General features: G+C 71.8%; 43 protein-coding genes and 1 pseudogene (2 of these 44 only partly in view). 20 read left to right on the top strand and 24 right to left on the bottom strand.

All coding sequences use genetic code 11. The features are described from left to right. On the top strand, window positions 1–1054 hold the final stretch of the coding sequence (gene pbpC, locus WME96_RS23020; RefSeq protein ID WP_437292229.1) for a penicillin-binding protein 1C. It extends 1472 nt beyond the left edge of the window; the window shows 1054 of its 2526 coding nt (coding positions 1473–2526); its start codon lies off the left edge, out of view; the stop codon is at window positions 1052–1054. Window positions 1055–1114: 60 nt separating this feature from the next. Here the strand turns inward: pbpC and WME96_RS23015 are convergent, their stop codons facing one another. Together WME96_RS23015 and WME96_RS23010 are read right to left on the bottom strand one after the other, a co-directional pair. Next, the gene (locus WME96_RS23015) at window positions 1115–2386 is read right to left on the bottom strand and encodes a DUF1501 domain-containing protein (RefSeq protein WP_437292228.1); all 1272 of its coding nucleotides are present in this window, start codon (window positions 2384–2386) and stop codon (window positions 1115–1117) included. Between the two features lie 8 nt (window positions 2387–2394). Next, the gene (locus WME96_RS23010) at window positions 2395–4704 is read right to left on the bottom strand and encodes a DUF1588 domain-containing protein (RefSeq protein ID WP_437292227.1); all 2310 of its coding nucleotides are present in this window, start codon (window positions 4702–4704) and stop codon (window positions 2395–2397) included. A gap of 439 nt (window positions 4705–5143) precedes the next feature. On the opposite strand from WME96_RS23010, the gene WME96_RS23005 reads away from it, so the two are divergent. Next, a complete protein-coding gene (locus tag WME96_RS23005) occupies window positions 5144–6445 on the top strand; it encodes a sigma 54-interacting transcriptional regulator (protein WP_437292226.1) in 1302 nt (433 codons plus the stop codon). A 191-nt stretch (window positions 6446–6636) separates the two neighbouring features. On the opposite strand, the gene WME96_RS23000 is transcribed toward WME96_RS23005, so the two are convergent. Genes WME96_RS23000 through WME96_RS22990 form a run of 3 tightly spaced genes read right to left on the bottom strand, consistent with a single transcriptional unit; the run spans window position 6637 to window position 9658 of the window. After that, a complete protein-coding gene (locus WME96_RS23000) occupies window positions 6637–7311 on the bottom strand; it encodes a hypothetical protein (protein ID WP_437292225.1) in 675 nt (224 codons plus the stop codon). 60 nt (window positions 7312–7371) lie between these two features. Further along, a complete protein-coding gene (locus WME96_RS22995) occupies window positions 7372–8532 on the bottom strand; it encodes a GNAT family N-acetyltransferase (RefSeq protein WP_437292224.1) in 1161 nt (386 codons plus the stop codon). Further along, window positions 8522–9658 carry a quinone-dependent dihydroorotate dehydrogenase gene (locus WME96_RS22990; protein ID WP_437292223.1) on the bottom strand — a complete coding sequence of 379 codons (1137 nt, stop codon included), beginning with the start codon at window positions 9656–9658 and terminating at the stop codon, window positions 8522–8524. The genes WME96_RS22995 and WME96_RS22990 overlap by 11 nt, the downstream gene beginning before the upstream one ends. 267 nt (window positions 9659–9925) lie before the next feature. Between WME96_RS22990 and WME96_RS22985 the strand changes: the two genes are divergently transcribed. Further along, complete coding sequence (locus WME96_RS22985; protein WP_437292345.1) at window positions 9926–11221, top strand: M18 family aminopeptidase; 1296 nt, start codon at window positions 9926–9928, stop codon at window positions 11219–11221. 12 nt (window positions 11222–11233) lie between these two features. Here WME96_RS22985 and WME96_RS22980 read toward each other — a convergent pair whose 3' ends face one another. Then, the gene (locus WME96_RS22980) at window positions 11234–12277 is read right to left on the bottom strand and encodes an agmatinase family protein (RefSeq protein ID WP_437292222.1); all 1044 of its coding nucleotides are present in this window, start codon (window positions 12275–12277) and stop codon (window positions 11234–11236) included. Window positions 12278–12690: 413 nt separating this feature from the next. Here WME96_RS22980 and WME96_RS22975 point away from each other — a divergent pair, with 413 nt between their 5' ends. After that, window positions 12691–13635 carry a fatty acid desaturase family protein gene (locus WME96_RS22975; RefSeq protein ID WP_437292221.1) on the top strand — a complete coding sequence of 315 codons (945 nt, stop codon included), beginning with the start codon at window positions 12691–12693 and terminating at the stop codon, window positions 13633–13635. Between the two features lie 228 nt (window positions 13636–13863). Here WME96_RS22975 and WME96_RS22970 read toward each other — a convergent pair whose 3' ends face one another. Together WME96_RS22970 and serC are read right to left on the bottom strand one after the other, a co-directional pair. Then, the gene (locus tag WME96_RS22970; RefSeq protein ID WP_433937655.1) at window positions 13864–14301 is read right to left on the bottom strand and encodes a KGG domain-containing protein; all 438 of its coding nucleotides are present in this window, start codon (window positions 14299–14301) and stop codon (window positions 13864–13866) included. Between the two features lie 387 nt (window positions 14302–14688). Next, the gene (serC, locus tag WME96_RS22965; RefSeq protein WP_437292344.1) at window positions 14689–15774 is read right to left on the bottom strand and encodes a 3-phosphoserine/phosphohydroxythreonine transaminase; all 1086 of its coding nucleotides are present in this window, start codon (window positions 15772–15774) and stop codon (window positions 14689–14691) included. A 183-nt stretch (window positions 15775–15957) separates the two neighbouring features. Between serC and WME96_RS22960 the strand changes: the two genes are divergently transcribed. Both WME96_RS22960 and WME96_RS22955 read left to right on the top strand, forming a co-directional pair. Then, a complete protein-coding gene (locus tag WME96_RS22960; RefSeq protein WP_437292220.1) occupies window positions 15958–16932 on the top strand; it encodes a ferritin-like domain-containing protein in 975 nt (324 codons plus the stop codon). Then, window positions 16925–18076: a 1-aminocyclopropane-1-carboxylate deaminase/D-cysteine desulfhydrase gene (locus tag WME96_RS22955; RefSeq protein ID WP_437292219.1), complete on the top strand. Its 1152-nt coding sequence runs from the start codon at window positions 16925–16927 to the stop codon at window positions 18074–18076. The genes WME96_RS22960 and WME96_RS22955 overlap by 8 nt, the downstream gene beginning before the upstream one ends. Before the next feature lie 22 nt (window positions 18077–18098). On the opposite strand, the gene WME96_RS22950 is transcribed toward WME96_RS22955, so the two are convergent. Beyond that, entirely contained in the window at window positions 18099–18731 is a 633-nt protein-coding gene (locus WME96_RS22950) for a hypothetical protein (RefSeq protein ID WP_437292218.1), read from the bottom strand. A gap of 151 nt (window positions 18732–18882) precedes the next feature. Between WME96_RS22950 and WME96_RS22945 the strand changes: the two genes are divergently transcribed. After that, window positions 18883–20094, top strand: coding sequence for a hypothetical protein (locus WME96_RS22945; RefSeq protein ID WP_437292217.1), 1212 nt, complete (start codon window positions 18883–18885; stop codon window positions 20092–20094). Between the two features lie 15 nt (window positions 20095–20109). On the opposite strand, the gene WME96_RS22940 is transcribed toward WME96_RS22945, so the two are convergent. Continuing rightward, complete coding sequence (locus WME96_RS22940; protein WP_437292216.1) at window positions 20110–21162, bottom strand: rhomboid family intramembrane serine protease; 1053 nt, start codon at window positions 21160–21162, stop codon at window positions 20110–20112. Window positions 21163–21323: 161 nt separating this feature from the next. On the opposite strand from WME96_RS22940, the gene apaG reads away from it, so the two are divergent. Continuing rightward, window positions 21324–21707: a Co2+/Mg2+ efflux protein ApaG gene (gene apaG, locus WME96_RS22935; protein WP_061614966.1), complete on the top strand. Its 384-nt coding sequence runs from the start codon at window positions 21324–21326 to the stop codon at window positions 21705–21707. 250 nt (window positions 21708–21957) lie between these two features. On the opposite strand, the gene clpA is transcribed toward apaG, so the two are convergent. The 4 genes from clpA to WME96_RS22915 form a co-directional block, all read right to left on the bottom strand. Beyond that, window positions 21958–24288, bottom strand: a complete 2331-nt coding sequence (clpA, locus tag WME96_RS22930; protein ID WP_437292215.1) for an ATP-dependent Clp protease ATP-binding subunit ClpA — start codon at window positions 24286–24288, stop codon at window positions 21958–21960. Next, window positions 24285–24608 carry an ATP-dependent Clp protease adapter ClpS gene (gene clpS, locus WME96_RS22925; protein WP_020737250.1) on the bottom strand — a complete coding sequence of 108 codons (324 nt, stop codon included), beginning with the start codon at window positions 24606–24608 and terminating at the stop codon, window positions 24285–24287. The genes clpA and clpS overlap by 4 nt, the downstream gene beginning before the upstream one ends. Window positions 24609–24895: 287 nt before the next feature. Further along, window positions 24896–27469, bottom strand: a complete 2574-nt coding sequence (locus tag WME96_RS22920) for a glycogen/starch/alpha-glucan phosphorylase (RefSeq protein WP_437292214.1) — start codon at window positions 27467–27469, stop codon at window positions 24896–24898. Window positions 27470–27713: 244 nt separating this feature from the next. After that, window positions 27714–28541 carry a hypothetical protein gene (locus WME96_RS22915; RefSeq protein ID WP_437292213.1) on the bottom strand — a complete coding sequence of 276 codons (828 nt, stop codon included), beginning with the start codon at window positions 28539–28541 and terminating at the stop codon, window positions 27714–27716. 155 nt (window positions 28542–28696) lie between these two features. On the opposite strand from WME96_RS22915, the gene WME96_RS22910 reads away from it, so the two are divergent. After that, entirely contained in the window at window positions 28697–29335 is a 639-nt protein-coding gene (locus WME96_RS22910) for a pentapeptide repeat-containing protein (RefSeq protein ID WP_437292212.1), read from the top strand. Window positions 29336–29623: 288 nt separating this feature from the next. After that, window positions 29624–30829, top strand: a pseudogene (locus tag WME96_RS22905) (tetratricopeptide repeat protein); the annotation flags it as partial. A 243-nt stretch (window positions 30830–31072) separates the two neighbouring features. Here WME96_RS22905 and WME96_RS22900 read toward each other — a convergent pair. After that, the gene (locus tag WME96_RS22900) at window positions 31073–31387 is read right to left on the bottom strand and encodes a hypothetical protein (RefSeq protein ID WP_437292211.1); all 315 of its coding nucleotides are present in this window, start codon (window positions 31385–31387) and stop codon (window positions 31073–31075) included. A gap of 130 nt (window positions 31388–31517) precedes the next feature. Here WME96_RS22900 and WME96_RS22895 point away from each other — a divergent pair, with 130 nt between their 5' ends. Continuing rightward, a complete protein-coding gene (locus WME96_RS22895; protein WP_437292210.1) occupies window positions 31518–33428 on the top strand; it encodes a hypothetical protein in 1911 nt (636 codons plus the stop codon). Between the two features lie 63 nt (window positions 33429–33491). Here WME96_RS22895 and WME96_RS22890 read toward each other — a convergent pair whose 3' ends face one another. From WME96_RS22890 to WME96_RS22880, 3 genes are all read right to left on the bottom strand, one after another. Further along, window positions 33492–34844 (bottom strand): WD40/YVTN/BNR-like repeat-containing protein, encoded by a 1353-nt coding sequence (locus tag WME96_RS22890; protein WP_437292209.1) that lies wholly within the window; start codon window positions 34842–34844, stop codon window positions 33492–33494. A gap of 128 nt (window positions 34845–34972) precedes the next feature. Beyond that, window positions 34973–36754 (bottom strand): RICIN domain-containing protein, encoded by a 1782-nt coding sequence (locus WME96_RS22885; RefSeq protein ID WP_437292208.1) that lies wholly within the window; start codon window positions 36752–36754, stop codon window positions 34973–34975. 828 nt (window positions 36755–37582) lie between these two features. Next, window positions 37583–38482: an MOSC domain-containing protein gene (locus WME96_RS22880; RefSeq protein ID WP_437292207.1), complete on the bottom strand. Its 900-nt coding sequence runs from the start codon at window positions 38480–38482 to the stop codon at window positions 37583–37585. 105 nt (window positions 38483–38587) lie between these two features. On the opposite strand from WME96_RS22880, the gene WME96_RS22875 reads away from it, so the two are divergent. From WME96_RS22875 to WME96_RS22860, 4 genes are all read left to right on the top strand, one after another. Beyond that, entirely contained in the window at window positions 38588–39685 is a 1098-nt protein-coding gene (locus tag WME96_RS22875) for a Nif3-like dinuclear metal center hexameric protein (protein ID WP_437292206.1), read from the top strand. A gap of 133 nt (window positions 39686–39818) precedes the next feature. Further along, complete coding sequence (locus tag WME96_RS22870) at window positions 39819–40190, top strand: hypothetical protein (protein WP_437292205.1); 372 nt, start codon at window positions 39819–39821, stop codon at window positions 40188–40190. Further along, complete coding sequence (locus WME96_RS22865; protein ID WP_437292204.1) at window positions 40190–40660, top strand: hypothetical protein; 471 nt, start codon at window positions 40190–40192, stop codon at window positions 40658–40660. Before WME96_RS22870 ends, WME96_RS22865 begins: the two co-directional genes overlap by 1 nt. Before the next feature lie 133 nt (window positions 40661–40793). After that, entirely contained in the window at window positions 40794–42263 is a 1470-nt protein-coding gene (locus tag WME96_RS22860) for an MATE family efflux transporter (protein WP_437292203.1), read from the top strand. A gap of 58 nt (window positions 42264–42321) precedes the next feature. On the opposite strand, the gene nudC is transcribed toward WME96_RS22860, so the two are convergent. The 3 genes from nudC to WME96_RS22845 all read right to left on the bottom strand — a co-directional run bounded on the left by nudC (window position 42322) and on the right by WME96_RS22845 (window position 45207). Continuing rightward, a complete protein-coding gene (nudC, locus tag WME96_RS22855) occupies window positions 42322–43164 on the bottom strand; it encodes an NAD(+) diphosphatase (RefSeq protein WP_437292202.1) in 843 nt (280 codons plus the stop codon). A gap of 140 nt (window positions 43165–43304) precedes the next feature. After that, complete coding sequence (locus WME96_RS22850; protein ID WP_437292201.1) at window positions 43305–44141, bottom strand: LytR/AlgR family response regulator transcription factor; 837 nt, start codon at window positions 44139–44141, stop codon at window positions 43305–43307. Beyond that, window positions 44134–45207, bottom strand: coding sequence for a sensor histidine kinase (locus WME96_RS22845; RefSeq protein WP_437292200.1), 1074 nt, complete (start codon window positions 45205–45207; stop codon window positions 44134–44136). Before WME96_RS22845 ends, WME96_RS22850 begins: the two co-directional genes overlap by 8 nt. Between WME96_RS22845 and WME96_RS22840 the strand changes: the two genes are divergently transcribed. Next, window positions 45191–45364 (top strand): hypothetical protein, encoded by a 174-nt coding sequence (locus WME96_RS22840; protein ID WP_437292199.1) that lies wholly within the window; start codon window positions 45191–45193, stop codon window positions 45362–45364. The genes WME96_RS22845 and WME96_RS22840 overlap by 17 nt on opposite strands. Window positions 45365–45609: 245 nt before the next feature. On the opposite strand, the gene WME96_RS22835 is transcribed toward WME96_RS22840, so the two are convergent. Further along, the gene (locus tag WME96_RS22835) at window positions 45610–48135 is read right to left on the bottom strand and encodes a helicase HerA-like domain-containing protein (RefSeq protein ID WP_437292198.1); all 2526 of its coding nucleotides are present in this window, start codon (window positions 48133–48135) and stop codon (window positions 45610–45612) included. A gap of 432 nt (window positions 48136–48567) precedes the next feature. On the opposite strand from WME96_RS22835, the gene WME96_RS22830 reads away from it, so the two are divergent. Together WME96_RS22830 and WME96_RS22825 are read left to right on the top strand one after the other, a co-directional pair. Further along, on the top strand, window positions 48568–50469 hold the full coding sequence (locus tag WME96_RS22830; RefSeq protein WP_437292197.1) for a protein kinase domain-containing protein: 1902 nt from the start codon (window positions 48568–48570) through the stop codon (window positions 50467–50469). Window positions 50470–50477: 8 nt separating this feature from the next. Beyond that, window positions 50478–50801, top strand: a complete 324-nt coding sequence (locus WME96_RS22825; RefSeq protein WP_433937625.1) for a hypothetical protein — start codon at window positions 50478–50480, stop codon at window positions 50799–50801. A gap of 63 nt (window positions 50802–50864) precedes the next feature. On the opposite strand, the gene WME96_RS22820 is transcribed toward WME96_RS22825, so the two are convergent. Beyond that, window positions 50865–51191 carry a rhodanese-like domain-containing protein gene (locus tag WME96_RS22820; RefSeq protein ID WP_437292196.1) on the bottom strand — a complete coding sequence of 109 codons (327 nt, stop codon included), beginning with the start codon at window positions 51189–51191 and terminating at the stop codon, window positions 50865–50867. A 78-nt stretch (window positions 51192–51269) separates the two neighbouring features. Then, a complete protein-coding gene (locus WME96_RS22815; protein ID WP_437292195.1) occupies window positions 51270–54092 on the bottom strand; it encodes a PAS domain-containing hybrid sensor histidine kinase/response regulator in 2823 nt (940 codons plus the stop codon). 297 nt (window positions 54093–54389) lie between these two features. Here WME96_RS22815 and WME96_RS22810 point away from each other — a divergent pair, with 297 nt between their 5' ends. Both WME96_RS22810 and WME96_RS22805 read left to right on the top strand, forming a co-directional pair. Next, the gene (locus WME96_RS22810; RefSeq protein ID WP_437292194.1) at window positions 54390–56939 is read left to right on the top strand and encodes a DEAD/DEAH box helicase; all 2550 of its coding nucleotides are present in this window, start codon (window positions 54390–54392) and stop codon (window positions 56937–56939) included. A 79-nt stretch (window positions 56940–57018) separates the two neighbouring features. Next, window positions 57019–57484 carry the start of an alpha/beta fold hydrolase gene (locus WME96_RS22805; protein ID WP_437292193.1) on the top strand. The gene runs 1862 nt beyond the window's last position, so 466 of the gene's 2328 nt are visible here — the first part of the coding sequence; it begins with the start codon at window positions 57019–57021; its stop codon lies off the right edge, out of view.

Genomic DNA, 57484 nt, shown 5'->3' with positions numbered 1-57484 from the left:
CGCGAACGCCTACGCCACGCTCGCGCGCGGCGGGATCTACCTGCCGGTGCGCGCGGTGCGCGCGATCGCGGAAGCGCCGCCCGCGCCGCCCGAGCGCGACACGCCCGTCGCGGTGGCGCCGTCGTCGAGCGCGCCTCCCGAGCGCGGCGCGCGCGTCCTCGACGCCGCGCGCGCCCGGGTGATCACCGACATCCTCGCCGACGACAAGGCGCGGCTCGCGTCGTTCGGCGAGGGCAGCGCGCTCGCGCTGCCGTTCCCCGTGGCCGCGAAGACGGGCACGTCCAAGGGGTTCCGCGACAACCTCGCGGTCGGCTTCACGCCCGACGTCACGGTCGCCGTCTGGGTCGGCAACTTCGACGGCTCGCCCATGGGCGGCATCAGCGGCATCACCGGCGCGGGCCCGCTGTTCCGCGACGCCATGCTCGCCGCCGCGCGCGTCCGGCCGCCGCGCCCCTTCGACGCGCCCGACCCCGACCTGCTCGCCGAGGTCGAGGTCTGCAGCCTGTCCGGCATGACGCCCACCGCCGCGTGCCCGCACCGCCGCCGGGAGCTCCTCCCGCGCGGCGACGCCGCGGCGCTCTCGCCGTGCGACATGCACGAGATCGTGCGCGTCGACCGCCGCAACGGCCTGCGCGCCGGGGCCTGCCCCGCCGCGGCGGTCGAGGAGCGCGTCTTCGAGCGCCACGACGCCGAGCTCACCGCGTGGGCGCGCGCCGCCGGCCGGCCCATCGCCCCCGACGAGGTCTCGCCCCTCTGCGGCGCGCTCCCCGGGCGCGACGGCGCGGCGCCGGCCGGCGCGCGCGTCCGCGTCGCGTACCCGCCCGACGGCGCCCGGTTCGTCCTCGACCCCTCGGTCAACTCGCTGCAGGCCATCCGCCTCCGCGCCGACGTCCCCGCGGGCGTGCGCCGCGCGCGCTTCGTGCTCGACGGCCGCCCGATCGAGGTCGGCCCGCCGTTCGCGCTCGACTGGCCGCTGGTCGCCGGCGCGCACCGCCTCCGCGTCGAGGCGGACGGCGCCTCGGCCGGCGAGGAGATCGCGTTCTCGGTGGAGTGACCGGCGGGGGGAGGGGAGCGCCCCGTCCCCGCCGTCACGCTGCGGTGGGAGCGGCCGTCGTCACCCGAAGATCGGCAGATCCTCTTCCTCGGTGAGCGAGAACCGCTGCACGAGCGGGTCGTCCGCGATCCCTGCGAGCTTGCGCAGCGCCTTGTGGATGTGCCCCGGCTTGATCCGGACGCCGCCCTCCTTCGGCTGGAGCGTGACCGGATCGACCTCGAGCGGGTTGTGCCGCTCGTCCGTCGCCCCGATCACCCGGTTCCCCTGAATGCCCGCGCCGGCCAGCATCATGCTGGTGATGTTCCAGTGATCCTTGCCGTTGCCCTCGTTGTACCCCGGGGTCCGCCCGAAATCCGAGCCCACGACGACGACGATCCGGTCGGCGAGGCCCAGCTCCTCGGCGGTGCTCAGGAGGAAGTCGACGCCGTCGCAGATGTTGCCGAGCCGCGGGATGTGGTTGTCGTCGTGGTTGCCGTGCGTGTCGAACCCGCCCACCGTCAGGTTCGCGCTGACGCAGATGCCGGCCTGGTAGGCCGCGAGCGCGACCTGCGCCTGCCGCCGCAGCGACGCCTGCTCGAACTCCGCGGGCAGGAACTGGATGAGCTGCTTGAGCTCGTTCTGCCCGACGCGCGAGGTGAAGAGCGTGCTCATCGCCTGCTTCACGTGGGGCAGCCGCTGCTGATCGAGCCGCGCCGCGTGCCGCGCCTGCCGGGCCTCCAGGATGCGCGTCATCGTGGCGTCGGTGTGGTAGCCCTCGCGCTTCTCGGCCGACGGATCGATGACGTTCGGGTACGCGAGCCGCTGGAGCAGCCCGGTGTCGGGCACGCGCGTGACGGCCACGATGTTCGCGGTCGTGTCGTAGCCGCCGTTGCTGATGAACCCCATCGGCAGCGCGCCGCCGTGCACGCCGGCCACGAGCGCCGCGAAGCCGGGCTTGCCCTCGCGGAGCGTCCCGCTCCACGTGTTGCGGACGCCCGCGTCGTGGCTGTTCGTCTCGGTGTCGATGCCGTTGATGATCAGCAGCTTGCTGTAATGCTTCTTGAAGAACTCCGCGTTGCCGCCGACCGGCGCATACCGGAGGTTGCCGGCGGTCCCGATCTCTCCATTGAGGTAGCTGCGGTTCATCGCCTCGCGCGTCCCCTGCTCCTCGGCGCTCATCGCGCCCTTCGGATCGCAGAGGCTCGTCGGGTCCCACCCGCCGCTCGCGTGGATATGGACCCAGAGAGGGCCCGAGTAGGGGCCAGCCGCCGCGGCGTCCCTCGACAGCGAGCCCGCTGCGACGACGCCGAGGCCCGCCATCGATGCCAGTTTGAGGAAATCTCGACGTTCCATGGCTGCTCCTACTGGTAAAGAAACCTGAAGTCCGACAGGAGGTAGGTCATGACGCTCATCCACGCGCGGACCGTGTAGTTGTCGTCCCGCGTGAGCTTCTCCTCCTCGGGCAGCCCCTCGCGGGTCCAGTAGTCGTTGTGCACCTGGCAGGCGCCCGGCAGCGACCTCGAGAGCCGGCCCTCCTCGCCCTCGGCCTTCGCCATGCCGGCCTTGCCCTCCTCCCACGTCTCCAGGAAGACCTTGTACGTCCGCTCGAGCTCGGGGTCGCCGAGCTCGAGCGACTCGCCCAGCACCCGCTTGTGCAGGTACTGGATGTTCTTCTTGATCGCCTCGACCGCCGGCAGCACGTCGAAGTCGTTCGTGTCCCGCGGCTCGAACGTCGTCTCGACGTGGGGGAAGAGCAGCCGCTCCTCCTGCGGGAGGAACAGATCGCGCGGCACCGAGATGCACGCCATCTCGTTCGCCATCCGGTCGGCGACGTTGGCCATGATCCCGTTCGGCTCCGTGATCCGCTGGATCACCTCCTCCGAGTCGATGCCGCCGTAGAGCAGGCGGTAGGCGTCGCGCCGGAGCAGGAAGTCGAAGCGGGTCCCGTCGTCATCGAACGCCCTCGGGCGCCACGGGTACCCCGTCACCGCCCAGATCTTCCGGTGGAGCTGCTCGGGCCCGAGGAACCGCGTGCCGCCGAGCTGCGTCAGCGCCTCGCCCCGGGACGACGGCTGCGCGACGTTGCGCGCCCTGAAATAGGGGCTCTTGACGATGGCCTTGACGACCGTCTTCAGGTTGTAGTCGCTGTCGGCGAAGTCGTGCGCCATCGCGTTGAACGCGTGGTACTGGGCGAGGTACGACCTGAAACTCGCGCTGAACTCCGGATCGTCGTTCGTCGGCGCGACGAGCGGCTTTTGCCCGGTGAGGCCGGTGTACATCGTGTAGACCGCCGAGAGCGCGAAGCGGGGGTCGTCGGCGACGCGCTTGGCCACCCACGAGAGCGCGCTCGGGAACTCGCTGTACGGCACCGACTCGGCGCCGAAGCCCGGCGGCCGCATGTCCTGGTACCAGGCGTCGTCCGCCTCGTACCGGCCCGTCGAGTCGAAGCTGTGGAATCCGCCGGACAGCGGGTCCAGCGCGGCGTGGCAGACGGTGCACGCCGCGTTGTTCATCGTCGGGTTGAAGTCGGTGATCTTCGTCTGATCGAGCGGCTGTTCGGCCGTCTTCAGGATGTCGGTGCCGAGGAAGTACTGATAGACCATCCTCGCGCGGTGCCGGTTCCTGTTGGTGCTCGTCGTCGGGTGTCTCGAGAGGAAGACGGGGGAGGTGAGCACGCCCGCGAGCGGGACCGGGTCGCGCTTCACCGGGACGAACTCCTCCGGATCCGCGTCGTTCTGGAACTCGGCCGTCAGGCCGTACGCCCTCGCCGAGAACGGGTTCACGACCGTGTAGTCGGCGGTGAGGACCTCCTTGAACGACCTGTCGTTCCGCACGATGTACGCGATGAGCTCGAGCGGCTCCCGGCCGATGGCGCGGTTCGTCCAGCTCTTCAGCTTGTTGATGGCGTCCTCCAGGTCCCGCGCGCCGTATTTCTCGACGAGCGCCGGGTCCTGCGGGAGGCTCGCGTACCACTTCGGGTCGTACGCGTCGCCCTTGATCAGATCGACCGCCGCCTCGCCGTTCAGGTAACGATCGGTGAGGAAGAGATCGTTGTAGATCTCCATCAGCCGCACGTAGAACGCGTCCTCCGTGAGGAGCTGGTCGAGGATCGGGTCGAGCGCGTCCATGCCGCTCTGGGCCACGGCCTGCTCCTCGGCCTCGGTGGGCAGGCGCCCGGCGAGCTCCAGGCTCGCCATGCGGAGCGTCTCCCCCGGCCCGCTCATCACCACGTCGGCGAAGGACGCGTTGACGTCCGTCTCGCAGGACGAGGGGCTCTTCGTGCGGTCCACCATCTCGCGGAGCGCCTCGTACTCGGGGCCGTCGACGTCGATGACGTGGCCGCCGCCGTGATCGATGGTCTTCGTCGGCTTGAGGAGCACGTACGACTCGCCGCTGAGCTCGAGCCCCGCGAGCGATTTGAACGTCGCGAGGTTCTTGTCGAGGAAGCCCGCCTCGCTGCTGCCGGCGAGGACCAGCTTGGAGTCCGCCGCCTGCCCCTGCGGGTTATGGCAGCCGATGCATTTCGCCGAGAGGATGGGGACCCACACCTTCTCGGCGAAGAACTGCTCGTCGGAGATGCACGGGCCGTCGGCCTCGCTGCTGCAACCGGTGGACACGGCGGCGAGCGAGCTCGCCCCCGCGGAGAGCCCCAGGATTCCCAGGGCCGTCACGGCGCGCTTCCGGAGTAACCATCCTGTTCTCGGCATAAGCATCCTCGTCGGGAGCGCCTGCGCGCGCGCCCGCGTTGAGGGGACCGGGAGAGCGGAGCCCCGAACCGCGTTGATCGAACCACACACCGACAGACCCGTTGTGGGCTGTCGTTCAACGACGCCCGACGGAGCGAACGGGACAGTCGCCCGATCCGTCTTCTGCGTAGCCACGTAGTCTAACCTCACTAGGGCCTCTCCCGCTATGCGCTCAGTACATTCATTGATCTGAATTTCTCGGCGACATCTCTCGTGGCTTTGAAGTTTTTCGACGGGAGACCGCGTCTCATCGGGAAGCCGCGTACCCGGTGTGTCCAGGTGCGCGCGCGACGCCGCCGATCATGGAGAGGCGGGAGCGTACGGAGATGTGGTCAAGGCCGGGGAAATCGAATAACCGTTGGATATGAGCTCGACGAGGGATGCGACCCGCGCTCGCGCGGTCCAGTGGTTCGTTCGCGGAGGGACGCTGCGGGCGGCCGGCCGGGATCCCGTCAAGATCGGCATCGCGCCGGTCGTGGTGGGGCGCGATCCGAGCTGCGGTGTGGTCGTCGACGATCCGGAGGTCAGCTCGACGCATTGCGAGCTGCGCGCCGAGGGGCCCGGCGTGCTCGTCCGCGATCTCGGCAGCAAGAATGGCACGTTCGTCTCGACGGTGCGCATCCGCGAGGCGATCTTGACGGCCGCGTGCGCCATCCAGGTCGGCGGGTCGGTGCTCAGCTTCGAGCCGCTCGAGAAGGAGCGCGTCGACGTCGGCTTCGACGAGAGCTTCGGCCCCCTGATCGGCGCCTCGCCGCGGATGCGCCACCTCTTCCGCCTGCTGCGCGAGGTGGCGCCGACGGAGCTCTCGCTGCTCATCACGGGCGAGACCGGCACGGGCAAGGAGCTCACGGCGCAGGCGATCCACGACAGCTCGAGCCGGCGCGGCGGGCCGTTCGTCGTCGTCGACTGCGCGTCGCTGCCCGGCGCGCTCGCCGAGAGCTTCCTGTTCGGGCACGAGCGGGGCGCGTTCCCGGGGGCGAACGAGCGGAAGAACGGCGCCTTCCACGAGGCCTACCGCGGGACGGTCTTCCTCGACGAGATCGGCGAGCTGCCGCCCGAGCTCCAGCCGAAGCTGCTCAGGGTGCTCTCGGAGCAGAAGCTGAAGCGGGTCGGCTCGCGGATCTACGAGCCGGTCGACGTGCGGATCATCGCGGCGACGCGCCGCGATCTGGGCCGCAGCATGAACACCGGCCGCTTCCGGAGCGATCTCTTCTTCCGGATCGCCCAGATGCGCATCGAGCTGCCGCCGCTGCGCGAGCGGCGCGAGGACATACCGCTGCTCGTCGCGAGCGTGTGCGAGCGCATGGGTTGCCCGGAGCGCGCCGTGGAGATGGTCAATCTCATCACCGCGACGCTCGGCCAGCACGATTTCCCGGGCAACATCCGCGAGCTCATCAACGTCACCAGCGTGGCCACGAGCCTGCCGCCCGGCGCCGAGGCGATCGCGGCGATCCTCCCGCTGGAGGGCGGCGGCGACGTCGTCGCGCCGACCTCGGCCTTCGGCGAGGCGAAGCGGAGCGCCGTCGCGGCGTTCGAGCAGCGTTACTTCAGCGAGCTGATCCGCGCGACGGGCGGCAACATCAGCGAGATGGCGCGCCGCGCCGGCATGGAGCGCCACCACGTGCGGATGTTCCTGCGGAAGCACGGGCTGACCGCCAAGCAGTGAGGCAGAGCACCGGCCTCGCGCATCTCCCTCGTGAAACGAAGGAGAGAGAGAATTTGAACCACAGAGGCACAGAGGGCACAGAGGGGGAGAGGGAGAGAAAGAAATTTTAATTCTTCATTCTCTCTCTTCCTCTGTGCCCTCTGTGCCTCTGTGGTTCAAATCCTCTGTTCTTTTACAGGCGCGCTGACCTTCTACGCGCCGCCCGCTCCGCCAGCGCCACCCGCGCCGCTGCCGCCGGCGCCGGTGCTGCCCGCGCCGCCGGCGCCGCCGCTGCCGGACGGGTCGCCGCCGGTGCCGCCCGCGCCGCCCTCGCCGCTGCTCGTCGTCGTGGCGGTCGTGGCCGGGTTGCCGCCGCAGCGCTCGACGTTGCGGCAATCGGCGCACGAACAGCCCTCGAAGTACTCCGCGCACGAGCCGTTGTCGGTGCAGTGATCCGTGCACCGCGGGGTGTCGGTGCAATCGGGGCAGGTGCAATCCTCGTTGAGGCCGCACGCGTCGTTGTTGTTGCAGCCGCGCCTCGGGCTGCACTCGGCGACGCTGCCGGCGCAGTCCTGGCAGGTGCAATCCTCGCTGTCGGGGGCGTCGGGCCGCAAGTCGCAGGTGCCGTCGTCCTTGCAGTGGCCGAGGCAGCTCGCCGAGTCGGAGCAATCGGGGCAGCCGCAGCTCTCGGGGACCTGCGCGAGGATCGTGCACCGCCCGTCGGGGCTGCCGCCGAAGCAGCCGAATCCGAGCGCGCCGCCGGCCCCGGCGACCGTCGCCGTCGTGGTCGTCGAGGTCGCGTCGGGGGTCGGTTCGCTCGAGCAGCCGCCGCTCGCGGCGAGACCGAAGGCGACAGAGGAGACGAGGAGGGCAAGAAAGACACGCATGCCCCGAAGCATCCCTCTCCGGAGCGCGTCACGTCAACACCGCGCGTCACCGCGGAGCGCTCAGCGGAATGCCACGCTCCGGTCCGCGGTGCGCGCGCGGACCACGGCGCGCTCGCGCACGAGGAACTCGCGCACGGCGGCGTCGAGGCGCGGATGCGCGAGGTGGTGCGCGCTGTGGGTGACGCTGGGAGCGAAGCCGCGCACGAGCTTGTGCGACCCGCCAGCGCCCGGCTCGAAGCGGCGCAGTCCGCGGGCGATGCAGTCCTCGACCGGGTGGTAGTAGCAGACGTTGAAGTGCAGGAACGGGCGCTCCTCCGAGGCGCCCCAGTAACGGCCGTAGAGCGCCCTGGGCCCCGCGAGGTTGAGCGCGCCCGCGATGGGCCGCTTGCCCTCCCGCGCGAGGACGATCTCGACGCCTCCCCGCGACCCGGCGCGCTCCCCGTCGCTGCGCAGCCGGGCCGCGATCTCCTCGAAGAAGGCGCGGTTCAGGTACTGCCGGCCCCAGGCGAACTTCTCCACCGTGGAGACGTAGAAGCCGAACATCACGTCCACGATCTCCGGCGTGATGTCCGCGCCGCGGAGCGTGTCGATCGAGATGCCCTGCTTCGACGCCTCGCGCATCTCGCGCCGGATCTGGTGCCGCCGCTTCGCGTTGAAGCGCGCGAGGAAGTCGTCGAACGTGCCGTACCCCTCGTTCTCGAACTGGAACTGGATGCCGCAGCGGTGCGCCATCTCCGCCCCGGCGAGGGCGGCGGCCTCTTCCTCGGTCGGGAACAGGACGTGAGCGCCCGAGATGCGGCCGCGCGCGACAAGCGTGCGGAGCGTCTCGGCCAGCATCGGCATGAGCGCCGGCCGGTCCTCCGGCCGCCGCACCAGGAGGCGCGGCGTCGTGGCGGGCGTGAACGGCACCGCCACGACGAGCTTCGGGTAGTACGGCGCGCCGAGCTGGTGCGACGCCGAGGCCCAGCCGTGGTCGAAGACGAACTCGCCCTCGCTGTTGTCCTTGAGGTACGCGGGCGCGGCGGCGAGCAGGACGCCCTCGGCCCGGAACGTGATGTGGTGGGGCAGCCAGCCCGCCGCCTCGCCCACGCACCCCGTCCGCTCGAGCGCGTCGAACCACGCCCACGAGAGGAACGGCGCCTCGCTCGCGCCGTCGAGCGCGTTCCACTCGCCCTCCGGGATCTCGCGGATGGTGCCGTGGACCTGCGCTTCAAGCTCCATGATCGATCATAGCAGGGCGCGCCGCGCCGCCCGGTCGACCGGAGAGCTCCTGGATCGACCGCGCGCCCGAGCGCGCCACGAGCTCCGACAGGCCGCGCGCGATCGCGGCGGGGAGCAGCGGCCCCCCGTAGATGAAGCCCGTGTAGAGCTGCACGAGGTCGGCGCCCGCCTGGATCTGGTCCATGGCGTGCTCCGCCGACTCGACGCCGCCGGCGCCGATCACCGTGACGCCGCCCCCGAGGCGCGCGCGGACGCGCCGCACCATCGCGAGCGAGCGCTGCCGGAGGGGCGGCCCGCTGAGCCCGCCGGCGCCCATCGCCTCGACGGCGGCCGTGCTGGTCGCGAGCCCGTCGCGCCGCACCGTGGTGTTCGTCGCGATGACGCCGGCGAGGCCGACCTCGTCGACCACGGCGAGCAGCGCCTCGAGCTCCTCGTCGCCGAGGTCCGGGGCGACCTTGATGAGCAGCGGCAGCGGCCTCCCGCCGGCGCGGTTCTCCCGCGCGATCGCCGAGAGGAGCGCCCGCGCGATCGCCGGGCCCTGCATCGCCCGGAGGTCCTTGGTGTTCGGGGACGACACGTTGATCACGACGAAATCGGCCGCGCGCCGCACCTCGCGGAAGCTCGCGAGGTAGTCCTCGATCGCGGGCTCGATCGGATCGAGCGGCGCGACCCGCGACTTGCCGATCGAGATGCCCACGGGCACGCCCACGGCCGCCGCGCCGCCGCGGCCCTGGAGCCGCTCGGTGACGCGCGCGGCGCCCTGGTTCGGGAACCCGAGCCGGTTGATGAGCGCCCGGTCGGCCGGCAGCCGGAAGAGGTTCGGCGGCGGGTTCTCGGCCTGGGCCTGCGCCGTGACCGTCCCGAGCTCGACGAAGCCGAAGCCGAGGGCGGCGAGCGCGCGGGCGCGGCGGGCGTCCTTGTCGAAGCCGCCCGCCACGCCGAGCGGGGAGGGGAAGTCGAGCCCCATCGTGCGCACCGCGATGCGCCCGTCGCGGGGCGCGAGGCGGGCGCGCACGAGGGCGCGGAGCGGCGCCGCGTGCTCGATCGGGCCGAGCGCGAGCATGCCGAGCTCGTGCGCCAGGCGGGGTGGAAGCGCGAAGAGGAGCGGTCGGACGAGGCGGTACATCGGGGCGCGTCTCCCTTGCGGCGCGCGGCGCGGAGGAGGCCCGGCGCGCGGCGTCGCGGTGGGCGATACCATGGCGCACCGGCCGCGTGTGTCGCCATCTCGGCGCGAGGGGAGCGAGGGGACGCGAGGGCGCGCGCGCACGGCGAGGCGCGCGCCCGCTCTGCTAGACTCGGCGCCCCCATGACGCCCCCCGAGATTTCCGATCGCGCAGGCGATTCCAGGCCATCGACCGACCTTGGCGAGCGCTTCGCGCGGAGCGCGGACGAGATGTCGACGCTGCGCGAGCGCGGCGTCGCGGCCGCCCGCGACCTCTGCGCCTTCATCGATCGCGCGCCGACGCCGTTCCACGCCGTCCGCGAGGTCGCCTCGCGGCTCGCGGCCGCCGGCTTCTCGGAGCTCGGCGAGCGCGACGCGTGGACGCTCGCGCCGGGCGATCGCCGCTATGTCATCCGGGGCGGCTCGACGATCGTCGCGTTCGTCGCCGGGGCCGAGCACCCGGCGCGGGGCGGCTTCCGCGTCCTCGGCGCCCACACCGACTCGCCGAACCTCCGGGTGAAGCCGAACGCCGAGCTCTCGCGGAGCGGCTACCAGCAGCTCGGCGTCGAGGTGTACGGCGGCGTGCTGTACTCGACCTGGCTCGACCGCGACCTCAGCGTGGCCGGCCGGGTCCACATCCGCAGGGAGGGCCGGGTCGAGCGCCACCTCGTCGACCTGGGCCGTCCGGTCGCGCGCGTGCCGAACCTCGCGATCCACCTGAACCGCGGGGTCAACTCCGAGGGGCTCGTGCTCAACGCGCAGAAGCACCTCGTCCCGGTGGTCGGCCTCGGCAAGGAGGCGGACCTCCAGGCGCTGCTCGCGTGCGCGGTCGACGCCCCGCGCGACGCCGTCCTCGGCTTCGATCTCTGCCTGTACGACACGCTCAAGGCGTCGCTGGGCGGGCTCTCCGACGAGTTTATTTTTGCATCCCGGCTGGACAATCTCGCGAGCTGCCACGCCGCGACAACGGCGCTGATCGGCGCGGGCGATCCCGGCGCGGCGACGCGGGTCATCGCGCTCTACGACCACGAGGAGTGCGGCAGCCGGAGCGCCGTCGGGGCGGCGGGCAGCGTGCTCCGCGACGTGCTCGCGCGGATCGTCGACACGTACCCGGCGCGCGAGCCCCAGGCGTTCGCGCGGGCGATGGCGGGCTCGCTGCTCATCTCGGCGGACATGGCCCACGCGGTGCACCCGAACTACGCCGATCAGCACGAGCCGCGCCACGCGCCGCAGATCAACCGAGGGCTCGTGATCAAGTCGAACGTGAACCAGTCCTACGCCACCGACGGCGCGACGTCGGCCGCGCTCGAGGCGCTGTGTCACGACGTCGGCTTCTGCCCCCAGCGCTTCGTCGTGCGCAGCGATCTCCCGTGCGGCAGCACCATCGGCCCGATCACCGCGGCCGCGCTCGGGATCGCGACGGTCGACGTCGGCGCGCCGATGCTCAGCATGCACTCCTGCCGCGAGATGGCCGGCACGCTCGACGTGCACCTTACCATCGAGACCTACCGCCGCGCGCTCGCGTAACCGCCGCGAGAGTCAGCGATTTTGCGAGAGCAGGGCGAAGCCGATCAGCTTGTAGAGCATCCGCGCGCCGACGTTGCCGTCCCAGTCGTCGTTGTCGTCCTTCGGCGCGACCTCGTTCAGGTCGAAGCCGACGATGCGGCGGCCGCTCTTCTGGATGCGGCCGATGAGCGCGACGGCCTGCTGGAACGTGAGGCCCCCGGGCACGGGCGTCCCGGTGCTCGGGCACAGCGTCGGATCGAGGCCGTCGATATCGAAGGTCACGTAGACGTCCTCGGGGAGATCCTCGACGATCGAGTCGGCGATCAGGTGGAACGGCTCCCCCTCGAAGAGGCGATCGGCGATCGCCGCGTCGACGTGGGCGACGATGCGCCCGTTCGACGCGCGGATGAACCTGAGCTCGTCCTCGCTCATGTCGCGCAGCCCGACCTGCACGATGCGCGAGATCTGCGGGTAGCGGGTCGCGACGTTGTGCATGATCGAAGCGTGAGAGTCGGTGAATCCCTCGTAGGCGTCGCGCAGATCGGCGTGGGCGTCGACGTGGAGGATGCCCATTCCGGGGTAACGCTCGGCGTGCGCGGCGATCGTGCCGTAGGGGGCGGAGTGGTCGCCGCCGACGACCCCGACGAGCTTGCCCCGCTCCATCCACGTCGCGGCGAGCTCGCGCACGCGCTCGTTCAGCCGGCGCGACAGCTCGTTCACGGCCGCGAGGCGCGCCTCGAGGTCCCGATCGCCCGCGACCTCCCCGAGCGCCGCGATCACCGGCTCGGCCGCCGCGCACGCCTCGGCGTTCCAGCGGACGATGTCGGGGTCGACGTCGAGCATCGCGATGCCCTGCTCGTACGGCCTGCCCGTGTGCAGGTCGAAGAGGTCGACCTGGCGGCTCGCCCGCAGGATCGCCGACGGCCCCTTGGCCGCGCCGCGCCGGTAGGACACCGTCGGCTCCCAGGGCACCGGGATGAGGACCACCCGAGCGTCCTCGGGGGTGTGCGGCAGACCGTAAACCCCGTGGCCAGCCGCAGGACCGTTCGGATCGAAGCCGAGAGGCGATGAGCTCACGCGGCCACGTTGGCGGTTCGCGACCAGGTCGTCAAGCGCGAGCCGCGCCCGCCGAAGGCGCGGTCGCGGCGCGGTGGAGAGCGGTGGAAAGCGGCGGAGCGCGGCGGTGCGCCCCGCCGCGCCCTCCGCGGAGCACCCGCGCTGCGGCGACCGCTCTCCAGCGCGCCGCGACGGCGGTAGGTGCGTAGAGGCGATCGCACCGAGTGCGCGCGACATCGTCGTGAAACACCGGCGTGAAGCGCGCCCGTGTGGAGCGCCCGTCGGAATGCAACTTGGAGCTTCCCGCAGTGGAGAAATGCGGTACGAAGGGCGTCGAGATGATGACGGGCCTCCGCGCCCGTCCGGATCGGCCAGAGCGCCCGCGCGCCGCCGGCCGGCCCGGCGCGCGGCCCTCTCACCCTTGAAGAACAGCCATGCTCCGGTACCGCGCCGATATCAAGACGCTCCTCTTCGTGGCGGCTTACTTCGCCCTCGTGGCGGTGCAGTGGGCCTTTGCGCCGCGGGCGCTCTGGCTCGCGATTCCGCTCCTCGCCACGACCTGCGCGTTCTCGTTCCTCGGCGCGGTCGCCACCCACAACGCGATCCATTGCCCCGTGTTCCGGAAGCGATGGATGAACCGCGCCTTTCAGGTCGCGCTGACGCTCACCTATGGTCATCCGGTCAGCGCCTACGTGCCGGGCCATAACCTCAGCCACCACAAGTACACGCAGTCACGCCGCGACGTGATGCGCACGACGAAGGTGCGCTACCGCTGGAACCTGCTGAACGGGCTGCTCTTCATGAGCCGCGTGGTGCGGGACATCCTCCCCGCCGACCTGCGCTACTTCAAGGCGATGTACCGGCGGAACCCGCCCTGGTTCCGGCAGATGCTCCTCGAGTCGGCGGTGTTCCTCGGCGCGATGGGTGCCCTGCTCGCGCTCGACTGGAAGAAGTTCATCGTCTACGTGCTCATCCCGCACCAGTACGCTGCGTGGGGGATCGTGACCATGAACTACCTCCAGCACGACGGCTGCGACGAGCACAGCGAGTACAACCACTCGCGCAACTTCGTCGGCCGGCTGGTCAACTGGTGGACGTACAACAACGGCTTCCACTCCATCCACCACATGGAGCCCGGCCTGCACTGGAGCCTCTTGCCCGCGGCGCACGCGAGGCGCGTGGCGCCCTTCATCCATCCGAACCTGGACCAGCCCTCGCTCCTCGCCTACCTGTTCCGCAGCTTCGTCTGGCCCGGGAAGCGCCTGCGCTACGACGGCGCCCCGGTCGTGCTGCCGCGGGAGGAGCCTGACGAGGAGTGGATCCCCGGTCCGAAGGAGACGCCGAGCGACGTCTCGCTGGGCGCGATCGCGCCGAGCTGACGTGCCGCCTGACGCGCCATCTCCTGCGCTGCTCCTCCAGCGGAGCGGCGTCGCGCCGAAGGAGCCGCCTGACGCGCCATCTCCTGCGCTGCTCCTCCAGCGGAGCGGCGTCGCGCGAGAGGCAGAGGCACCTTGCGGCCACGACCGGGAGCCCCGGGTCGTGGGCAGCGCAAGCATGCAGAAGGCTGGCCCGGCGCCTCGGCACCGGGCCTCTCGCCTTCCCCCGGGTCAGCGCGACGGGTTCTCCCGCGGCTGATCCCCCCGCGACTCGCCGCCCCGGCGGCCGATCTCGGCCATGTGCTGGCGATCGCCGCTCACGGCCTCGCCGCCCTTGCGGCCGATCTCCGCCATGTGGGCCCGGTCCTGGCTGACGCGCTCACCGCCCCGCCTGCCGATCTCGGCCATGTGCTTGCGGTTCTGGCTGACGACCTCACCGCCCTTCTTGCCGGCGGCGCGGGCCTCATCGCGCGTGAACTCATGGGCCGTGCCCTTCTCGTGGGCTGCCTTCCCACCCTTGCTGGCGATCTTGCGCTGACGCTCCTCGTCCATGGCGGCGAAGCCACGCTGCTGCCGCTCGTTGGCTGCCTTCTGCGTCGCTGACGACGGCGGGGGCTCGCTCGGCGAGGCCCCGCTCTCCTCCTGGTCCTCCTCACTCCTGGAAATCATCCCACGATCATCCATGCTCGCCATCATCCTCTCCTTACGGTTGGCTCGCTCGATTCAGGTCTCCGACCGGGGCCTGCGAGTCCGGAGAGACGGCGACGGCCGCCCCCCCGGGCCGGTCAGGGACGGCGACGCCTCCCCCGACCGTATCGGTCAGGGATTCAGCGTTCGCCATCCCCTCCCGGCGCTGGTCGGGGCCGGCGTTCACCGACCCCTTCCAAGCTGCGGAAAGGCCGACAGGCCCTTTCCGCGGGGGCCTGTTGTGCCGGGCGGAACAACGTCAAGCGGGCTGAAGGTTGGGACGCGACGAATTAGGGGGAGGCTCGCCAGGGTGGTTTGGTGGAAACCGAGGCGAGCCTGGAATACCGAGAATGTCGTGCTCCCAGCGAGTCAAGCCCTCTTGGCGAAGTCCCGCATGAACGCGGTGAGGCGTTCCACCGACTCCACGGATACTGCGTTGTAGATCGAGACCCGGATACCTCCGGTCGACCTGTGTCCGGCGAGCCCCACCATACCCTCCTTCGCAGCCTCCGCGACGAAACGTTTTTCCTGCTCCTCGCTGGCAAGCCGGAACACCACGTTCATGTACGAGCGGCTCTCCTTCTCGACCGGAGCCCGGAAAACCTCCGGATTTGCGTCCAGGGTTTCGTACAGCAGCTCACCCTTCTTGCGATTGCGCCGTTCGACCTCCTCGAGCCCACCGATCTCGAGCGTATACGCGAGCACGTTGCGCATGAGGTAGATTGCGAATGTCGGAGGCGTGTTGTAGAGCGAGTTGTTGGCAGCGTAAGTGGCATAACGGAAAATGACAGGAATGTCTTTTCGTCCGCTGTCAACGATGTCCTTGCGGGCGATCACGACCGTGATGCCGCTCGGCCCGATGTTCTTCTGGGCGCCGGCGTAAACCAGGGCAAACCTGGAGACGTCCATCTTGCGCCACAGGATGTCCGAGGACATGTCGGCGACGAGCGGCACGTCGCCGGTGTCCGGGAGCCAGTGCCACTGACTCCCGAACAGGGTGTTGTTCGTCGTCATGTGGACGTAGGCGGCGTTCGGGTCGAGCGAGAGCTCGTTCTGGTGCGGGATGCGGGTGTAGCGCTTGTCGACCGCGGTGCTCCCGGCGACGCGGACGGTCCCGACGCGCTTCGCCTCGTCCAGCGCCTTCTCGGACCAGCCGCCGGTCAGGATGTAGTCGGCGCTCTTGCCCTGCGGCAGGAGGTTCATCGGCACGAGCGCGAACTGCATGGCCGCGCCGCCCTGCATGAACAGGACGTGGTAGTCGTCCGGCACGCCGAGGAGCTGGCGGAGCAGCGAGATCGCCTCGTTGTGCACCGCCTCGAACGCCTTGCCGCGGTGGCTGTGCTCCATGATGGACATGCCCGTCCCCTCGAAGTCGAGGAGCTCGCGCTGCGCGCGCTCGAGGGCGGGAAGGGGGAGCCCGGCAGGGCCGGCGTTGAAGTTGTGGACGCGCGCCATGGTGCTTCTCCTGAGGTTCAAGTCGGCGGCTACGATGATGAGCCGCCGCGGCCGTATACCACGACGGGCGCCGGCTCCGCCCGGGCGAGCCGAGCAGGGGCCGCGCCGCGGCGCCGGGCTCATCACCTCGGGCCTGCGGGGGGCTGCGACCTGGGCTAGATTCATCGCTCCGGAGGGCGAGCGATGCTGGTGACCCGCGAAGAGATGGCGTTCGATTTCCAGGGCGCCAGGCTCGATCCCGTCAAGGACAAGGACGTCATCGTCTGGGCCGTCCAGCAGTTCCTCTACGGAGAGATCACCGGCGTCCAGATCGGCCACTGGCTCTACAACGCGCCCGATCTGGAGTCCGCGCGCTTCCTCGCGCGCCAGGCGGTCGAGGAGTTCCAGCACGTCGGCAACTTCCTCCGCATCCTCGAGATCCTGGGCGCGCCGCCGGAGAAGGCGACGTGGAGCGTGCGCTTCCTCGCGACCGGGCTGATGGGCGGGGACTGGTCCGAGCACGTCGCGCTCGAGATGGCCCTCGGCGAGGGCCTCGTGCTCCAGGCGTTCTACGCGATGATCGACACCGTGGATGAGCCGGAGATCGTCGCGATCCTGAAGCGCGGGGTGCGGCAGGAGGAGCGCCACGTCGACTTCGGCGAGCAGCAGACGAGGAAGGCGATCGCGGGCAGGCCCGCGCTCCGGCGGCGGCTGCTCGGGCTCGCGCTGGTGTCGCTCTGGGGCGTGTCGCGGCTCGAGGCGTTCATGAAGAAGCGCCTGCCCATGGACCACCCTGCGCTGAAGCGCCTGCCCGATCTCGTCCGCCACTCGGTGCGGATCGCGGAGCTCCGTCTCATGCGGATCGGCCTGACCGAGGTGCCGATCTCGTCGCTGTCCGCCGGCCGCAAGCTCGCGCTCGTCGCGGAGGCGTACGCGGGCAAGCTCGCGCTCGGCCTCCTGTCGTGGGTGCTCGCGGTGCTGCTCTTGCCGCTCCGGCTCGTCGGCCTCGCCGGGCCGAAGCGGCTCACGGACACGTACCTGAGCGATCCGCTGGTCGTGCGCGGCGGCCGGCTCGGCGCTGGCACGGAAAACGGCGCGGAGGACGACCCGGGCGACGCCGGCGAGCAGGCCGGTCCCGGCGGCACGCCGGCGGGGCACGGGGCGGCGGCGCGTGCCTGAAGGCGAGGGGGAGCGCGCGGCCGGCGCCCGCGCGCCCGACGCGGCGGGCTCCTCCGGCGCGGCGCCGGGCTTCCTGCCCGCGGCGAGGGAGCTGCCGCTCTTCGCCGAGCTGCCCGAGCTCGCGGGGCAGGTCCCGTGGCGCCCGCTCGCGCACGCGCCGACGCCGGTCGTGCCGTGCTCGGCGATCGAGGGCTACCTCGGCCGCGGCGGCGTCTGGGTGAAGCGCGACGATCTGATCTCGCCGCTCTACGGCGGCAACAAGGTGCGGCGCTTCGAGTTCCTGCTCGCGGACGCGGAGCGGCGCGGGGCGCGGACGCTCGTCACGGTCGGCGGGCTCGCGTCGACGCAGGTGATGGCCACGGCCCTCTTCGGCCGGGCGCTCGGGTTCGGCGTCACGGCGGTCCTGTTCGATCAGCCGATCACCCGCTTCGGCCAGCGGGCGCTCCTCACGAGCGCGGCGAGCGGCGCGGAGCTCATCCACGGCGGCGGGTACGCGACCACCGCGGTCCGGGCGATCCGGGCGCTGCGCCGCGCCGAGCGGCCCTACTTCATCCTGCCCGGCGCGTCGGCCGCGCTCCCGTGCCTCGGCTACGTCGACGCGATGCTCGAGCTCGCCGAGCAGGTCCGGCGGGGCGAGGCGCCGCGGCCCGATCGCATCGTCGTCCCCTCGGGGACGGGCGGGACGCTGGCGGGGCTCGCGCTCGGCGCGGCGATGCTCGGCTGGCCGACAACGGTCGTCGGCGTGCGCATCACCGAGCGCATCGCGTCGAACCGCGCCGTCGTCCGGTACGAGATCGGGAGCATGAAGCGCCTGCTCGCCCGGCGCGCGCCGCGCTTCACCCGGCGGCGGCTCCCGGCCGCCCGCTTCGCGATCGAGCACCGCGCGATCGGTCCCGGCTACGGCGCCCCGACCCCCGCGTCGATCGCCGCGATCCCCGAGGTGGAGCGGCTGATCGGCGTGCCGGGGGAGGTCACGTACAGCGGCAAGGCGCTCGCGGCGCTGCGCGAGATCGGCCGGGAGCATCCGGGCGAGACGATCCTCCTCTGGCAGACGCTCTCGAGCGCGCGCCCGCCGCTCGCGCCGGGCGCCGCGGCGCTCCCGCCTGCGTTCGCGCGGTTCTTCGCGGGGGACGTGGCGTGCTGATCGGCGCGCGGGGCGCGCCGGATCACTTCACGCGCAGGCTGTTCACGAGCTTGTCGAAGTCGGCGCGCGCCGCGGTCACCGTCTTCTCGGGGCCGGTCAGCTTGAAGAACCAGAGCTCGCCGGAGGGCGTCTCGGCGATCGCGCCGAGCAGCGCGTAGTTCGGCTTCGGCGTCGCGGCGCCCATGCCGGGCATCCCGGAGGCGAACGTCCCCTTCACCTCGACGACCGTGACCTTGACGTCGTTGACCTTGAGCTCGCGCTTGGGGGCGTCGCCGCTCTTGTCGGAGAACTGGCCGACCCAGCGCGTGATGTTCGCGTCCACGCTGCCGCCCGCCTGGCTCACGCTGAGCTCGGCGTCCTCGGTGTCGCCCGCGGCGCGCTTGATCTTGTACGTGGCCTTGCGCATCGCGTTCGGGTTCGGCGCGGTCTCGAAGCTCGCGGGCGCGTCCCAGGCGAGCTCCGCGCCGGCCGCCTGCTGGCCGGCGCCGGCGGCCGGCGCCGCCGGGGTGGGCGCCGGCTGGGCGGGCGCGGCGGGCTGGCTCGTCGGCGGCTCGGGCGCTGTCGTGGCCGTCGGCTCGGGGGTCTTCGAGCACGCCGCGGTGAGCGCGGCGACGAGCGGCAGTGCCATGGCGGAGCGGAGCTTGATCATCGTCATCGTGACAGGCCTCGGCGAGGGTTCGCGGCGACTGTAGTCCCCACGCCCGGAGCCTCAAGCCGGATCGGACCTGCGCGGGCGCTTACCGCGCTCCGGACGGAGGCGAGGTGGTCGTGCAGCCGCGCGCGCCGCCGTGATACCACCAAAATTCATGGAACCCACCTTCCGGCGCGCCTTCAACGCCGCCTTCGGGCCGGCGACGTACGCGGAGTACATGGGCCGCCTCGAGCGGCGGCTCGGGTGCTCGATCCCGTTCCGCGTCGCCGAGACGCCGCTGTTCCTGCCGGCCGCGCTGCGCGACGACCTCGAGCGCTCCGCGACCGAGATCGTGCGGCAGATCTCGAGCCCCGCGCTCATCGCGCAGATGAAGCGCGCGATCCCCGCGCACCTCGACGTCCCCGGGATGGACGCGCTCCCCAACTGCGCCCAGGTCGACTTCGCCATCGTGCGCGGCCCGGACGGCGGGCTCCAGGGCAAGGTGGTCGAGCTGCAGGCGTTCCCGTCGCTCTACGCGCTCATGCTCGTGCAGTCGGAGATCATGGCCGAGCTGCTGGCCGGCATGCCGGGGCTCGACCGGCGCTGGACGTGCTGCTTCGGCGGGCGGAGCCGCGACGATCTCGTCGCGCACCTGCGCCGCGCCATCCTCGCGGGCGAGCCGGAGGAGTCGGTGGTCCTGCTCGATCTCCATCCGGAGCAGCAGAAGACCTACCCGGATTTCGTGGCGAACAAGCTCCTCGTCGGCGTCGACGCCGTCTGCCCGACGTCGCTCGTGCGGGAGAAGGACCGGCTGTTCCGCCGCGTGGGCGGGCGGCTCGTGCAGGTCCGCCGGCTGTACAACCGCGTCGTGTTCGACGAGCTCGAGGCGAAGCGGGTCGAGCTCCCGTTCCGGTACGACGAGCCGCTCGACGTCACGTGGTGCTCGCACCCGAACTGGTACTGGACGTGGTCGAAGTACACGTTGCCCCACATCGATCACCCCGCGGTCCCGCGGGCGCGGACGCTGGACGCGATCGAGCGCGTGCCCGAGGATCTCGAGCGCTACGTGCTCAAGCCGCTGTTCTCCTTCGCGGGCTCCGGGGTGAAGGTCGACGTCACGCCCGAGCACATCGCCGCGATCCCGGAGGGCGAGCGATCGCGGTGGCTGCTCCAGGAGAAGATCGCGTACGAGCCCGCGCTGGTGATGCCCGACGGAAACGGGGTGAAGGCCGAGGTCCGGATGATGTTCCTGCGCGCCCCGGACGAGCCCGAGCTCTCGCTCGTGCTCAACCTGGCCCGGCTCTCGCGCGGGAGGATGCTCGGGGTCGATCAGAACCGGGATCTGACGTGGGTGGGCGGCACGGTGGGGATCTGGCCGGCCGACTGATCGGAGGGCGCGCGGTCAGGCGCGGAGCGCGAGCTGCCACGCGCCGAGGACGATCCCCGTCGCGACCGCGCCCATCGCGACCTGGACGAGCGGGCGGCTCCGCGCGGGGTGCTTGCGCAGCGACAGGCCGGCGACGAGGCCGATCGCGGCGCCGCTGAGCAGGCCGAAGGCGTGCGCGCCGAGGTCGGCGCGCGGGCTCGCGCCGAGGGCGCCGAGGAGGGAGAGGCCGCCCACGAGCGGCGCGACGAGCTGGAGGAGGTGGCGCTTCTCGCCGCTGTCCTTGTCGTGCGCGCGGTCGAGCATGAGCTGCGTGGCGGCGAGCAGGCCGATGGCGCCGAACACCGCGGTGGAGGCGCCGATCGAGGCGTGGTGGTGGCCCAGGCTCTGGTGCCAGAGCGCGTTCGCGAAGTTGCCGATCGCGCCCGAGGCGACCATGGCGAGCGCCGTGCCGCCCGGCCCGAGGCGGCGCTGCACGGCGGACGCGAACACCGTCCCGGAGATCACGTTGCCGATCACGTGGGCCGAGTCGGCGTGCAGCGTGAGGGCGGTGATGGCGCGCCACGGCTCGGGGCCCACGACGAGATCGGCGACCGAGGCGCCGCGCTGGAACAGCCGCCCGCCGCCGCTCGCGGGGCCGGTGACGAGGAAGAAGAAGAGGGCGAGCGCGGCGAACGCGACCCCGGCGACGATGGACGGCGGGTGGCGGGGGCGCTCGCGCGCCCGGCGCGGGGGCCAGTCGCGGTTCTCCGCCTCGTACCGATCGATCGAGGTCGCCGCGAAGTCGTAGTCCTGGTCGCGCACGAGGAGCACCCAGCCTGCCGGGGTGTACCGCACGGCGTGCCAAAGCTCGCTCGACTGCAGCACGAGGGCCCATTCGCGGACCTTGCGCTCCGGCATCACGGGCCCGATGGCCGTGATCCCGGGCTCGTGACCTTCTCCCTCTCCGCCAGGGGCATCGCTGTTCTGGACCATCGCCGCCCTCTCGCCGCGCGCCGGCGGCAGGATCGCGATCGGGACGAACCGCTCGCCTTCAGCACATCGAGCACCGATACAGTCATGTTCGCCCACGGCGGCTCCCTCCACGGCTCGTTGACCCCAGGTTGGCGAAACCTGCGGATGAGCCTGGAGGCTGTCAACGCCGCCTCTCCGGGGTCCCGGCCGTCGCTTCCCGGCGTACCCGTCGCGGCCGGGCCCTTGTGCGCGCGGCGCAGCGGTGGCAGTGCGTGGTTGTGTCGACGGCCATCACGCAGGGCATCCGGGTCACCGTCTCGACGGTGTACGTCCCCACGCAGTCCTCCCCGACGGAGCATCGCTACGTCTTCGCCTACACCGTGCGTATCGCGAACGAGGGCACCGAGCCCGCGCAGCTCAGGACGCGGCACTGGATCATCACGCACGGCAGCGGGAAGGTGGAGGAGGTCCGCGGCCCCGGCGTGGTCGGCCAGCAGCCCTCGCTGAAGCCTGGCGAGCACTTCGAGTACACGAGCGGCTGTGTGCTCGAGACCCCGCGCGGCTCGATGCGCGGCACCTACCAGATGCACCGCCCCGACGGCCGCTCCTTCGACGCCGAGATCGCCCCTTTCACCCTGGCGATGCCGCACTCGCTGAACTGACAGCACCCGAACCGCCCAGCGACCTTCCCTCCGCCTGGAGAGAGCCAGCGTGGAGGGGGTGCCCGGGCGCGCGGGCGGCGGGGTAGGGCCCCACGAATCCGAGCGCCGGCCCGCATCGCAGCGCCTTCCTCCCGGACCGACTCACCCGCACTTACGGCAATAGCCCTCTACAAGGCGCGAGTTCGTGGGAGGGGCCCCCGCCGCCCGCGCGCACGGGCACCCCCTCCACGCTGGCTCCGTTGCCCCCGGATCAACCTGCGGGCGCCGGCTCCACCGCCGCCCCGTTGGTCCGAGGCTTCTCCGCGTCTCCCCCGTTCGCCGCCGAGCCCGAGGACGAGAACTTGAAGGTGAAGTCGTCCCCTTCGAAGTCGATGGCGACGTTCCCCCCGTTCTCGAGGGCCCCGAACAGCAGCTCATCCCCGAGCCGCCGCTTGATGTCGTTCTCGATGACGCGCCCCAGCGGCCGCGCCCCGTTCGCCGGATCGTACCCGCGCGTCGCGAGCTCCGCCCGCGCCCGGTCGGTCACCTCGACGGTCACCGACCGGTCCGCGAGCATCGCCGCGAGCTCGCCGATGAACTTGTCGACGATGCTCCCCATCACCGACGGATCGAGCGGCCGGAACATGATGCGCGCGTCCAGCCGGTTCCTGAACTCCGGGCTGAACGTGTTCTTGTAGGCCTTGTCGTCGTCGCCCGCCGTGCCCCGCTCGCCGAAGCCGACCCGCGCCTGCGCGAGCTCCCGCGCGCCCACGTTGCTCGTCATGATCAGCACCATGTGGCGGAAGTCGCTCTTCTTGCCGTTGTTGTCGGTCAGCGTGCCGTGGTCCATCACCTGGAGCAGCACCTGGAACACGTCCGGGTGCGCCTTCTCGATCTCGTCGAGCAGGAGCACCGCGTGCGGCGTCTTCGCCGCCGCCTCGGTGAGCAGGCCGCCGCGATCGAACCCGACGTAGCCGGGCGGCGCGCCGATGAGCCGGGAGACGGTGTGCCGCTCCTGGTACTCGCTCATGTCGAACCGCAGGAAGCCGATGCCAAGCGCCTTCGCGAGCTGCTTGGCGAGCTCGGTCTTGCCGACGCCGGTCGGCCCCGAGAACAGGAACGAGCCGATCGGCTTCTCCGCCGCGCGCAGCCCGGCGCGCGACAATTTGATCGCGGACGCGAGCTGCTTCACCGCCTCGTCCTGGCCGAAGATCACCGAGCGCAGCGACTGCTCGAGATCCTTGAGCTGCGTCTTGTCGGAGGTCGACACCTGGCGCGGCGGGATCTGCGCCATCTTGGCGATGACGAGCTCGATGTCCGCGGTGTCGACCTTGTACCCGTCCCCGTGGCGGAGGCGCGCCGCCGCGCCCGCCTCGTCGAGCAGGTCGATCGCCTTGTCGGGCAGCCGCCGATCCTGGAGGTAGCGCGCGGACAGCTTGGCCGCGGCCTCGAGCGCCTCGGCCGTGTAGGTGATCTTGTGGAACTCCTCGTAGCGCTTCTGCAGCCCCTTCAGGATCTGCGTCGTCTCGTCGACCGAGGGCTCCGTCACCTCGATGCGCTGGAAGCGCCGCGCGAGCGCGCTGTCGCGCTCGAGGTGCCCGCGGTACTCCTGGAACGTGGTCGCGCCGATGCACCGCAGGCGGCCGGAGGCGAGCGCGGGCTTGAGCAGGTTCGAGGCGTCCATCGTCCCGCCGCTCGCGGCGCCGGCGCCGATGATCGTGTGGATCTCGTCGATGAAGAGCACCGAGCCCGGCTGCTTCTCGAGCGCGCGCAGCACGGCCTTGAGCCGGTTCTCGAAATCGCCGCGGTACTTCGTGCCGGCGAGGAGGGCGCCCATGTCGAGCGCGTAGACGGTCGCGTCCTTGAGCGGCGCGGGCACGTCCTTCTTCTCGATCCGCTGCGCGAGCCCCTCGACGATCGCCGTCTTGCCCACGCCGGCGTCGCCGATGAGCAGGGGGTTGTTCTTGCGCCGCCGCGCGAGCACCTGGATCGTGCGGGCGACCTCGTTCTCGCGGCCGACCAGCGGATCGATGCGGCCCTCGGCGGCCTCCTTGTTGAGGTTCATCGTGAACGCGGCGAGCGGATCCTTGATCGGCTGCGAGCCGCCGGGCTCGCCGCCCTCGTCCGCCGACGACTCCTCGCGGAGGCTGTCGTCCTGGCCCGTCTTCGAGATGCCGTGCGAGATGTAGTTCACGACGTCGAAGCGGCTGACCCCCTGCTCGCCGAGGATCGTCACGGCCGGGCAGTCGCGCTCGGCGAACATCGCGATGAGCACGTTCGCCCCCTTGAGCTCCTTCTTGCCCGACGACTGCACGTGCATCGCGGCGCGGCCGACCACCCGCTGGAAGCCGAGCGAGAGCGTCGGGCTCGTGTCCGAGTCCTCGGGCAGGGCCTCGATCTCCTCGTCGAGGAAGCGCTCGAGCTTCTTCTTGAGCAGCGGGGTGTCGCCCCCCGCGTGCCGGAGCACCTCGGCCGTCTCCTCGTCGAAGAGCAGCGCGTAGAGCAGGTGCTCGATGGTCACGAACTCGTGCCGGCGGCGCGAGGCCTCCCGGGTGGCGAGCGAAAAGGCGATCTCAACTTCGGGGCTGATGCGCATGGTCATTCCGGCTCGGCGGTCAACCGAAGGGGCATCCCGTGCTCCTTGGCGAAGTCCTGGACTTGGGCGACCTTGGTCTCCGCGACATCCTTGGTGTACACGCCCGCGACCCCGTGGCCGCGGTGGTGCACGCTCAGCATGATGTGCGTGGCCTCCGTCTCGGTGCGGTGGAAGAACTTCATGAGGACGAGCACGACGAACTCCATCGTCGTGTAGTCGTCGTTGTGGAACACGACCTTGTAACGGCGGGCCTTCTCGACCTTCCGTTCCCGCTCCGTTGCGAGGTCGCCCTGCCTGTCTTCTCTTTCCTCAGGATCGTTCGGCATAAATCCGTCGGGAAGGATAGCAAGAGCCCCGCCCCGGCGAGCGGCCGACGAAGGTGGCTCCCACTCCGGAAGCATGCTCCGCCGGGACGTGTTCTGCACGCGCGTGGGGCGGGATTTTCCGTCCGTTTTTGACGGTCGAGGAAGGGGGGGCACGGCCGGCGACCGGCCGCGCCCAGCAGGAAATGCGGTCGAGCCCGCCAGGCGAGGCGCGCCGCCCCCCGGCGGGCAGAGCGCCGGGGGACGGCTTGATTGCGCGGCCACGCGTCACGCGGACGCGGGCCGCGCGGTCACACGAGCGACACGGCCGCGCCGAGATCGACGTCGACGGGCGTGAGGCCCCAGATGTCGCGCGCGTACTCGCGCACCGTGCGGTCGGAGGAGAACTCGCCCACGCGGGCGATGTTGAGCGCCGACTTGCGCAGCCAGCTCTTCCGGTCGACGTAGGCCGCCTCGACCTCGCGCTGGCAGGCCGCGTAGGCCTTGAAGTCCGCGAGCATCATGTACTCGTCCCGGCCGAGCAGCCGGTCGAGCAGGGGCTGGAAGAGCTCGCGGTACTCCGGGGAGAAGAAGCCTGACGAGATGAGATCGACCACCTCGCGGAGCTCCGGATCGGCCGCGACGGCCTCGCGCCCCTCGAAGTGCTGGTGGCGGCGCGCGATCACCTCGTCGGCGGTCAGGCCGAACAGGAAGAAGTTCTCCGGGCCCACCGCGTCGCGGATCTCGATGTTGGCGCCGTCGAGCGTGCCGACGGTGAGCGCGCCGTTCAGCGCGAGCTTCATGTTGCCGGTGCCGGACGCCTCCATGCCCGCGGTCGAGATCTGCTCGGAGACGTCGGCGGCCGGGATGATGCGCTCGGCCAGCGAGACGCGGTAGTTCGGCATGAACACGACGCGCAGCCCGGTGTGGCGCCGGTCGCCGTTCACGACGTAGGCGACGGCGTGGATGAACTTGATGATGAGCTTCGCCTGCCGGTAACCGGGGGCCGCCTTGGCGCCGAAGATGAAGGTCCGCGGCGTGACTGGCTCGCCGCGCTTCTGGCGCAGGTAGAGCGCGACGATGTGGAGCGCGGCGAGGAGCTGGCGCTTGTACTCGTGGAGGCGCTTGATCTGGACGTCGAAGATCGAGGAGGGGTCGACCTGGATGTCGAGCTCCCGCGCGATGATCTTCGCGAGCGCCGTCTTGTTCTCGCGCTTCACGCGGGCGATCCGCTCGATGAACTCCGGATCGTCGATGTGGCGCTCGAGCTCGCGCAGCCGCTCGAACTCCGTCACCCAGCGCGGGCCGACCTTCTCGGTGACGAGGGCGGCGAGCGCGGGGTTGCAGGCGAGCAGCCACCGCCGGAACGTCACGCCGTTCGTCTTGTTGTTGAACCGCTCGGGCCAGAGGTCGTAGAAGTCGCGGAGCAGGTCGCGCTTGACGAGCTCGGAGTGGAGCTTGGCCACGCCGTTCACGGAGTGCGAGCCGACGACCGCGAGGTGGGCCATGCGCACGTGGCGCTCGTGCCCTTCCTCGATGAGGGACATGCGCGCAACGCGGTCGTGGTCTTGCGGGTGGGCGTCCATGACCTCGCGCAGGAAGCGCCGGTTGATCTCGTAGATGATCTCGAGGTGCCGCGGCAGGAGCCGCTCGAAGAGCGCGACGGGCCAGCGCTCGAGCGCCTCGGGCAGCAGCGTGTGGTTCGTGTACCCGAAGGACGCGACCGTCTGCTTCCACGCGTCCTCCCAGCTCAGGAGGTGGTCGTCGATGAGGACGCGCATCAGCTCGGCGATGGCGATGGCGGGGTGCGTGTCGTTGAGCTGGATCGCGTTCTTCTCGGCGAAGCGCGAGAAGTCCGGGTGGACGCGGTTGTAGCGGTTCACGATGTCGGCGATGGAGCAGGCGACGAAGAAGTACTCCTGCCGGAGGCGCAGCTCCTTGCCCTTGTCGAAGTTGTCGTTCGGGTAGAGGACCTTCGAGATGACCTCCGACTGGTTCTTCTCGTGGACGGCGTGCACGTAGTCGCCGGCGTTGAAGAGCTCGAAGTCGAACTCCTCACCCGCGCGGGCGGACCAGAGGCGGAGCGTGTTCACGGTGTTCGACTGGTAGCCCGCGATCGGCGTGTCGAACGGGACGCCGATGACCTGCTCGGAGGGGCGCCAGATGACGCGGAAGCCGCCGCGCTTGTCGGGGACGCGCTCGGTGTAGCCGCCGAACGAGACCGGGACGGCGTGCTCGGGGCGCTCGACCTCCCACGGGTTGCCGAAGCGGAGCCACTCGTCGGCGCGCTCGACCTGGTAGCCGTCGCGGATGACCTGCTCGAAGATGCCGAACTCGTACCGGATGCCGTAGCCGTACGTGGGCAGCCCGATGGTGGCCATGGAGTCGAGGAAGCAGGCGGCGAGCCGCCCGAGGCCTCCGTTGCCGAGCCCGGCGTCGGGCTCCTGCTCGACCAGGTCCTCGAGGTCGAGGCCGAGCTCGGCGAGCACGGTCTTGTAGCTGTCGTAGATGTCGAGCGCCTGCAGGTTGGCGACGAGCGCCCGGCCGAGGAGGAACTCCGCCGAGAGGTAGTAGGCGCGCTTGACGTCTTTTTCGTAGTAGGTGTGCTGGGTCTTGGTCCACCGGTCGACGAGGCGGTCGCGCACCGAGAGGGCGAGGGCGACGTACCTGTCGAACGGCGTGGCGGTCAGCGACTCCCGGGCGCGCGAGTAGTGGAGGTGGTCCGCGAAGGCGCGCCGGAGCGCGACCGGGTGCATGCCGGTGCGGGCGTCGGGCGCCGGGTTGCCGCGGAAGAAGGCGGCGGGGGCTTCGCGCTGGGCGGACGTGTCTCGCTGGGCGGGGGTTTCTCGCTGACGGGTAGGATCGACGTCGATCGGGTTGGCCATGGCGGCGCACTCTAGTCGGATCTGGCCGACGCTGGTGGGCTGCGCGACGTGTCGGAGAGGTTTCCGCGAGGTCGCGGTACTCCGCCGATGCCGGCGGCGAGCGGAGGACGGAGGACGCCGCGGGGGCGGCGCATCCGGTCGGATGTCAAGGCTGTTGAGCTGGAGGGCGGGAAGGCGTCTGCCGGGGCGCTGCCGGCGCGGGAGGCGGTGAGGTGGGCTACGGAGGCGCGTGACGCGACGCGCGTCAGGGGTCGGCGGTGAGCTCCGGCCCGGCGGCGGTGGCGGGCGCGGGGCTGCCCGGCTTCGCCGTCCCGGGCGCCTGCGCGGCCGAGGAGCTGCGGGCGCCGATCGGCGGCACGTGGGTGTCGAGCTGGCGGAACCCGAACACGGCGACGCCGGCTTCCCGCAGGTGATCGTGGCGCTGGTGGATGACGGTCCAGAACTGGTCGCGGACGACGGCTTCGGACGAGCGCTCGGAGGACCTCTGCTGGGCGCCACGGGGCCTGAGCTGGACGAGGAGCCAGCTGGCGTGCTCGGCCATGACGGCGAGGTAATCTGGCGAGAACGGGTGTTTGCCGTCGAGGCTCGCCGCGAGCTCGTGGAACACCCCGGCGATATCCACGCCGTCGCGGGCGCTGTCCACGGGCCCCGAGCCGCGGCGGATCGCGGCGACGCGCTGCCTGGGCACGAGCTTGAGGTCCGCGAAGATCTCGAGTTGTCGCAGCGTGAGATCGCGCATCGGGCGGTATTTCTCCAGGCGCGCCTCGATCTCGCGCTCGCTGGCTGCCGTCGTGATGCGCCCCGCGGCCGCGACGAGCCCGAGCGCGAGGCTCGGGAGCTCGAGCACGTCGTCGATCGGGCAGAGCGGGAGCTTCTCGCGGACGAGGTCGATGTGCGGGAGGATCGCCTTGACCCCGCGATCGACGTTGGAGCGGACGATATCCACCGAGAGCCGGCAGATCTCCGCGCGATCGGGCGGAATGGCCGCCTGCACCAGCGGCAGAAACGCCGTGCTGCCGAAGCTGGGGGGAGGGGCGGGGGCGGAGGCGGTAGCGGGGGGAAGACCCACCATCACGAGTGGATCTCAGGTCACCGAGCAAACGATCCGAGAGGCGATGAAGGATGCTCCGCTCGCGTCGCAGCAGTCCGGGGGAATCTCGCTGCCCAATGTGTAACGATACGTGGACAAGTTATTGGCGGGCGAGGTGGCCCCCGCAATCCGGGTAGATGGTAAGATTATCGTTGATGGTAACCATCGGTATGTTGCTGGGAGGGTTTTGGGGCGAGAGCCCGCCACTCAGCCGTGGGCTGGAGGCAATCCTTCCCGGGTCATTCCCTGGGAGCAACTTCCCATTCCCCCGAACGTGTGGTGAATTTATGGTGAAGATCGAGTGTGATTCAGGTGTTGTCCACGAGTTGCAGTACGACAGCCTTCGCGGCATCAACTTGGCAGGGTTGGACCTTCACCGAGCGAAGCTGGACGGTGCGGATTTGGAAGGTTCGGTTCTTGACGGTGCCACTCTTCGAGCGGCTGCTTTGGAGGGCGCTCGTCTGCTGCGATGCAGTCTCGTCGAAGCAAGGCTCCAAGGTTGCTGGGCCAAAGATGCCGACTTTCGGAAGGCGGTTCTCACGAAGGCGAAGCTTGATGCCGCTGATCTTACAGGGGCGGACTTGCGCGAGGCCGACCTCCATCTAGCACTCGTATGGGGAGCCCGCTTTTCTGGAGCACGTCTCGACGGAGCGGATATGCGATGCCTTCAGCTTGAGGCGGCGAAGCTGCGCGGAGCGACCTGCGATCTGAAGACGCGATGGCCCGAAGGATTCGACCCCGAGGCGCATGGAGTGTTGGTAGTGGTAAACAACTAGTTCAATGAAACCTATGCGACCGCGCTTGCGGTGTAGCGATCTGGCGCGCGTCGGATCGGCGCGATGGACGCGAAGTCCACGTGCAGTATCGCTGATGCGCCCTGGCGCGCGACGCTCTATGTCGGTTGGCGTGAGAAGCGGTCGGCTCTCTCCGGAATGCTCGTATGCGCTCCGGTGAGCTCTGCCGCAGCCAGAGCGGTTGCCATGGTGCCTTGACTCCGTCGCAATGACGGCGTACGCCTCGCCGCAGCTCGCACATCCAGGGCGATGAGCCTCGAAAAATAACTCATGTCGACATCGCTTGTCGCGAAGTTTCTGAGCGTCGCAGCGCTCGTGACCTGCGCCGTCAGCGGGCTTGGTTGCGCTCAGTTCAAGCCGCCCCTCACCTGCGCGTCTCAGGGCGGTGCCCCGTGGGTAGAGCTCTCCTCGCAGCACTTCGAAATGCGGACGGATCTCGACCGCTCCGAGGCGCGCGACGCCCTCGCAGAGTTCGAGAGCTCGTACGCCGCTCTCGAGGACGTCTGCTTCCCGAGCGACAACCCCGACCCGTTTCGCATGCAGATCATCCTGTTCGCGCGCGAGCGGGATTTCCGGCAGTTCGCCCCACCGTCCTCCGGCGGCTTTTTCATGCATGCGCTCCCGAACGATCTCGATCCGGCGCCGACCATGGTCATGTACGGCTCGCTCGGGGAGCAGACGCGCCTCACGTTCCAGCACGAGCTCGCGCACCACTTCGTCGCGCAGAGCATCGGGCCCTCGCCAGCGTGGCTCAATGAGGGCCTCGCCCAGTTCTACTCGACGTTCCGCTTGCAGGATGGCCATGCGTACATCGGCTCACCGCTGCCCGATCGCGACTTCCTGAAGGGGTCGTTCTGGCGCACCGCGCGCCATGGCCCGTTCACGCGCGTTCTGATCCCCGTCACCCAGGCGAGGTCCGCGACGGAGCTCATTCACATGGGGCGAGATGATTTCTACGGCCCGCCCGGCCATGCCCCGCAGACCGACCGGCGTCCGGTCGCGACCAACTATCTGAGCTCATGGGCGCTCGTTCACATGCTGATCAACGGCCCGGAGCCGTACGTTCAACGCTTCACCAGCTTCCTCGAGGCAGCCTCGGGCGGCGCACCTGTGCGGCAGGCTCTCCAGCAGGCGCTCCACGGCATCCCGCCCGAGCAGCTCGATCGGGATTACCGGAGCTACCTCATGGGCCAGCGCTTGATCAGGAAGGTCGGCCCCTACACGGCCCCGTCGCCCTCGCCGCTGCAGGCCGAGCGCGCGATGAGCGACGCTGAGGTGCACGTGCTCTGGGCTCGCCTCAAGAGGTGGGAGGGCAACGAGAGGGCGTGGGCTGCGGCGCACCTCGAGGAGGCGCTCGCTCACGCGCCGAACAGCCCCGAGGTCCGCCTCTGGCGCGGGCGACTGCGGATCGCCGAGGCCCGTCTCACGGAGGCGGAGCAGGAGCTCACGGCGGCGCTCGCGGCGAGGCCGGCGGATCCTCGGTATCTCCTGACGATGGTGAGGTTTCTCTACACGCTGGCGAGCCATCGCGTCATCACGACGCTCCAGGCCATGGGGCGCGCCGCCCCGCTCGTGGATCGTCTGGCCAGGACCGCATCCACCGCAGCACAGCTCAATGTCGTGGCCCGATACCACCTCGAGCACCACGAGTTCAGGTGCTTCAACCCGCTCCGACAGTGTGGCCTGTCATGCTGGTCATGGCTGCGCCGTCGGAGCACCTCAGCGATGGCAGCCGCCGAGCAGGGGCGCCCCGAGCAGGTCGAGCTGCTCGACCGCGCGCTGCGGCCGGCGCGCGCGCGGGCCGGCCTCGACCTGCGATGGGGCGCTCCGGGAGTTCGCCCGCTGCACGAGCTCCTCGCGGAGCGCCAGGAGCTCGCGCGCGGGCAGCGTGCTCGTGTCCGTCACGAGCCGCGCTCCGTCACGGTAGCCGGTCCACACCGTGTAGCCGTTCCGTGTGACCTCGATCCCGAACCTTGGGCCATAATCCGTGATCTCGTAGCTGCGGCCCAGGGACAGAAAGCTCCACTTCTTCATGGCGACCGTCTCGCCAGTGTCCATCGAGGCGGCCGGAGCGGCCAACAAACCGAGGGCTCCCGATACCCGGGGGGCCGATCCTGCGGGCCGCTTGCCAGCGGCGCCGTCGGGGCGCGACGATCGGCGCTCCATGACGCGCACCCTCCTCCTCCCCGTCGTCCTCTCCGCCGCGTGCGCTGGCGCGCCGGCTCCCCGGCGCGACCCCGTCGCCCCGCTGCCTCCGGCGGCGCGATCGGCGGGCGCCGAGCCCGCCCGCGCGGCGGCGCTGCCCGCGGACGCGCAGCCCGCGCCGGCAGGGCTCTCCTCGGTGGTGCGGATCGCCGATTCGCAGCGGACCTGGGGCGACCTCACGCAGGTCCTCGCGGGCACGCCCTTCGGCATGTTCCTGCTCGGCGCAGGGCCCGAAGCGCTGCTCGAGAACGCGCTGGGCCCGGCGCTCGTCGACGTGGTCGACCTGGCCAGGCCGCTCGACATCGCCGTGTTCGGCAGGAGCAAGGGCGCGCGCCTCGTGGCCTCGCTGTCGGTCCCGGAGCGGGAGATGTCACGGCTGCAGGACCGCTTCGTGCTCGAGGAGCACCGGGGCATGCTGCGCGTGAAGGGCGTGCGCGCCGAGGATCCCGAAGACCGGGCGCTGCCCCGGATCTGCGCCTTCGAGCCCGGCGATCGCAGCGGCAGCGCGCGCCTGATCTGCGCCGATAACATGGAGGATCTCGAGGCCGCCGCGCCGTACCTCGCTCAGGTCGTGGGGCGGGAGCCGCTCGAGGTGGACGCGCGGATCGAAGTCCCGGGGCGAGCCGTCATCGAGGCCATCAAGGACATGCCCGAGGAGGACGACGACGACAGCCACTCCGGGAAGGTGGGCCAGGGGTTCGCCGAGGCGTTCGTCCGAGACCTCGAGAGCGTCAGCGTCGATCTCACGTGGGCCAGCCCGGACATCGATGTCGGCTTCGGCATGCGCCTCGCGAGCCGGCGCTCGCCCCTCGCGCTGGCCGTGGCGCCGGTCGCAGCCCAGGACGCCGCCACCCCGCCGGCCTTCTTCCGGCTCCCGCGCGACACGGCGCTCGCCTTCTACACTCAGGGCGCGTCGCGCGCGGAGCTCGCGCCGCTGCGCGAGGCGTTCTTCCAGGGGCTGCGCGACGACATGGCCGGCGAGGGCTACGACGCGTCGGGGCTCGATCGGTTCATGGATCGTCTCAAGACGCTGACCTTCACGGGAGGCCCCCTGGTGATCGGCTCGGGCGGCGATCGCGCCGCGGCGGAGAAGGCGCTCGCGGACTACAAGGGCGGCAAGCGCGCGGCGCGCTCGCAAAAGGCGGCGCGCCGCGCGCTGCAGAGCTGGTTCCTTGTCGCGGTCGAAGAGCCGGCGCAGCCGTGGATCGCCGGCGTGAAGGAGCTCATCCAGATCGGCGAGGAGCTGGACAGGAAGAAGGCGAGCGCGACGGCCGCGGGCAACGGCGCCCCGGGCGCGGGGGCGCCAGGCGGCCCGCCGAAGGGCGACGCGAGCAAGGACGACGACGACAAGCAGACCACCGATCTCGTGGTCGTCCGCGCGCCCGCCGCGCTGCCCGCGGGGACGCTGCACGTCGAGCTGCGCTCCAGGCCGCTCACGAAGGACGCGCCGCCCGCGCACACCAGCCACCTCTACGTGGTGCCCGCCGGCCAGCGGACGTGGATCGGGCTCGGCGAGGACGGCGCCGCCGTCGTGGACCGGCTGCGCATCGCGGCAGATCCAGGGCGCGACGAGCGCACGCTCGGCGCGGCGCCCGGCCTGGAGGCGCTGCGGCAGCGCGGGACCCTCGCCGGCGGGCTCTTCTCGCTGGCGGGCTGGACGATGCTGGCGGCGAGCGGAGACTCGCCCGAGGCGCTGGACGAAGCCGCCGAGGCGCTCGGCGGGCTCGCGGCGCTGCCCGCGCGCGGCGAGACCGCGATGCCGCTCGCGATCACCTCCGAGGTGCTCGGATCCGGCGCGGCGCGCGTCGACGTGCGCGTGCGGGTGCCCGGCGCGGGGATCCGGGACGTGCTCGCGCTCCTGATGCGCTGACCGTGCGCTGACATCGCGGGCAGAGGGACCTGCGCCCTTCCGGACCGTCGCCGACGCCGCGGCCTACGGGCGGCGCCGCCCTCGTCTCCGCGCGCGCAGGAGCGCGCCGCCGGCCGCGAGCATGCAGCTCAGCGACGCGCCGGCGCCTCTTCCGCCCGCGGCCTCGCAGGAGCAGCCGCCGCCTGCGCTCGGCTCGGCTCCGCCCACCGCGGCTCCGCCGGCGCTCGTCCCGTCTCCGCCCGACGCCGCGCTCGGGGCCCCGGCGTCGCAGCGGCCCGCCGCGCCGACGAAGCTCGCCGTGGCCGGCCAGAGCGCCGGGCAGGTCTGGCCGGTCGAGCTCTCGCTCCCGCACGCCGGCGGCGGGCCGCAGAGCCGATCGAGCGTCATCAGCGGCGAGAACGTCTTGCCCTCGTCCGTGGAGACCCCCGCGGTGAAGCCGTCCAGGGACTCGTCGGCGCAGGCGAAGAGTCCCTGTGCGGTCCACGTCAGGCAGCGGACGCCGAGATTCCCCACCTGGGTGAACTCGAGGGTCGCCGTCGGGGCAATCCACAGGCCGTCCACGTCGCTGCCGGCCGCGATCCTCGTCCCGTCGGGCGAGAGGGCCAGTCCGAGGAGGCTTGTCGCCTGGAACACCTCTCGCCATGTGGCGCCCCCGTCGTTCGAGACCAGGAGCGCGTCCGCGCCGTCGCCGTCGCGGCGCACATAGACGGTATCGGGATCGACCGGATCCACGGCGCCGAGGTACGGCAGGTTGCGATCGTCGCTGCCAGGAACGTCGAAGTCCTCCCAGGTCGCGCCGCGATCGTCCGAGCGTCTCACGATCCCCTGGAACGTGGGGCCGTTCCAGCGCCCGCTCACGTAGATGCGCCGCGGATCGCTCGGCGCGCTGTCCAGGGTCACGCCGAGGAACGTGCTCGGGAGGTCGGCGCCGGCCTGGGTCCAGGTCCTCCCGTCGTCCTTCGACTCCCAGACCTGACTCACGATGGTGTCGTCTCCCATGACGCTCGAGACGAGCAGGATGGCGCCCGCGGGGGCCGCGCGGTCGATCGACAGGTCGACGACGTAGCGCTGGGCGAGCCCGCCTTCGGAGAGCGCCCACTGGCATCCGTCGTCGTGCGTCGCGCTCAGCCCGTCGAAGAGCCCGGCGAGGATGGACCCGTCGCCGGTGACGACCATCATCGGATCCTCGAAGCCGCTGTAGCCGATGGCCGCCTCGCAGATCCACGACCAGCGCTCGCCGCGGTCGCGCGTGGTGAGCACGCCATACGTCGCGCGCACGACGATGTGGTCGGGATCGGAGGGGTCGACGAGGATCTGCCCGGCGGCGGGGTAACGGCCGTTGGCGAGCGCGGGTGCCGAGGCGGAGAGCGCGACGCACGCCGCGGCGGCCATGAGCCCAGGAGCGAGGCGGTTCATCGGACGGAGGTTCACCGATCCCCCTGCGCCGCGCAACGCCTCGACAGGACGCCTGCGGAGCTCGGCGCCGTCGAGCCAGGGAGAGCCCCTGGCTCGGGCCGAGCGCGACGCTCGTCAGACGACAGCGGCTACTGCCGCCGGAACTGCTGGTTCGTCCCGCTGTGGCACGTGTACTGGATGAACTTGCTGCCGTCGGCGGTGCTGGCCCCGTTGACGTCCACGCACTTTCCGCTGTTGACCGAGCGCAGCGAGACGGCGCCGTTGCCGCGATCGACGAACTCCCACTTCTGGCTGTTCTTGCTGGCGTCGCAGTCCCACTGCGTGATGTTCGCCGAGTTGTTGCGGCTGGACCCCTGCACGTCGAGGCACTTTCCGCTGTTCACGTTCTTCACGACCGCCGTGGTGCCGCTGATCGTCTCGACCTGCCACTGCTGGTCGCTCGCCCCGGTGCACGGCCGCTGGGTGAGGATGGCGCCGTTGTTCAGGCTCGCCGCGTCGACGCTCATGCACTTCCCCGAATGGAGGGCCGTCAGGCTCTGGCCGGTGCCGCCGGTGCCGCCGCCGGGGTCGCCGCCCGGGTCGCCGCCCGGGTCGCCGCCGCCGGTGCCGGGGTCGCCGCCGCTGCCGCCCAGGCCGGTGACCTGGACCTGCGCGCCGGTGGCCGACACCGAGACGACCTTCAGCGTCGCGTTCGTCCCGAAGAGCTGGTGGGAAGCGCCGACGGCGAGCGGCGCGTCCCTGAAGTTGCCGCCAGGGACCATGTCGAGGAGGTGCGCCCGGCCGCTCTCCCTCGACTGGGTGAAGAACGCGTGGACGAGGATGCCCTTCGTGGAGAGATTGCGCGAGTCGACGACGTTCGTGGGCGACGCCTGGCGGAACTCGATCTGGTACATGATGTCGTTCGGCCCCTTGATGCGAAGGAGCTGCGTCCCGGCGCTCGGCTCGGTGATCGGGGCGAGCGTGTACGTCCCATCCGCGGTGACCGTCACGATCTGCGTCGACGGCAGCCACCCCAGGTTCGCCTTGTAGTTGGCGTTGTAGTGCTGCTTCCCGCCGTTGCCCATCGGGTCGAACGGGTCGCCGTACTCGTCGAAGGTACAGTCGTTGCTCATGGTCACCGTCGCCCCGCCGCTGCGGCACGTCCGCGAGGAGGCGTGCCACAGGCCGAAGTTGTGACCGAGCTCGTGCACGACGACCTCTGGCCACAGGCCGGCGAGCCAGGTTGTCTTGCCGGGCTGCGCGCCCATGCCGGCATACCCGCAGTCCATCTTGCCGAAGATCATGAAGTGCTGGTACTTGCTGAGGTCGAAGCCGGCGTTCCGCGCCGCGGCTTGCGCCTCGTTCTGCCACCGGTTGTAGTCGTCGCACTTGCCGAAGCTGATGTTGAACGGGCCGGCGACGTCGTACTCGAGCTTCATCTTTCCAAAGGAAGAGCCCGCCAGGTGGGTCGCGGCGCCGTCGAGGGAGTTCCGCACCTCCTGCTCGGTGCCGAGCGTCTGGCCGCCGTCGAACTGCACGCGCAGCGCCAGGACGCGCTTCGTCCCGGTCGTGACGACCGCGTTCGTCAGCGTGCCGATACCCTCGGACGCCCGCATCATGTCGACGTCGATGCTGCCGTCGCCGTCCTCGACGCCGAACACGTCGACCGGCGAGCCGCTGGCCGTGCGCCAGTCGGTCGGGTCGGCGCCTGACGCCTCCGTCATGGAGTCGAGGTTCAGTCGAACGAACGTCCCGTCCTCCAGCTCAAGCATGTACCGGGCCTCGCCGTTGGCGACGGCGACGGTCAGCGTTCCCGAGGCGGTGGGGGTCGGCCCCGCTCCGTCGTCACCAGGGCCGATGCGCAGGCAGCCGGACGCGAGCGCGAACGCTGTGAGGGCAACCGCGGACACGTAGGACTTGAAGCGCTGCATGGTGTCTTCCTTTCCAAGCTCGGTCGATGCGCCCGTCCTCCCCACGTCGGAGAGCGCCGCTCATCCCCCCTCAGGAGCGTGAGCGCGACGCGACGGGGCGCTGCCAAGGAGAGGCCGCAAGCGCGGCCAGCCTCTCCGCTGCTGATGCAACTTGACGGCTGAGTCGATCGTCGACCGCGTGACCGTCGCTCGCGACCGTCACGCTGCGGTTGCCGTTCAAGCACGCTCGCGAGGAGCCTTGGACTTCAGAGCAAGATCGCGACCACTGGGTCGCTGCGGGAATCTTGCCTGTCTGGGTGGAAGAATCATCCGAGGGCGGCCGGGGAGTCCAATCAGGCCTTATGTTTGCGCGATTGGCGTGGATCGGGAGAGATCCTGAATGGACATCAAACCACCACCCCTGCGTCACCAACGCTGGGTGCAAGATCCCTTGTGCTCGGTCGCTCGAGCGGTGTTGGAAGATATCGTGTGTGCGCGCTTTGGCCACGATGGTGGCGAGCGGTGGTCGAGGGGGACCATGTGAGTCCTTGCGCGAGGACGCCGCCGACCGTGCGGGTTTTCCGGCCCGTGCGGGGGAGCTGGCGGCGTGTGGGCTCCTGATGCCGTGTAGATCTGCTGGCGGCGTGTGGGCTTCTGATGCCGTGTAGGTCCGCTGGCGGCATGCGGGCTTGTGGCGCCATGTGGGTTGCGGGGACTGTGTAGGTCCTCCGGTTCCGTGCGGGGCCGTCCGCGCCTGTGATGCGGCCTGTCGGCCATCCCTTCTCCGGGGCCCCGAGGGGCGTCACCCGACCGATGGCGCGCGGAGCTCGCGGAACCGAGGAGGGTCGCTCAGGAGGGCGGGGACAGGGGCGCTGGGTCCAGCCGGACGGCTGCCCCGCGGCGGATCGCGCCTCCGTGGCGCACGGTCGCGTAGATCCCGGCCACCGCCGGGAACACGACGCCGGGGGCGAGGGTCGCGCTCGCGACCGCGTTGTGCCGGGCGAGCGCGCGCAAGATGCCGGGATCGCGCGGAAATTCGCCCTGGGCCAGCGTGGGCACGACGCAGCGGGGGCAAGGGTCGATGACGTCGAGCCGGACCTCCGCGGCGATCGCCAGCGTGCGGCCGATCCAGCCGTTCTCGAGGAAGCGGCGCTCGCCCGGAGGGGTCGCGACAACGAGGTTCGGGCGGAACCTGGGGGCCTCGACGCGCCCCGAAGGGTGGAGCTCGCGCAGCCGATCGAGCGTGGCCGTCGTCAGCACGTGCAGGGCCGCGACATCGAAGAACGTGCCGGCCGGCGCGGCGAGCGCCATCGGCTCCTCGACGATCGTGGCCGGCGCCGCGGGCGCGTCCACGGGCGACCGATCCGCCTCGCGCGTCGGCGCCTCGGGCGCCCGGCTCACGAGCGCCACGTCGCGGCCGAGCGCGCGCGAGAGCGCTCGATCCACGTCCGGCTGCGCGCTGCTGATCACGGCGCCGTCCGGCAGCGTGATCCAGACCGGCGGCAGGGGCGCCGAGGGGCGCGGCGGCGCCGCGAAGGCCGCGCGACACTCGAGCAGCGCGCCCCACTTGCCGGGGTGCTTTGCGCTCGCGACGTGCCCTGTCTCCCGATCGACGACGGCGTAGGTCCGGTCGCCGGGCACGCCGCGCTCGGTGATCGCCGCCTCGTCGAGCTCCTCTCCCTGCATGGATTTGACGGGATAACGCCACAGCGACACGACCGTTCCGGCGGGCTGGTCATTGGGGTGCACGGCGTCTGTACTATACGATCTCCGCCGGGAACCGCCCTACCGTGCCGGCAGAGGGCCTCTCCGGTCGCGCTCCGCTCCGCCGTCGTCGCTGGTATAGAGGCGCTCATGACCCTCCTGAGAGACGTCCTCGCCGCGCTCGAGTCGATCGCCCCGCTCCGGTTCGCCGAGCCCTGGGACAACGTCGGCCTGCTCGCGGGCGACCCGGGGCGGCCCTCGTCGGCGGCGCTCCTCGCCATCGATTACACCCCCGAGGTCGCCCGGGAGGCGCGCGATCTCGGCTGCGACCTCGTCGTCGCCTACCATCCGCCGCTCTTCGAGGCCGTGAAGCGCGTGGTCGCGCCGAACCCCATCTTCGCGGCGATCCGCGACGGCATCGCGCTGTACTCGCCCCACACCGCGCTCGACGTCGCCGAGGGCGGCACCAACGACGTCCTCGCCGACGCGCTCGGGATCACCGAGGACCGCGCGCCGCTCCGGCGCGCGACGTCGAAGGCGTGGCAGCACAAGCTCGTCGTCTTCGTCCCGGAGGATCACGTCGACGCCGTCGCCGACGCCCTCGCCGAGGCGGGCGCGGGTCAGATCGGCCGGTACTCCCGCTGCAGCTTCCGGACGATCGGGACAGGCACGTTCTTCGGCGAGGAGGGGACGAACCCCACCGTGGGCGAGAAGGGCCGGCTCGAGCGCGTCACCGAGGTGCGGCTGGAGATGGTCTTTCCCCGCGACCGGACCGAGGCGGTGCTGCAGGCCATGCGCGCCGCGCACCCGTACGAGGAGGTGGCGTTCGACCTGGTCGAGCTCGCCGTCGAGCCGCTGCGGGCTGGCATTGGCCGGATCGGGGCGCTCGCCAGCGCGACGCCGGTGGGCGAGCTCCTCGGCCGGATCAAGGAGCGCCTCGGGGTCGACGCGCTGCTCGTGGCCGGCCCCGAGCAGCGCGCCGTCTCCCGGGCGGCCACGTGCGCCGGCGCGGGCGGCGCGCTCCTCGGCGAGGCGATCGCGCAGGGCGCCGACCTCTACCTGACCGGCGAGCTGCGCCACCACGACGCCCTGCGCGCCGCGAGCGCGGGCGTCACCGTGGTGTGCGCGCTGCACTCGAACAGCGAGCGCGCCGCGCTGAAGCGCCTCGCCGAGCGCCTCCGCGCCGAGCTGCCGTCGCTCCGCGTCGACATCAGCGCGCGCGACCGGGATCCGTTCTCGATCCGGTGACGGCGCGGCGCTCGAGCGGGAAGGGGGCGGATCGTCTTGTATTTCAGAGCTCGGCGGTGAGCGCGGGCTCACCGGGGTCCCCGGACCGGTTGGAGCCGGCCGCGAGCGACAGCCAAGTGCTACGATGCCTGCCATGCGGACCGTGAACGAGGCCCTTCCGCCGCCGATCCCCCCTGCCGAGCACGTCCGCAGGCTGGTGGAGGCCAACCGGGTCGAGGAAGCACGCCGCTACGTCCAGGAGTTGCTCGCTCAGGGCGACACGAGCGTGGAAGGCTGGGCGAAGGTCCTCCGTCCGCCTCGCGTCCTGGTCTCGCCCGGTCGCGCCCGGAGTGACTTCGCGGCGGACTACGCCTGGCTGCGAGAGAACCGGCAGGCCTACCTCGATCGGTGGGTGGCGCTCCAGGATGGCAAGCTGCTCGACTCCGACGTCGCGCTGCGCGCGCTGATCGAGCGGCTGACGGAGCGTGGACAGATCGAGGGCGCTTTCGTCGTGCAGGTTGACTGATGGCCAGCGGCACGATGCGTCTCGACGAGGCCGCGCAGCCGTGGGCCGATTCATCGGCGCGCTACCGCGTCGCGACAGAGCATGAGGGAACGCTGCTGACGGTCGCGGTCCGCTGCCGGATCGCCGGCCTTCCGTTCGAGAGCCAGGCGCTCCTCGACACAGGCGCGGCGTGGTCGATCATCGGAGGCGACCTCGCCGAGCTGCTGCAAGCGCAGCTCGGCGCCTCGGGACAGACGATGATCCTGTCCACGCGACTCGGTCGCATCCGCGGCGCTCTTCACGACCTCGACGTCGTGCTCGTCGCCGAGCGCGGCGAGAGCCTCGCTGTGTCCGGCAGCATCCTCATCGCCCCAGGATGGATAGGGCCGGTCGTCCTTGGCTACCGCGGGTTTCTGGAGCGTCTTCGTTTCGCGCTCGATCCGGGGTGTGGCCCGGACGACGCCTGGTTCTTCTTCTCGAGCGCGGGCTGAATGGCCGACGTTCGCTCTCCGCGCCACCGCTCGAACAGCGGCCGCGCCGCGGAAGCAGGGCGCTCGCGCGATCTGCAAAGGTGCGCAAAGCCGCTGGACGAGATGGCCGCCCGCGATCAGCCTGCTGGCCCTCATGCGCGACCACGCCACGCCACCTGCACGCGATCTGCGCGCCGACGCCCTCGCGCCCTCGCCGCCCGCGCCCGGCTCGCGCCGCGGCGCCGGCGTCTGGTCGACGCTCCGCGCCGCGGTCCGCGGCGGCGAGCACGACTTCACCACGGGATCCATCGACCGGGCGATCGCCCTGCTCGCGATCCCGATGGTCATGGAAATGCTCATGGAGTCGCTCTTCGTCGTGGTCGACGTCTTCTGGGTGTCGCGCCTCGGCGCCGATGCGGTCGCCGCCGTGGGCCTCACGGAGTCGATCCTCTCGGTCGTGTACGCCCTGGGGATGGGCCTCGCCGTGGCCGCGTCCGCGACCGTCGCGCGGCGGATCGGCGAGGGGCGCCCCGAGGAGGCGGCCGCCATGGCGGGGCAGGCGATCGTGCTCGGCCTGCTCATCTCCCTGCCCCTCGCGGCGGCCGGCGCCCTGCTCGCGCCGCGGCTTCTCGCGGCGCTGGGGGCGTCCGCCGGGGTGATCGCGGTCGGCGCGCCGTTCGCCTCGATCATGCTGCTCGGCAACGCGACGATCATGATGCTGTTCGTCATCAACGCGGTCTTCCGCGGGGCCGGCGACGCGGCGCTGTCGATGCGGGTGCTCTGGCTCTCGAACGCGCTCAACATGGCGCTCGGACCGTGCTTCATCTTCGGCCTCGGCCCGTTCCCGGAGCTCGGCGTGGCCGGCGCGGCCGTGGGGACGACGCTCGGCCGCGGGACCGGCGTCGCGCTGCAGGTGTTCCTGCTCGCGCGCGGCGGCGGCCGGGTGAAGGTGAAGGCGCGGCACCTCGTCCCCGACCCGAAGGCGCTCGCGGCGCTGGTCCGCCTCTTCGCGAACGGCGCCTTCCAGGCGGTCATCAGCACCGCGAGCTGGATCGGCATGGTGCGCATCCTCGCCCCGTTCGGGAGCGCGGCGCTCGCCGGCTACACGATCGGGATGCGGATCGTCGTGTTCGCGATCCTGCCGGCGTTCGGGCTCGCGAACGCCGGCGCGACGATGGTGGGGCAGAACCTCGGGGCGGGCCGCCCCGACCGGGCAGAGGCCGCCGTCTACCGCGCGGGCCTCTGGACCACGGTCATGCTCGGCGCGATCGGCCTGGTCTTCGCGGTGGGCGCCGGCGCCATCATCGGCGCGTTCACGGACGACGCGGAGGTGCTCCGGTTCGGCACGCAGGCGCTGCGGGTCGTGGCGGGCGGGTTCCTGTTCTACGGCTTCGGCATCGTGTTCGCGCAGGCGTTCAACGGCGCCGGCGACACCTGGACGCCCACGATGCTGCACCTCGCCTGCTTCTGGCTGTGGGAGATCCCGCTCGGGTGGGGCCTGGCGCACGCCGCGGGGCTCGGGCCGCTGGGCGTGTTCATCGCGATCGCGGTGGCGTTCTCGACGATCGCGGTCGCGGGCGGGCTCATGTTCCGCCGCGGCACCTGGAAGCAGCGGCGCGTCTGAGGGGCGCCGCCGCGGAGCGGTCGCGGGAGGGTCGGCACGGGGCGCCGCGGCGCCTGGATCACCGCCCCACGGGCCGCGCGAGCCAGGCGTCGATGAGCTTCCGGGCGATGCTGAGCGGCGGCGGCAGCAGCGGCAGCGCGTCGCGGTGGAACCAGCGCGCGTCCTCCAGCTCGCGCGTGTCGACGCGGAGCTCGCCGCCGGCGTAGCGCGCGGTGAAGCCGACCATGATCTGGTGAGGGAAGGGCCAGGGCTGGCTGCCGAAATAGGCGACGTCGGCGATGTCGACGCCCGTCTCCTCGTGGACCTCGCGCGCGACGCACGCCTCCAGCGTCTCGCCCGGCTCGACGAAGCCGGCGACGAGGCCGTACATGCCCGCGGGGAACCGCGCCTGCCGCGTCATCAGGACGCGCGGGCCGTCCTCGACCAGCACGATGGTCGCGGGCGTGATCCGCGGGAAGTAGCTGCTGGCGCAGCGGGCGCAGCGCTTGACCCGCTCGTCCTGCCCGCTCTCGAGCTCGGCGCCGCACGCCGCGCAATACTGGTGGGCCCGGTCCCAGTGCTGCACCTGGTACGCCGTGCCCGCGACGTCGAACAACTCCGGATCGATGCGCCCGTGGAGGCGCCGCAGCGAGACGTACGCGTGCCCGTCGGGCGCCGGAGCGCCCGGCGCGAGCTCGGCGGAGCGGCACGGGCGCCCGTCGAGCTCCCCGAGCGGCTGGGCGCGCACGACGGGGACGCCCAGATCGGCGAGGTCGGCGGCGACCGGGACGTCGAAGCGGTCGCCGCGAGCGTCGATCAGCGCTCGGACGAGGAGCTCGTCGCCGCGAAACGCGAACCAGGCGATCTCGCCGGGCGGCGCGCCGGGCCGGCCGAGGCCGGGGCGAAAGCGGGGGGAGGGCATGGACTTACCGGCCAGCGAGCCGCACGGGCTCCGCTGCGAGGGGCTGCGCTGCGCGACGGGCGCGCGCCAGAGCGGGGATCGGGTGCATGGGGAGAGCTTAGCGCCTCGGCGGGGAAACGAGGCCCCGCGCGGTCGCCGCCTCACCGCAGCGCCGACAGCTTCTCCCGGTGGCTCCGCGCCACCTTGAGCTCCGCGCCCCCGGCCAGGACGACGACGGTCTCCCGGCGCCCCTGCGTGCGGAGCTCCTTGATCCGGTCGCGGTTCACGATCGCCGAGCGGTGGATCCGCACGAAGCGCGCCGGATCCAGCTTGCCCTCGACGCTGTTCATCGTCTCGCGGTGGAGGTAGCTCTTCCCGCCGGCGTGGATCTGCACGTAGTAGTCCGCCGCCTCGATCCAGTCGATCTCGTCGACGCTGAGGAAGACCACGCGGCACCCGTCCTTGATCGCGAGCCGCCGCGGGTGCCCGGCCCCCGCGGCGGGCGGCTCCGAGCCGCCGGCGGCGCCCTCCCGCGCGCGGGCCGCGGCCGCCGCCGCCGCGGGGTCGCCGTAGCTCTGCAGGAGCGAGAGGAGGCGCTGGCTCAGATCGCTCATGCGCGAGAGCCGGAGGTGGGCCTTCGCGCGGCGGAGGGCGTCGTAGAACCGGTCGTCGTCGAACGGCTTGAGGAGGTAGTCGAGGGCGTGGACCTCGAAGGCGCGCAGCGCGTAGCGGTCGAACGCCGTCACGAAGATCACCGCGGGGAGCTCGTCGGGCGGCAGCGACGCCATCACCTCGAAGCCGTTCATCTCGGGCATCTGCACGTCCAGGAACACGAGGTCGGGCCGCAGCCGCCGGATGAGAACGAGCGCGCCCGGCCCGTCGCCGGACTCGGCGGCGACCGCGACCTCGGGATCGCCCGCGAGCAGCATGCGGATCCCCTCCCGCGCGAGCGGCTCGTCGTCCACGATGACGGCGCGGATCGCCCCGGGGCTATCCATGCGCGCGCCGCTCCTCGGGCGCGCCCGCGTGCGCGTGCGCCGGCCGGAACGGGACCGCCACCGTCACGAGGACGCCCCCCTCCGGGCGCCGCGCGATCGTGAGCCGGTGGTCGCCCGGGTAGAGCTGCCGGAGCCGCGCGCGCATGGTGCCGAGCCCCGTCCCCTCGCTCGCCTCGCCGGCCCAGCTCTCCGAGAGCCCCTTGCCGTCGTCGGTCACCTCCACGACGAGGCGGTCGTCCTCGCGCCGGGCCGCGATCGTCACGCTCCCGGACGAGGCGCGCGGGGCGATGCCGTGGCGGATCGCGTTCTCGACGATCGGCTGCAGGATGAGGTTCGGGATCTCGGCGTCGAGCGCCTCGGCGGCGACCTCCGTGCGCACGGTCAGGCGGTCCTGGAAGCGGGTCTTCTCGATCTCGAGGTAGCGGTCGAGGAAATCGAGCTCCTGCTTGAGCGGCACGATCTGCTTGCCTGCGCTCTCGAGCGCCATCCGGAGCAGCTCGCTCAGGCCGGTGATCATCCGGACCGAGGCCTGCGTCTCCTGCTTTCGCACGAGGACGGCGATCGCGTGGAGCGTGTTGAAGAGGAAGTGCGGGTGGAGCTGCATCTTGAGCGCCTGGAGCTCCGCCTGGACGAGCTTCGTCTCGAGCTGCGCGGCCGCGAGCGCGCGCTCCCGGTACTTGCGGTGGTAATCGGCGGCGTGCACGATCGCGAGGATCCCCCAGTAGATGACCAGCTCGACGTCGAGGTAGACGCTGATGATCTTGCTGAAGACCTCGAGGAACGACGCCTTCACGTAGGACTCCTGGCCGATGAGCCGCCCCGTGAGCGTGCTGATCGCGACGTGGCCCGGGGCCATGGTCAGGCTCGCGATCAGGTGCACCGCGACGTTCTTCGGGAAGGCCCTGCGCTCCAGCGGGTACCTGCGGCCGAGCCAGGCGATCGCTGGTGTCATCAGCGCCCAGAAGAGCCAGGGCAGCCCTTGCCACACGAGCGCGGCGAGGAACGAGAGGTGGCGCTCCTGCTTGTGCTGGAGGAGGAGGTAGGTCTGCGTGCTCGTGACGAGCACCGGGATCATCCAGAGCGCGGCCACGGGCCAGACGCCCGCCCACCTCGGGACGGCGAGCCCGCGCGCGGTCGCCGGGGCGCTCGCCGCGGTGGCGGGGGGCGGGAGCGCGACGCGCGTCGCGCCGGCGCTGCCGTTCACGGTGCACCCGGGGGGTTGAGCTGCCGCGAGGTCTGCATGGGCTCGGCTCGTGCGCGCGGCCTCGTACCGGCGCGGCGGCCCGCAGGAGGCGGGCCGTAGGCGCTCTGCTGATCAGAGCACAGCCGCCGGCCGCGTGGGGGCCCTTTGCAGCGGGCTGCGCCCGCGCTGCAGCGAGCTGGCCTGCCGGGGCGGCGCGCGTCAGGTGGGCGCGCGGTCGTTACCGGCGCGGCCGCCGGACGGCCCCGCGGGACGCGCGTCGCAGCGTCAGGCGGGGCCGGCGAGCGTCGCGGCCCAGGCGAGCGCGACGTAGGCGACCTCGACGTCGTTCTTCTTCGGCACGAGGCGCTTCGTCTCGATGCCATCGCCGGCGCGGAGGGGGAGCTGCTCCAGCGCGGAGAACTCGGCGGCCTGCGCGGCGTGGAGGTCCCGGAGCGCGGCGTCCGCCTCGGTCCATTCCTGCCGCGCGCGCTCGAGCTTCGCGGTGGCCTTGTCGCGCTGGGTCCCGGCGCGCCGGGCGGTGTCCCGGCCGGCGACGAGCCCGAGGAGCGCCGCGCCCACCGCGCCGGGGAGCGCGGCCACCTCGGCCTCGGCCTGGTCGTACCGCGCCTTCGCGGCCGCGATGCGCTCGCCGAGGCGCGCGATCCTCGGCGCGAAGCGGCCGATCACCTGCTGCTGCTCGGCGGCGGCGAGCCGGGCCGCGGCGGCGCGGCAGCGGGCGGCGAACGCCTCGAGCGGCTCGCCCTCTGCCTGCGCGAGCCCGAGCTCCCTGTGGACGGCCACGGTGGCCTCGGTGGTGCGGTAGGCGTGCTCCCGGAGCGCGCGCGCCGCCGCCTGCGCCGCGGCGCGCTTCGCGAGCGGGGCGGGCAGCTCGGCGAAGCGGGCGCCTGGCGCGGGGGACGCCGAGAGGAGCGACGGGTCGAGCCGGGTGACGCGCGCGAGGTCCGGCCTGCCGTCGGGCAGGAGCGGGGCGGCGAGGAGCTGGCTCTGGTTCAGCGTGACGCCGAGCTTCGTGTCGCGCAGGTGGGCGACGACCGAGGCGGCCACCCACGGGATGTAGCGAAAGCCCTCCGGGGCGGCGGCAGGGGCGTGGGCGTAGAGGCTCCGCCATCCCTCGGGCGCCGGCGGCGGTGACGACGATATCGACGGAGACGGCGCGGCGGCGCTCGCGCCGGCGCGGGCGGCCTCGCTGCGCCGCGCGGCCTGCGGGGCGGGGGAAGGGGGCGGGTGGCGCGGATCCAGGAGCACCGTGCCGCCAGGGCCCGCGGCGGCGCGCGGGGGCGGCGTCCTTTCGGGGCCGGCGGCGGCGCGCTGGGCCGGCGCGACCGCCGCTACGTGCGCCGCCGGGCCCGACGGCCCGGGCGCGGCGGGCGGGGGAGGGGACATGCCCCGGACGAGGCGGCCGATCTCGCGCCGGGTGACCGGCCCGCGCAGCCACGACAGGCTGAACCGCGTCTCGGCCAGGAACGACGGCGGCTGCATGTGGACGTCGCGCACGAAGAACGTGCGCGGGGGCAGCGCCTTCAGGGTGGCCGACAGCGCCGCGGCGTCGACGCCGCCGGCGCCCCCGTCCGCGCCCGAGAGCCCCTCGACCACGCGCTCGCGGTCGGCGTCGGTCTGGAGCCGGCCCACGAACCACGCGCCGGCGTTGGAGAGCGCCTTGTAGTCGAGATCCATCGGGTTCTGCGTGGCGAGGACGACGCCGACGCCGAAGGCGCGCGCCTGCTTCAGGAGCGCGAGCAGCGGCCGCTTCGTGGGCGGGTTCGCGGGGTGCGGGGGCAGGAAGCCGAAGACCTCGTCGAAGACCACGAGGGCGCGCAGGTCGCTCGTGCCGGAGAGGCCGCGCACCCAGGAGAGGAGCTGCTCGAACAGGAGCCCGAGGACGAGGAGCCGCTCGTCGTCCTCGAGGTGCGCGACGCTGACGATCACCGCGGGGGTCTTGCCGCCCGCGGCGCCCTGATCGAGCCACCCCGCGACGTCGAGCGGCGCGCCCTTGCGCCACGTCGCGAACGTGGGGGAGGCGAGCAGGGTGTTGAGCTCGCGCGCGAGCGCCTGCCGCTCCTTCGGGGCGAAGAACGCGTCGACGTCGAGCGCGCCCACGGCGGCGATCGGCGGCTCGGCGAGGTCGGCGAGCAGCTCCTCGAGCCCGGCGGACCGCCCCTCGCGGAGCCGCCGCTCGGCGAGGTGCGCGAGCAGCACGTGCTCGCGGCTGCGCGCCGGATCCGGGTCGCGGCCGACGAGCCGGAGCAGGAGCGACAGCGAGGCCGAGAGCGCCTCGCGGGCGGCCTCCTCGTCCTCGTCCCAGAGCGGCGAGCGCGCCTCGAGCGCCGACAGCACGTGGATCGGCTCGCCCGCCGTGGTGCCCGGCGTGAGCAGGCGCGGCGCCATGCGGGCGCGGAGCGCGGCGACGTCGGCCGGCCCGAGGCCCGACGACGCGAGCCCCGCGCGCCACCGCGCCGCGAGCTCGGCGGCGACGTCGGCGGTCGAGCGGCCGTCGCGCGCGGCCGCGGAGGGGTCGAGCCACGGCTCGAACTCGGCCGGGGAGAGCTCCGGGAACGTGAAGAGCAGGTTGGGCAGGTCGCCCTTCACGTCGACCATGAGCACCGGGACGCCCGAGCGCAGCGCCTCCTCGACGAGGACCATCACCAGCCCGGTCTTGCCGCTGCCGGTCATGCCGACGACGACGCCGTGGGTCACGAGGTGGTGCGCCGGCAGCTCGAGCGGGCGCGGGGCGGCGCCGGGATCACCCGAGAGGGCGCGGGAGCGGCCCAGCGTGAAGGGGCGGGTCGGCATGGCGGCGGGCTCGTGCCATGGCGGGCGCGACGTCGCAATGCTCGGAGGTCGCGGCGGGACCGAGGCCGCCGCCCGGCGACGATGCGTGAGCCGCGCGCGAGAGGCGTGAGCTCGCGGCGTCAGGATGCCTGTCGGCGAGGCGCCCGCCGGTCAGCGACCCTCCGAGATCGCTCGCTCCTCGACGAGCTCGATCGATGGCCGACCTGCATGCCCTCCGCGAGCCAGCCCAGGGCTGCGGCGCGCGACGCAGAAGATGCGCGAGCGCGCACGTGCTCGCGCACGCGCCAACGCACGCGACGGACGCGACCGCGGCGATCGCATTCCGCTGCCCACGCATTTCGCCGGCTCCACCCCCCGGGCCCCTGTGCGCGCGCATCTTGGCATCAAAGTTGATGAGGTTGCGGCTATAGTGCGCTGGATGGAGGTCGGGCCATGAAGCCGGATGCGCCCGCATCGGCCGCAGGCATCCCACAGATAGGTGAGGTCTTCGCGCAGAGATACCGCCTCGAGCGCAGCCTGGGCCGAGGCTCCATGGGCGCAGTCTTCGCCGCGGAGCACGTGTCGCTGCGCCAGCGCGTCGCGGTCAAGTTCCTCCTCCCGCGGGCCAAGGACTTCCCCGGCGCGAGCGCCCGCTTCCTGCGCGAGGCCCGCGCCGCCGCGGCGATCCGGAGCGAGCACGTCGCGCGCGTCATCGACGTGGGCACCGCCGAGATCGGCCTCCCGTACCTCGTCATGGAGTACCTGCGCGGCCGCGACCTCCAGCAGGTGCTCGACGCGCGCGGCCCGCTGCCTGTCTCCGAGGCGGTCGACTACGTGCTCCAGAGCTGCGAGGCCGTCGCCGAGGCGCACGCGCGCGGCATCGTCCACCGCGATCTGAAGCCGGGAAACCTGTTCCTCACGACGGGCGCGAGCGGCGTCCCCCTCGTCAAGGTGCTCGACTTCGGCCTCTCGAAGGCGGCCGACGACTCCGTCGAGGAGACCGGCAAGCTCACCGCGTCCGAGATGATGCTCGGCTCCCCCTGCTACATGTCGCCCGAGCAGGTGCGCAGCACGAAGGACGTCGACGCCCGCACCGACGTCTGGTCGCTCGGGATCATCCTCTACCAGCTCCTCACGGCGCGCTTCCCCTTCGACGCGCCCTCCATCTCGGCGCTGTTCGTGGCCATCGTCACCGAGCCGGCCACGCCGCCGCGCGTGCACCGGTGGGAGCTGCCCACCCACCTCGAGGACGTCATCCTGGGCTGCCTCGAGAAGGACGTGCAGCGGCGCATCCAGAGCGTCGTCGAGCTGTCGCGCGCGCTCGCGCCCTACGGCACGGAGCACTCCGCGCGCGCCCTCGACCAGATCGAGGCGATCGCCGCGGGCAAGGCCTTCCCGTCGCTGCCGCCCCCGACGCCCCGGTACGACGCCGCCGCGATCACCGCGCCCGCCGACGCGCTGGCCCTGAAGGGCGCCTCGTCGACCTGGCCGTACCCCGGCGCGGACGAGGAGGCCGGCGGGAGGGCGAGCCGCCGCGCCACCACGGTCGCCCCGCACGGGGGCGATCACGTGATCACCATGCCCAGCCCGGGCACGGCGGTCGAGCACCTCCAGGGCCGCGACGCCGCGCGCGTCGAGCGCAGCTCCGTCCCCGTCTCCAGCGACGAGGGCCCCACGCTGACGATGGAGCGCGAGGACGGCCCCACGCTGACGATGGCCCGCGAGGACGGCCCCACGCTGACGATGGAGCGCGAGGACGGCCCCACGCTGACGATGGCGCGCGACGACGGTCCCACGCTGCCGCTGATGTACAGGCTGCTCGGGTCGTGGCAGGCCTCCGAGGACGACGAGACCGGCGGGAGCATGCCCGTCGTCACCGAGCGCCGCCTCGGGCAGCAGAGCTCGATCATGCTGCGCAAGCGCCGTCGGGCCGTCGCGCGGATCGCCGCGGGTGCCCTCCTGACCGCCGTGGTCGCGGTCGGGGCGACGCTCTGGTCGCGCAGCGCAGCGAAGTCGCCGGCGGTCGTCCTGCAGCCGAGTTCGGCCTCGCAGGCGCCGGCTCAGGCCTCGTCGCTCGCCCCCCTCGGCACGGCCGATCCCGCGGCGGGCACCCCGGCGCCCGCCCCCGCGGACCCCGGGCGCGCAGCCGTCCCGACGGCGTCGGCGCTGCCCCACGGTGCTGCGGCGGCCCCGGAGCACCGACCGGCCGGCGTGGCGCCCAGGGTGATGCGGCCCAGGTCGTTCCCCTCGACGCACCCGGCGCACCCGATGCCCGCGCCGACCGGCAGCGGCGCGCGCCTGCCCAAGGCGCCGGCGCTCCCTGACAGCACGCCGACGATCCGCGACGACAGGTAGACCTGCGCATGGCGAAGAAGAAGCTCTCGGCGCGCGCCGCCCGGCGCGCGGGCGACCGCGAGGCAGAGAAGCTCACCCGGGACCTCGAGCGCCTCGCGCTGCTCGAGCCGGGCCACACCCCGGGGCGCGCGATCGCGCTCGACGCGGCCTCTCAGGTCGAGGTGGCGGCGCGGTCGATCCCGTGCCCGCGCTGCCGCGGCGCCCTGCGCGTCGAGGACCACACGGCCGAGACGCTCGAGGGCGCCCGGCTGCGGGTCGCGAAGGTCGTCTGCAGCGCGTGCGGCGCAGGCCGGCGGCTCTACTTCCGGCTCGGCGGCCCCGCGCTCAACTGAGCCGCGCGTGAGGCGCCCCGCGCGATCGCGCCGCGCCGGCCCGCGCGGCGCCTCGGCGCCGCGTCAGTACCGCGGGACGCTCTCGTCGATGTGGATCGACCACGCGTCGATGCCGCCCTGGAGCGACGCGACGCGCCCGTGGCCGAGCTTCTCGAGGATCGCGGCGGCCGAGAGGCTCCGGACGCCGTGATGGCAGTACGCGACGATCAGCGCGCCCTCGCCGGGCGCGACCTCGTCCGCGCGCTCCGTGAGCTCGTTCAGCGGGATCAGCGCGCTGCCCGGCAGCGCGGCGATCTCGTGCTCGCCGGGCGTGCGCACGTCGAGGAGGTACACGGGCTCTCCTGCCTTCAGCTTCAGAAAGAGCTCTTTCACGGAAATCTGCTGGACCATGGCCTGCTCGCGACCTCACCCGCGACGACGCGGTAAAGACGTCTCCCTATCCAAAGATCCCCCCCGGAACAACCCACCTCACGCCCCCGTTCGCCCCCGGACGAGCGCCGCGACCACCCCCACGAGCTCCGCGGGATCCAGCGGCTTGGCCACGTGCGCCTGGTACCCCGCGCCGAGCGCCCGCGCCCTGTCCTCGGCCCGCGCCAGCGCGCTCAGCGCCACGGCCGGCGTCGACCCGCCGCGCGCCGCGTCGAGGCCCCGTACCCGCCGGATGAGCTGGAAGCCGTCCTCGACCGGCATCCCGAGGTCGCTCACGAGGACGTCGGGCCGCTCCCGCTCGAGCGCGGCCAGCGCCTCGGCCGCCGACCCCGCCGTCGTGACGCGCGCCGCGCACTCCTCGAGCACGCGCTGCGCCACCTCGCGCGCGTCGGCCTGGTCGTCGACGACAAGCACCCGCACGCCGGTGAGCTCCGCGCCCGGGTAGTCGGCCAGCGCCTCGGCCCGCGGCTCGCCGGGCCGCTGCGTGTCGCCCGACGCCTCGGCCGAGACGCCGGCGAGCGGCAGCCGCACCGTGAACGTCGCGCCCTGGCCCTCGCCCCGGCTCGCGACCGCCACCGTGCCGCCGTGCAGCTCGACCAGGTGCTTCACGATCGAGAGCCCGATGCCGAGCCCGCCGTACTGCCGCGTCGACGACGCGTCCGCCTGCCGGAAGCGCTCGAACAGGTGGGGGAGGAACTGCGGGGCGATGCCCGTGCCCGTGTCGGTCACCGACACCTCGGCGAACGCGCCCGCGCGCCGCAGCGCGATGTCGATCCGCCCGCCCGTCGGCGTGAACTTCACGGCGTTGGACAGGAGGTTCCAGACGACCTGCTGGATGCGGGCCGGGTCGCCCCGCAGCGAGGTCGCCTCGGGGTCGACGCTCGAGGCGACCGTGATCGCCTTGGCCTCGGCCGCGAGCTTGATCGACTCGATCGCGCCCTGGATCACCGCCGGCAGGTCGACCTGCATGACGTCGAGCCGCAGCTTGCCAGAGACGATCCGGCTCATGTCGAGCAGCTCCGACACCATGTCGGACTGGAGCCGCGCGTTGCGCTCGATGACCTCGAGCCCCCGCGTGAGCGTCGGCGGCTCCTGCGCCCGGCTCCGCAGGATGCGCGCCCAGCCGAGGATGGCGTTGATCGGCGACCGCAGCTCGTGCGAGAGCGTCGCGACGAAGTCGTCCTTGACCCGGCTCACGCGCTCCGCCTCGTCGCGGGCGGCGCGCTCGCTCTCGAGCAGCTTCTGCCGCTCCTCCTCGGCCAGCCGCTCCGAGGTGACGTCCTCGCATATCCCCAGGAACGACTCCACCGCGCCGTCGGGCCGGAGCTCGGGGATGTAGCGCGTCCGGTACCGCCGCTCGCCGATGGCGAACTCGATGCGCTGCTGCTTGCCCGTCGCCATCGCCTCGCGGCACGCGGCCTCGCTGGCCTCGCAGATGTCCTCCGGGAGCCCGGTCTCGGCGCCCGTCCTGCCCATGTAGTGCTCGGGCGGCTTCCCCGTGACCGCCTCGATGGAGGACGTCGCGAACAGGCAGCGCATCTCCAGGTCGAGCCGGAAGATCACGTCGGGCGAGTTCGCCATCAGCAGCTCGAGCTGCCGCTCGCTCCGGCGGAGCACGGCCTCCAGGCGCTCGCGCTCGGCGAGCACCCGCCGCGCGTCGTCGAGCGCGGCGCGGAGCCGGTGCTCGCTCTCGCGGAGCGCCTCCTCCGTCCGCTTGAGGCGGCTGATGTCCAGACAGAGGCCGACCCAGCGGGTGAACTCGCCCCGCTCGTCGCGGACCGGCACGGCCCGGTTGAGGGCCGTGTGGACGGCGCCGTCGGTGCCGACATACCGGACCTCCACCTCGAGCGGCTCACCCGTCCGCACGGCCTGGTCGAACAGCGTGAGCTTGTGCCGGTCGTCGGGGTGGACCGCGGCGATCCACCCGTACCCGGCGCATTGCTCCTGGGTGAGCCCCGTCATCCGGAGGTACGCCTCGCTGGCATAGAGGTTCCGGCCCTCGCGGTCGCTGATCCAGAGGCCATGATCGATGGATTCACCGATGGCGCGGAAGATCCGTTCGCCTTGCCGGAAAGCCTCCTCGGCTTGCCGGAGCGCCGTCACGTCGCGCGCGATCACGAAGCCGCCGTCCTCGAAGCGCCCCCCGGGCAGCAGACAGCCGCTCACCAGCATCGTGATCCGCGTGCCGTCGGGCAGCGCATACGCCCTCTCGAAGGGCGTGAACGTCCGCCGGCTCGACAGCAGCTCCGCGAGGGCGCGGCCGTCGCCGGTGCGCTCCTCCGGCAGCACGTTGGAGTCCCAGCGGACCCGGCCGGCCGCGAGATCCTCCCGGCTGCGGCCCACGAGCCGCAGATACGCGTCGTTCGCCTCGACGATCCGCCCGTCGGGCATCCAGAACCCCATCGGTGCCATGTTGCTGTAAAAGAGGTTCCGCAGCGTGGCCTCGCTCTCCACCAGCGCCCGCTCCGCCGCGAGCGCCCGCTCCTCCGCGCGCCCACGATCGGTGACGTCTTCGACGAACACCACCGCGCGATAAGGCTGCTCCCGGGAGTCGCGGACGAACACGCCCGTCACCTGGAGCCGGCGGGCGCTGCCGTCCTTGCAGCGACAGCGCATCTCGAAGGTGAGCTCGTCCGCGCCGGCCTCGACCAGCGAGCGCCACGCGGCCGTCGCGCCTGTCCGGTCCTCCGGCAGCGCCAGGTCCGGCAGCCTCCTCTGCAGGAGCTCGCCCTCGGAGTAGCCCAGCAGCCGGCAGAGCGCGCCGCTGACGCGCACGAGCCGCCCGGTCGCCGCGTCGATCAGCGCGCTCCCCTTGCCTGACGCCCGCGGCGCCCAGGCCGGCTCTCCAGCGGTCTCCCCCATCCCTCGTCCGTCCCGGTATTCCGGCCGCCAGCGCGATCACCTGCTTCCCCTGGACGTGTCGCGCGGCGTCCTCCCCTCGTTCGTCCGGCCACGCTATCACGATCGCGTGACGGTGCGGGTTGCATGGCGCCCCGTTCGTTTTGCGGTTCAGCGGCTCCGGCTCGCCCTGAAATCCGTTCCGTCCGGGGGCCGCGAGCGGCCCTGCCCTCCGACGGGGACATCGCGGAGTTTGCTTGCATTTTCCCCCGGAACCAGGCTTGTGCAGGGGGCGCCCCGGGAGGGCGCCCTGAAGCCGCCATGGACCTAGCCGCCGCTCCGCTCTTCGCCCGCCTTCCGCCGTCGCCTCACGACTTCACCGCCGACGACCTCCTGAACGGCTTCCTCGACTACGTGGCCGAGCGGGGACTCGAGCTCTACCCGGCGCAGGAGGAGGCGATCCTCGAGATCTTCGGCGGCAAGAACGTGATCCTCAACACCCCGACCGGCTCGGGCAAGTCGCTCGTCGCGGCGGCCATGCACTTCAAGGCGATGGCCGAGGGGATGAAGTCCTACTACACGTGCCCGATCAAGGCGCTCGTCAGCGAGAAGTTCTTCTCGCTGTGCAACGACTTCGGGCCCGAGAACGTGGGCATGTTGACCGGCGACGCGTCGGTGAACCGCGACGCGCCGATCATCTGCTGCACCGCGGAGATCCTCGCCAACATCGCGCTGCGCGAGGGCGAGAAGGCGCTCTGCGACTACGTGATCATGGACGAGTTCCATTACTACTCGGACCGCGATCGCGGCGCGGCGTGGCAGATCCCGCTGCTCGCGCTGCCCCAGGCGAGGTTCCTGCTCATGAGCGCCACGCTCGGAGGCACCGAGTTCTTCCAGGAGGAGATCACGAAGCTCACCGGCGAGCAGACCGCCGTGATCAAGTCGACCGTGCGCCCGGTGCCGCTCGACTTCGAGTACCGCGAGACGCCGCTCCACGAGACCGTCGCGACCCTCGTGAAGACGGGCAAGGCGCCGATCTACATCGTGAGCTTCACCCAGCGGGCCTGCGCCGAGGAGGCGCAGAACCTGATGAGCCAGGACTACTGCACCAAGGAGGAGAAGCGCGCGATCACCGCCGCCCTCGCGGGGGTGAAATTTTCCAGCCCCTACGGTCGGGAGGTGCAGCGGTTCGTCAAGCACGGCATCGGGCTCCACCACGCGGGGCTCTTGCCGAAGTACCGGCTCCTGGTCGAGAAGCTGGCGCAGCAGGGGCACCTCAAGATCATCTGCGGCACGGACACGCTGGGCGTCGGGGTCAACATCCCGATCCGCACGGTGCTGTTCACGAAGCTCTGCAAGTTCGACGGCGAGAAGACGGCGATCCTGAGCGTGCGCGATTTCCAGCAGATCAGCGGCCGCGCGGGCAGGAAGGGCTACGACACGCAGGGGAGCGTGGTGGCGCAGGCGCCGGAGCACGTCATCGAGAACATGCGGCTCGAGGCGAAGGCGGGGAACGACCCGGCGAAGCGGCGGAAGATCGTCAAGAAGAAGCCGCCGGAGAAGGGCTATGTGCACTGGGACCGGCAGACGTTCGAGCGGCTGATCCAGTCGCCGCCCGAGCCGCTCGTGTCGCGGTTCCAGGTCACGCACGGCATGCTGGTCAACGTGCTCGGGCGCGAGGAGGGCGGGTGTCAGGCGCTGAAGCGGCTCATCCGCAGCACCCACGACCGGCCCGCGGTCCGGCGCCAGCACGGCAGGACAGCGATGCTCCTGTTCCGCTCCCTCGTGGAGGCGCGCATCATCGAGTTCGTCCCGAAGGACGATGGGCCGGGCAAGCGCATCCGCATCAACGCGGATCTCCAGGAGGATTTCTCCCTCAACCACGCGCTCTCGCTCTACGTGCTCGAGACGGTGGGCAAGCTGGATCCCGAGAGCGGCACGTATCCGCTCGATCTGCTGACGCTGGTCGAGTCGATCCTCGAGAACCCCGATCTCATCCTGCAAAAGCAGCTCGATCGCCTGAAGACCGAGAAGCTCGCGGAGCTCAAGGCGGCTTTCGTGGAGTACGAGCAGCGGATGGAGGAGCTCGAGAAGCTCGACTATCCGAAGCCGAACGCGGAGTTCATCTACGGCACGTTCAACGACTACGCGCGCCGGCACCCCTGGGTCGGGCAGGAGAACATCCGGCCGAAGGGCGTGGCGCGCGAGATGTACGAGCAGTACCTGTCGTTCGGCGAGTACATCCGCGAGTACAACCTGGAGCGGGCGGAGGGGCTCCTGCTCAGGTATGTCTCCGAGGTATACAAGGCGCTGGTCCAGACCGTCCCCGACTACGCGAAGGACGCTGACACGGGCGACATGATCGCCTATTTCCGGGCGCTCATCCGCGGCGTGGACTCGAGCCTCCTCGACGAGTGGGAGAAGCTGCGCGACCCGTCGTACCAGCCGCGCGCCGGGGCCCCGGGCGGCGCCGTGGAGCCGGGCGCGTTCGACATCACGCGCAACGCGAAGGACTTCACGGTGCTCGTCCGCAACGAGCTGTTCTTCTTCCTGCGCGCGCTGTCCCGCCGCGACTACGAGGTGGCCGCCGAGATGGTGGAGGGCGAGGAGGCCCCCTGGACGGCGGAGAAGCTGGACGAGGCGCTCCGCGGGTTCTACGCGGAGCACAGCGCGATCCGCACCGACCCGGCGGCCCGCAGCCCGAGCAACACGATCATCCACCCCGCCGAGGACGGCGGATCGTGGGTGGTGGAGCAGATCATCGCCGATCCCGAGGAGGACAACGACTGGATGCTCGACTGCAAGGTGGACCTCGAGCGCTCCCGCGACGCGGGCCGGCCGGTCATCGTGCTCCGGCGGATCGCGAGCTGATCGCCGCGCGCGGAGACGCGCTCGCGCAGAAGGAAGATCGCGGTTTGACATCCCCGCGGTGACGGGCGAGATCGCGGACATGCGAAGTCCGCTCTCCGCAACGTGGTTGTCGCTCGCGTCGCTGGTCCTCGCCTCGGTCGCCGGGTGCGCCCCGCCAGCCGGCTCACCGCCGGTGACGGCGGGCGCGCCGGCCGCGCGCGCTGGCGACCAGCCGGGCGGGGGTGGCGCGGCGCCGGCGACGGGCGACGCGGCGGGCAAGACGGCCATCGCCGGGCCGGAGGCGAGCCGGGTCACGTACGCGCACCTCGGCCAGCAACCGCCGCTCGGCGCGAAGCTGCCCAGGGCGATCCAGCACTCGCCCGACGGCAAGCTGGTCACCTACCTCCAGCGGCAGCCGGAGAGCCCGGAGCAGGCGCTCTTCGCCTTCGACACCGCGTCGCGCGCGGCGCGGCAGCTCGTCGCCTCGGGCGATCTGCTGAAGGAGACGAGGCCGCTCTCGCGCGAGGAGGAGCTGCGGCGCGAGCGACAGCGCATGTTCTCGAAGG

Source organism: Sorangium sp. So ce406 (genome assembly GCF_051474675.1).
Lineage (GTDB): Bacteria > Myxococcota_A > Polyangia > Polyangiales > Polyangiaceae > Sorangium > Sorangium cellulosum_G.
Note: the sequence above shows the minus strand (reverse complement) of the source record. Positions and strands in the feature narration are given on the sequence as shown.

Bases quoted from the DNA above. Each gene is read 5' to 3' on its own strand.
- WME96_RS22870 (WP_437292205.1), top strand. From the start codon at position 39,819: ATGCGGACCGTGAACGAGGCCCTTCCGCCGCCGATCCCCCCTGCCGAG.
- WME96_RS22975 (WP_437292221.1), top strand. From the start codon at position 12,691: ATGCTCCGGTACCGCGCCGATATCAAGACGCTCCTCTTCGTGGCGGCT.
- clpS (WP_020737250.1), bottom strand. From the start codon at position 24,608: ATGCCGAACGATCCTGAGGAAAGAGAAGACAGGCAGGGCGACCTCGCA.
- WME96_RS22915 (WP_437292213.1), bottom strand. From the start codon at position 28,541: ATGGTGGGTCTTCCCCCCGCTACCGCCTCCGCCCCCGCCCCTCCCCCC.
- WME96_RS22920 (WP_437292214.1), bottom strand. From the start codon at position 27,469: ATGGCCAACCCGATCGACGTCGATCCTACCCGTCAGCGAGAAACCCCC.
- WME96_RS22850 (WP_437292201.1), bottom strand. From the start codon at position 44,141: ATGGATAGCCCCGGGGCGATCCGCGCCGTCATCGTGGACGACGAGCCG.
- WME96_RS22810 (WP_437292194.1), top strand. From the start codon at position 54,390: ATGGACCTAGCCGCCGCTCCGCTCTTCGCCCGCCTTCCGCCGTCGCCT.
- WME96_RS22865 (WP_437292204.1), top strand. From the start codon at position 40,190: ATGGCCAGCGGCACGATGCGTCTCGACGAGGCCGCGCAGCCGTGGGCC.
- WME96_RS22990 (WP_437292223.1), bottom strand. From the start codon at position 9,658: ATGTACCGCCTCGTCCGACCGCTCCTCTTCGCGCTTCCACCCCGCCTG.
- WME96_RS22960 (WP_437292220.1), top strand. From the start codon at position 15,958: ATGCTGGTGACCCGCGAAGAGATGGCGTTCGATTTCCAGGGCGCCAGG.
- WME96_RS23000 (WP_437292225.1), bottom strand. From the start codon at position 7,311: ATGCGTGTCTTTCTTGCCCTCCTCGTCTCCTCTGTCGCCTTCGGTCTC.
- WME96_RS22995 (WP_437292224.1), bottom strand. From the start codon at position 8,532: ATGGAGCTTGAAGCGCAGGTCCACGGCACCATCCGCGAGATCCCGGAG.
- WME96_RS23005 (WP_437292226.1), top strand. From the start codon at position 5,144: ATGAGCTCGACGAGGGATGCGACCCGCGCTCGCGCGGTCCAGTGGTTC.
- WME96_RS22830 (WP_437292197.1), top strand. From the start codon at position 48,568: ATGAAGCCGGATGCGCCCGCATCGGCCGCAGGCATCCCACAGATAGGT.
- clpA (WP_437292215.1), bottom strand. From the start codon at position 24,288: ATGACCATGCGCATCAGCCCCGAAGTTGAGATCGCCTTTTCGCTCGCC.
- WME96_RS22890 (WP_437292209.1), bottom strand. From the start codon at position 34,844: ATGAACCGCCTCGCTCCTGGGCTCATGGCCGCCGCGGCGTGCGTCGCG.
- WME96_RS23015 (WP_437292228.1), bottom strand. From the start codon at position 2,386: ATGGAACGTCGAGATTTCCTCAAACTGGCATCGATGGCGGGCCTCGGC.
- WME96_RS22875 (WP_437292206.1), top strand. From the start codon at position 38,588: ATGACCCTCCTGAGAGACGTCCTCGCCGCGCTCGAGTCGATCGCCCCG.
- WME96_RS22945 (WP_437292217.1), top strand. From the start codon at position 18,883: ATGGAACCCACCTTCCGGCGCGCCTTCAACGCCGCCTTCGGGCCGGCG.
- WME96_RS22970 (WP_433937655.1), bottom strand. From the start codon at position 14,301: ATGATTTCCAGGAGTGAGGAGGACCAGGAGGAGAGCGGGGCCTCGCCG.
- WME96_RS22825 (WP_433937625.1), top strand. From the start codon at position 50,478: ATGGCGAAGAAGAAGCTCTCGGCGCGCGCCGCCCGGCGCGCGGGCGAC.
- WME96_RS22815 (WP_437292195.1), bottom strand. From the start codon at position 54,092: ATGGGGGAGACCGCTGGAGAGCCGGCCTGGGCGCCGCGGGCGTCAGGC.
- WME96_RS22885 (WP_437292208.1), bottom strand. From the start codon at position 36,754: ATGCAGCGCTTCAAGTCCTACGTGTCCGCGGTTGCCCTCACAGCGTTC.
- WME96_RS22910 (WP_437292212.1), top strand. From the start codon at position 28,697: ATGGTAAGATTATCGTTGATGGTAACCATCGGTATGTTGCTGGGAGGG.
- serC (WP_437292344.1), bottom strand. From the start codon at position 15,774: ATGGCGCGCGTCCACAACTTCAACGCCGGCCCTGCCGGGCTCCCCCTT.
- WME96_RS22950 (WP_437292218.1), bottom strand. From the start codon at position 18,731: ATGACGATGATCAAGCTCCGCTCCGCCATGGCACTGCCGCTCGTCGCC.
- WME96_RS22860 (WP_437292203.1), top strand. From the start codon at position 40,794: ATGCGCGACCACGCCACGCCACCTGCACGCGATCTGCGCGCCGACGCC.
- WME96_RS22900 (WP_437292211.1), bottom strand. From the start codon at position 31,387: ATGAAGAAGTGGAGCTTTCTGTCCCTGGGCCGCAGCTACGAGATCACG.
- WME96_RS22895 (WP_437292210.1), top strand. From the start codon at position 31,518: ATGACGCGCACCCTCCTCCTCCCCGTCGTCCTCTCCGCCGCGTGCGCT.
- WME96_RS22985 (WP_437292345.1), top strand. From the start codon at position 9,926: ATGTCGACGCTGCGCGAGCGCGGCGTCGCGGCCGCCCGCGACCTCTGC.
- WME96_RS22820 (WP_437292196.1), bottom strand. From the start codon at position 51,191: ATGGTCCAGCAGATTTCCGTGAAAGAGCTCTTTCTGAAGCTGAAGGCA.
- nudC (WP_437292202.1), bottom strand. From the start codon at position 43,164: ATGCCCTCCCCCCGCTTTCGCCCCGGCCTCGGCCGGCCCGGCGCGCCG.
- WME96_RS22835 (WP_437292198.1), bottom strand. From the start codon at position 48,135: ATGCCGACCCGCCCCTTCACGCTGGGCCGCTCCCGCGCCCTCTCGGGT.